The 56,481-nt window shown below is 60.0% G+C and carries 56 protein-coding genes and 1 pseudogene (2 of these 57 running past the window's edge); 52 read left to right on the top strand and 5 right to left on the bottom strand.

What is annotated here, in order from left to right; translation table 11 throughout:
• Together ACQRAX_RS06430 and map are read right to left on the bottom strand one after the other, a co-directional pair.
• On the bottom strand, positions 1-338 hold the beginning of the coding sequence (locus tag ACQRAX_RS06430; RefSeq protein ID WP_412037918.1) for a [protein-PII] uridylyltransferase. Its footprint begins 2,362 nt before the window's first position; the window shows 338 of its 2,700 coding nt (coding positions 1-338); it begins with the start codon at positions 336-338; its stop codon lies off the left edge, out of view.
• A 21-nt stretch (positions 339-359) separates the two neighbouring features.
• Positions 360-1,142, bottom strand: a complete 783-nt coding sequence (gene map, locus ACQRAX_RS06425; RefSeq protein WP_116549584.1) for a type I methionyl aminopeptidase — start codon at positions 1,140-1,142, stop codon at positions 360-362.
• A 340-nt stretch (positions 1,143-1,482) separates the two neighbouring features.
• Here map and rpsB point away from each other — a divergent pair, with 340 nt between their 5' ends.
• The 23 genes from rpsB to ispD all read left to right on the top strand — a co-directional run bounded on the left by rpsB (position 1,483) and on the right by ispD (position 27,411).
• Positions 1,483-2,217 carry a 30S ribosomal protein S2 gene (rpsB, locus tag ACQRAX_RS06420; RefSeq protein WP_130263453.1) on the top strand — a complete coding sequence of 245 codons (735 nt, stop codon included), beginning with the start codon at positions 1,483-1,485 and terminating at the stop codon, positions 2,215-2,217.
• 189 nt (positions 2,218-2,406) lie between these two features.
• Positions 2,407-3,270, top strand: a complete 864-nt coding sequence (gene tsf, locus ACQRAX_RS06415; RefSeq protein ID WP_412037919.1) for a translation elongation factor Ts — start codon at positions 2,407-2,409, stop codon at positions 3,268-3,270.
• A 181-nt stretch (positions 3,271-3,451) separates the two neighbouring features.
• Complete coding sequence (gene pyrH, locus ACQRAX_RS06410; RefSeq protein ID WP_045189662.1) at positions 3,452-4,195, top strand: UMP kinase; 744 nt, start codon at positions 3,452-3,454, stop codon at positions 4,193-4,195.
• Positions 4,192-4,749: a ribosome recycling factor gene (gene frr / locus ACQRAX_RS06405; RefSeq protein WP_412037920.1), complete on the top strand. Its 558-nt coding sequence runs from the start codon at positions 4,192-4,194 to the stop codon at positions 4,747-4,749. The genes pyrH and frr overlap by 4 nt, the downstream gene beginning before the upstream one ends.
• Positions 4,750-4,767: 18 nt before the next feature.
• The gene (gene uppS, locus ACQRAX_RS06400) at positions 4,768-5,523 is read left to right on the top strand and encodes a polyprenyl diphosphate synthase (protein ID WP_045189664.1); all 756 of its coding nucleotides are present in this window, start codon (positions 4,768-4,770) and stop codon (positions 5,521-5,523) included.
• Complete coding sequence (locus ACQRAX_RS06395; protein WP_412037921.1) at positions 5,523-6,338, top strand: phosphatidate cytidylyltransferase; 816 nt, start codon at positions 5,523-5,525, stop codon at positions 6,336-6,338. The genes uppS and ACQRAX_RS06395 overlap by 1 nt, the downstream gene beginning before the upstream one ends.
• Positions 6,335-7,525, top strand: a complete 1,191-nt coding sequence (gene ispC, locus ACQRAX_RS06390) for a 1-deoxy-D-xylulose-5-phosphate reductoisomerase (protein ID WP_412037922.1) — start codon at positions 6,335-6,337, stop codon at positions 7,523-7,525. The genes ACQRAX_RS06395 and ispC overlap by 4 nt, the downstream gene beginning before the upstream one ends.
• A 42-nt stretch (positions 7,526-7,567) precedes the next feature.
• A complete protein-coding gene (gene rseP, locus ACQRAX_RS06385; RefSeq protein WP_412037923.1) occupies positions 7,568-8,920 on the top strand; it encodes an RIP metalloprotease RseP in 1,353 nt (450 codons plus the stop codon).
• A gap of 74 nt (positions 8,921-8,994) precedes the next feature.
• A complete protein-coding gene (gene bamA, locus ACQRAX_RS06380; protein ID WP_412037924.1) occupies positions 8,995-11,343 on the top strand; it encodes an outer membrane protein assembly factor BamA in 2,349 nt (782 codons plus the stop codon).
• Positions 11,344-11,387: 44 nt separating this feature from the next.
• Positions 11,388-11,891 (top strand): OmpH family outer membrane protein, encoded by a 504-nt coding sequence (locus tag ACQRAX_RS06375; RefSeq protein ID WP_038996736.1) that lies wholly within the window; start codon positions 11,388-11,390, stop codon positions 11,889-11,891.
• Complete coding sequence (gene lpxD, locus ACQRAX_RS06370; RefSeq protein ID WP_412037925.1) at positions 11,888-12,949, top strand: UDP-3-O-(3-hydroxymyristoyl)glucosamine N-acyltransferase; 1,062 nt, start codon at positions 11,888-11,890, stop codon at positions 12,947-12,949. Before ACQRAX_RS06375 ends, lpxD begins: the two co-directional genes overlap by 4 nt.
• A 110-nt stretch (positions 12,950-13,059) precedes the next feature.
• Positions 13,060-13,500, top strand: a complete 441-nt coding sequence (fabZ, locus tag ACQRAX_RS06365; protein ID WP_038613986.1) for a 3-hydroxyacyl-ACP dehydratase FabZ — start codon at positions 13,060-13,062, stop codon at positions 13,498-13,500.
• Entirely contained in the window at positions 13,497-14,273 is a 777-nt protein-coding gene (gene lpxA / locus ACQRAX_RS06360; RefSeq protein WP_045189682.1) for an acyl-ACP--UDP-N-acetylglucosamine O-acyltransferase, read from the top strand. Before fabZ ends, lpxA begins: the two co-directional genes overlap by 4 nt.
• 1 nt (position 14,274) lies before the next feature.
• Positions 14,275-15,402 carry a lipid-A-disaccharide synthase gene (gene lpxB / locus ACQRAX_RS06355; RefSeq protein ID WP_412037926.1) on the top strand — a complete coding sequence of 376 codons (1,128 nt, stop codon included), beginning with the start codon at positions 14,275-14,277 and terminating at the stop codon, positions 15,400-15,402.
• Entirely contained in the window at positions 15,403-16,032 is a 630-nt protein-coding gene (gene rnhB, locus ACQRAX_RS06350; protein WP_412037927.1) for a ribonuclease HII, read from the top strand.
• Positions 16,033-16,140: 108 nt separating this feature from the next.
• Positions 16,141-19,662, top strand: coding sequence for a DNA polymerase III subunit alpha (gene dnaE / locus ACQRAX_RS06345; protein ID WP_412037928.1), 3,522 nt, complete (start codon positions 16,141-16,143; stop codon positions 19,660-19,662).
• 98 nt (positions 19,663-19,760) lie between these two features.
• A complete protein-coding gene (locus ACQRAX_RS06340) occupies positions 19,761-20,708 on the top strand; it encodes an acetyl-CoA carboxylase carboxyltransferase subunit alpha (protein ID WP_412037929.1) in 948 nt (315 codons plus the stop codon).
• 80 nt (positions 20,709-20,788) lie between these two features.
• Positions 20,789-22,072 carry a tRNA lysidine(34) synthetase TilS gene (tilS, locus tag ACQRAX_RS06335; protein WP_412037930.1) on the top strand — a complete coding sequence of 428 codons (1,284 nt, stop codon included), beginning with the start codon at positions 20,789-20,791 and terminating at the stop codon, positions 22,070-22,072.
• Between the two features lie 271 nt (positions 22,073-22,343).
• A complete protein-coding gene (locus tag ACQRAX_RS06330; protein ID WP_412037931.1) occupies positions 22,344-23,972 on the top strand; it encodes a CTP synthase in 1,629 nt (542 codons plus the stop codon).
• Positions 23,973-23,975: 3 nt separating this feature from the next.
• A complete protein-coding gene (kdsA, locus tag ACQRAX_RS06325; protein ID WP_412037932.1) occupies positions 23,976-24,821 on the top strand; it encodes a 3-deoxy-8-phosphooctulonate synthase in 846 nt (281 codons plus the stop codon).
• Between the two features lie 154 nt (positions 24,822-24,975).
• Positions 24,976-26,265 carry a phosphopyruvate hydratase gene (gene eno / locus ACQRAX_RS06320; RefSeq protein WP_412037933.1) on the top strand — a complete coding sequence of 430 codons (1,290 nt, stop codon included), beginning with the start codon at positions 24,976-24,978 and terminating at the stop codon, positions 26,263-26,265.
• A gap of 163 nt (positions 26,266-26,428) precedes the next feature.
• A complete protein-coding gene (ftsB, locus tag ACQRAX_RS06315; protein ID WP_028943006.1) occupies positions 26,429-26,707 on the top strand; it encodes a cell division protein FtsB in 279 nt (92 codons plus the stop codon).
• Entirely contained in the window at positions 26,704-27,411 is a 708-nt protein-coding gene (gene ispD / locus ACQRAX_RS06310; RefSeq protein ID WP_412037934.1) for a 2-C-methyl-D-erythritol 4-phosphate cytidylyltransferase, read from the top strand. Before ftsB ends, ispD begins: the two co-directional genes overlap by 4 nt.
• A gap of 42 nt (positions 27,412-27,453) precedes the next feature.
• On the opposite strand, the gene ACQRAX_RS06305 is transcribed toward ispD, so the two are convergent.
• Complete coding sequence (locus tag ACQRAX_RS06305) at positions 27,454-28,350, bottom strand: LysR substrate-binding domain-containing protein (RefSeq protein WP_412037935.1); 897 nt, start codon at positions 28,348-28,350, stop codon at positions 27,454-27,456.
• A gap of 106 nt (positions 28,351-28,456) precedes the next feature.
• Here ACQRAX_RS06305 and ACQRAX_RS06300 point away from each other — a divergent pair, with 106 nt between their 5' ends.
• From ACQRAX_RS06300 to rpoS, 8 genes are all read left to right on the top strand, one after another.
• On the top strand, positions 28,457-29,569 hold the full coding sequence (locus ACQRAX_RS06300; protein WP_412037936.1) for an S-(hydroxymethyl)glutathione dehydrogenase/class III alcohol dehydrogenase: 1,113 nt from the start codon (positions 28,457-28,459) through the stop codon (positions 29,567-29,569).
• Positions 29,570-29,577: 8 nt separating this feature from the next.
• The gene (gene fghA / locus ACQRAX_RS06295; protein ID WP_412037937.1) at positions 29,578-30,426 is read left to right on the top strand and encodes an S-formylglutathione hydrolase; all 849 of its coding nucleotides are present in this window, start codon (positions 29,578-29,580) and stop codon (positions 30,424-30,426) included.
• A gap of 76 nt (positions 30,427-30,502) precedes the next feature.
• Positions 30,503-30,976, top strand: coding sequence for a 2-C-methyl-D-erythritol 2,4-cyclodiphosphate synthase (gene ispF, locus ACQRAX_RS06290; RefSeq protein ID WP_412037938.1), 474 nt, complete (start codon positions 30,503-30,505; stop codon positions 30,974-30,976).
• Positions 30,973-32,031, top strand: coding sequence for a tRNA pseudouridine(13) synthase TruD (truD, locus tag ACQRAX_RS06285; protein ID WP_412037939.1), 1,059 nt, complete (start codon positions 30,973-30,975; stop codon positions 32,029-32,031). The genes ispF and truD overlap by 4 nt, the downstream gene beginning before the upstream one ends.
• Positions 32,019-32,768: a 5'/3'-nucleotidase SurE gene (gene surE / locus ACQRAX_RS06280; protein WP_412037940.1), complete on the top strand. Its 750-nt coding sequence runs from the start codon at positions 32,019-32,021 to the stop codon at positions 32,766-32,768. Before truD ends, surE begins: the two co-directional genes overlap by 13 nt.
• A complete protein-coding gene (locus ACQRAX_RS06275; RefSeq protein ID WP_412037941.1) occupies positions 32,768-33,445 on the top strand; it encodes a protein-L-isoaspartate(D-aspartate) O-methyltransferase in 678 nt (225 codons plus the stop codon). Before surE ends, ACQRAX_RS06275 begins: the two co-directional genes overlap by 1 nt.
• A 178-nt stretch (positions 33,446-33,623) precedes the next feature.
• Complete coding sequence (locus tag ACQRAX_RS06270) at positions 33,624-34,502, top strand: peptidoglycan DD-metalloendopeptidase family protein (RefSeq protein WP_412037942.1); 879 nt, start codon at positions 33,624-33,626, stop codon at positions 34,500-34,502.
• A gap of 107 nt (positions 34,503-34,609) precedes the next feature.
• On the top strand, positions 34,610-35,617 hold the full coding sequence (rpoS, locus tag ACQRAX_RS06265; RefSeq protein WP_045189722.1) for an RNA polymerase sigma factor RpoS: 1,008 nt from the start codon (positions 34,610-34,612) through the stop codon (positions 35,615-35,617).
• A gap of 530 nt (positions 35,618-36,147) precedes the next feature.
• Here the strand turns inward: rpoS and fdxA are convergent.
• Together fdxA and mutS are read right to left on the bottom strand one after the other, a co-directional pair.
• Entirely contained in the window at positions 36,148-36,471 is a 324-nt protein-coding gene (gene fdxA / locus ACQRAX_RS06260) for a ferredoxin FdxA (protein WP_412037943.1), read from the bottom strand.
• 140 nt (positions 36,472-36,611) lie between these two features.
• On the bottom strand, positions 36,612-39,179 hold the full coding sequence (mutS, locus tag ACQRAX_RS06255; protein ID WP_412037944.1) for a DNA mismatch repair protein MutS: 2,568 nt from the start codon (positions 39,177-39,179) through the stop codon (positions 36,612-36,614).
• 159 nt (positions 39,180-39,338) lie between these two features.
• Between mutS and ACQRAX_RS06250 the strand changes: the two genes are divergently transcribed.
• The 21 genes and pseudogenes from ACQRAX_RS06250 to recA all read left to right on the top strand — a co-directional run.
• Positions 39,339-40,082, top strand: coding sequence for a LexA family transcriptional regulator (locus ACQRAX_RS06250; protein WP_412037945.1), 744 nt, complete (start codon positions 39,339-39,341; stop codon positions 40,080-40,082).
• 479 nt (positions 40,083-40,561) lie between these two features.
• Positions 40,562-40,927: a phage holin family protein gene (locus tag ACQRAX_RS06245; RefSeq protein ID WP_045187818.1), complete on the top strand. Its 366-nt coding sequence runs from the start codon at positions 40,562-40,564 to the stop codon at positions 40,925-40,927.
• Between the two features lie 2 nt (positions 40,928-40,929).
• Positions 40,930-41,448, top strand: a complete 519-nt coding sequence (locus ACQRAX_RS06240) for a hypothetical protein (protein WP_412037946.1) — start codon at positions 40,930-40,932, stop codon at positions 41,446-41,448.
• Entirely contained in the window at positions 41,445-42,005 is a 561-nt protein-coding gene (locus ACQRAX_RS06235; protein WP_412037947.1) for a phage baseplate assembly protein V, read from the top strand. The genes ACQRAX_RS06240 and ACQRAX_RS06235 overlap by 4 nt, the downstream gene beginning before the upstream one ends.
• A gap of 41 nt (positions 42,006-42,046) precedes the next feature.
• Entirely contained in the window at positions 42,047-42,244 is a 198-nt protein-coding gene (locus ACQRAX_RS06230; protein WP_412037948.1) for a hypothetical protein, read from the top strand.
• Positions 42,245-42,248: 4 nt separating this feature from the next.
• A complete protein-coding gene (locus ACQRAX_RS06225) occupies positions 42,249-42,575 on the top strand; it encodes a GPW/gp25 family protein (protein ID WP_412037949.1) in 327 nt (108 codons plus the stop codon).
• Complete coding sequence (locus ACQRAX_RS06220; RefSeq protein WP_412037950.1) at positions 42,572-43,453, top strand: baseplate J/gp47 family protein; 882 nt, start codon at positions 42,572-42,574, stop codon at positions 43,451-43,453. Before ACQRAX_RS06225 ends, ACQRAX_RS06220 begins: the two co-directional genes overlap by 4 nt.
• A 1-nt stretch (position 43,454) precedes the next feature.
• Positions 43,455-44,057: a phage tail protein I gene (locus tag ACQRAX_RS06215; RefSeq protein ID WP_412037951.1), complete on the top strand. Its 603-nt coding sequence runs from the start codon at positions 43,455-43,457 to the stop codon at positions 44,055-44,057.
• Positions 44,057-44,905, top strand: a pseudogene (locus ACQRAX_RS06210) (phage tail protein); the annotation flags it as partial. The gene ACQRAX_RS06215 and the pseudogene ACQRAX_RS06210, both read left to right, overlap by 1 nt.
• A 1,691-nt stretch (positions 44,906-46,596) precedes the next feature.
• Complete coding sequence (locus tag ACQRAX_RS06205; protein ID WP_412037952.1) at positions 46,597-46,995, top strand: phage tail assembly chaperone; 399 nt, start codon at positions 46,597-46,599, stop codon at positions 46,993-46,995.
• A gap of 90 nt (positions 46,996-47,085) precedes the next feature.
• Complete coding sequence (locus tag ACQRAX_RS06200) at positions 47,086-48,252, top strand: phage tail sheath subtilisin-like domain-containing protein (RefSeq protein ID WP_412037953.1); 1,167 nt, start codon at positions 47,086-47,088, stop codon at positions 48,250-48,252.
• A 12-nt stretch (positions 48,253-48,264) separates the two neighbouring features.
• Positions 48,265-48,774 (top strand): phage major tail tube protein, encoded by a 510-nt coding sequence (locus ACQRAX_RS06195; RefSeq protein WP_045187800.1) that lies wholly within the window; start codon positions 48,265-48,267, stop codon positions 48,772-48,774.
• 9 nt (positions 48,775-48,783) lie between these two features.
• The gene (locus tag ACQRAX_RS06190; RefSeq protein WP_045187798.1) at positions 48,784-49,086 is read left to right on the top strand and encodes a phage tail assembly protein; all 303 of its coding nucleotides are present in this window, start codon (positions 48,784-48,786) and stop codon (positions 49,084-49,086) included.
• Between the two features lie 141 nt (positions 49,087-49,227).
• Positions 49,228-51,570 carry a phage tail tape measure protein gene (locus ACQRAX_RS06185; protein WP_412037954.1) on the top strand — a complete coding sequence of 781 codons (2,343 nt, stop codon included), beginning with the start codon at positions 49,228-49,230 and terminating at the stop codon, positions 51,568-51,570.
• Between the two features lie 9 nt (positions 51,571-51,579).
• Entirely contained in the window at positions 51,580-52,425 is an 846-nt protein-coding gene (locus ACQRAX_RS06180) for a phage tail protein (protein WP_412037955.1), read from the top strand.
• Entirely contained in the window at positions 52,400-52,606 is a 207-nt protein-coding gene (locus tag ACQRAX_RS06175; protein ID WP_412037956.1) for a tail protein X, read from the top strand. Before ACQRAX_RS06180 ends, ACQRAX_RS06175 begins: the two co-directional genes overlap by 26 nt.
• Before the next feature lie 68 nt (positions 52,607-52,674).
• Positions 52,675-53,727 carry a phage late control D family protein gene (locus tag ACQRAX_RS06170; protein ID WP_412037957.1) on the top strand — a complete coding sequence of 351 codons (1,053 nt, stop codon included), beginning with the start codon at positions 52,675-52,677 and terminating at the stop codon, positions 53,725-53,727.
• A gap of 22 nt (positions 53,728-53,749) precedes the next feature.
• Positions 53,750-54,295: a glycoside hydrolase family 19 protein gene (locus tag ACQRAX_RS06165; RefSeq protein WP_412037958.1), complete on the top strand. Its 546-nt coding sequence runs from the start codon at positions 53,750-53,752 to the stop codon at positions 54,293-54,295.
• Positions 54,296-54,327: 32 nt separating this feature from the next.
• On the top strand, positions 54,328-54,792 hold the full coding sequence (locus tag ACQRAX_RS06160) for a lysis system i-spanin subunit Rz (RefSeq protein WP_412038425.1): 465 nt from the start codon (positions 54,328-54,330) through the stop codon (positions 54,790-54,792).
• 44 nt (positions 54,793-54,836) lie between these two features.
• On the top strand, positions 54,837-55,319 hold the full coding sequence (locus ACQRAX_RS06155; RefSeq protein WP_412037959.1) for a CinA family protein: 483 nt from the start codon (positions 54,837-54,839) through the stop codon (positions 55,317-55,319).
• A 103-nt stretch (positions 55,320-55,422) separates the two neighbouring features.
• A protein-coding gene (gene recA, locus ACQRAX_RS06150; protein WP_412037960.1) for a recombinase RecA crosses the window boundary here: on the top strand, positions 55,423-56,481 show its 5' portion. The gene runs 12 nt beyond the window's last position; the window shows 1,059 of its 1,071 coding nt (coding positions 1-1,059); it begins with the start codon at positions 55,423-55,425; the stop codon falls past the right edge of the window.

The raw sequence follows: 56,481 nt of genomic DNA, 5'->3' as shown, positions 1-56,481 counted from the left end.
CGAAACACCTCGTGATCGGCGCTGTCGAGCAGAATCAGCAGGTCGATGTCGGAGTAGGGGTGCAGTTCACCACGACCGTAACCGCCAGTGGCGACCAGGGCGATATCGGCGTCTTCGCTCCAGGTGAACTGGTTCCAGGCTTGTTGCAGGATGTTATCGACGAACCAGGCGCGGTCCTCAATCAGTCGGCGGATCTCGCGACCGTCGCGAAAACGCTTGTCGAGCACGTCGCCCGCCTGGCGGATGGCCTTCTTGAAGGCTGCGATAGGGCTAGCCTTGAGGGCCAGTTCCGCCTGGAACTGGCCGCGGTCGAACAGCTCTGGATCCACCTGGGGCATCGAGTCACTTTCCTGTTTGAATCAGGCCGACGTGCGGGGAATGGTGTCGTCTTTACGCAGGGTGAAGATCTCGTAACCCGTGGCGGTGACCACCAGGGTGTGTTCCCACTGGGCTGAGAGCTTGCGGTCCTTGGTGATGGCGGTCCAGCCGTCGCCCAGTACTTTGGTGTCGGCGCGGCCCTGATTGATCATCGGCTCGATGGTGAAGGTCATGCCTTCCTTGAGCTCCATGCCGGTGCCAGCGCGACCGTAGTGAAGGATTTGCGGCTCTTCGTGGAAGACCTTGCCGATGCCATGGCCGCAAAACTCGCGAACCACCGAGAAGCCATTCTTTTCCGCATGTTTCTGGATTACTTCGCCGATGTCGCCCAGGCGGCAGCCCGGCTTGACCAGTTCGATGGCCTTGTACATGCACTCCTGGGTGACCTGCGACAGGCGTTCGGCCCAGACCGGCACGTTGCCGACGTGGAACATGCGGCTGGTGTCACCGTGGTAGCCGTCTTTGATCACAGTCACGTCGATATTCAGGGTGTCGCCATCCTTGAGCGGCTTGTCGCCGGGGATGCCGTGGCAGACCACATGGTTGACCGAAGTACAGATCGACTTGGGGAAGCCCTTGTAGTTCAACGGTGCCGGGATCGCCTGCTGTACGTTAACGATGTAGTCGTGGCACAGGCGGTCGAGTTCTTCGGTGGTGACACCGGGCTTGACGTGTTCCTCGATCATCTCCAGGACTTCGGCGGCCAGGCGGCCGGCGACGCGCATCTTTTCGATGTCTTCGGCGGTTTTGATGGTGACGGTCATTGCAGGCTCTCTACGGCGCACGGAGGCGCAAATAAACTGGGAAAGGCCAGATTCTACCAGAGCAGCGCTCGCTCCGGCGTCTATGGCAGTGATACAACCTTTATATAGAGGCATTCTGGCGCGATTATAGAAGTGCTGCAAAAGCCGCTGACGGGCGATGCTAATTCAGGTTCCGTTTGCTGCGCTTGTGTGATATAAAATGCGCCGCTTTGCGGGGATAGCCCCGAAAGCTTAAACCCACACACGTGTCGACACGATGACCTGGGTGCCTTGGATCGAACGATCCTCGGTTGGTCATTGGGATACGTGGAGGCCCAACCCGACTTATCAAGGAACTATCATGTCCCAAGTCAATATGCGCGATATGCTGAAGGCCGGTGTGCACTTCGGTCACCAAACCCGTTACTGGAATCCGAAAATGGGTAAGTACATTTTCGGCGCGCGTAACAAGATTCACATCATCAACCTTGAAAAAACCCTGCCAATGTTCAACGACGCACTGACTTTTGTCGAGCGTCTGGCCCAGGGCAAAAACAAGATTCTGTTCGTCGGCACCAAGCGTTCCGCTGGCAAGATCGTTGCTGAAGAAGCAGCACGTTGCGGTTCGCCGTACGTCGATCACCGCTGGTTGGGCGGCATGCTGACCAACTACAAAACCATCCGTGCTTCGATCAAGCGTCTGCGCGACCTGGAAACTCAGGCCGAAGATGGCACTTTCACCAAGCTGACCAAGAAAGAAGCCCTGATGCGCTCCCGTGATCTGGAAAAACTGGATCGCAGCCTGGGTGGTATCAAGGACATGGGCGGCCTGCCTGATGCTCTGTTCGTGATCGACGTTGACCACGAGCGCATCGCTATCACCGAAGCTAACAAGCTGGGTATTCCGGTTATCGGCGTTGTCGATACCAACAGCAGCCCAGAAGGCGTTGACTACATCATCCCAGGTAACGATGACGCCATCCGCGCTATCCAGCTGTACATGGGTTCGATGGCTGATGCCGTTATCCGTGGCCGCAACAACGTTGCCGGCGGCACTGAAGTTTACGCTGAAGAAGCCGCACCAGCTGCTGAGTAATTGACGCCTGGCGTCTACTCGGCACGCAAAAAGGGGGCTAAGCCCCCTTTTTGCCACCTTGAAATCCTCTTGTCAGCATCGCCGTTGCAACCTTGTTACCGCATGAGTGCTGGTGAGTGGATTTACAGAATTGAACGCCCGTCAAGTATCGGGTGGAATGGTTGAAAACCTATCCAAGAGGAATTTGAAATGGCAGCAATTACTGCAGCGCTGGTCAAAGAACTGCGTGAGCGTACTGGCGAAGGCATGATGGATTGCAAAAAGGCCCTGGAAAAGGCTGACGGCGACATCGAAAAAGCCATTGATGACATGCGCGCTTCGGGCGCCATCAAGGCCGCTAAAAAGGCGGGTAACGTTGCCGCTGAAGGCGCGATCGCTATCAAAGCTGACGACAAATCCGCCGTCCTGCTGGAAGTGAACTCGCAGACCGACTTCCTGGCTCTGCAAGACGACTTCAAAAACTTCGTCAACGCCAGCGTTGAAAAAGCCTTCGCTGAAAAGCTGACCGATGCCGCTCCGCTGATCGCCGCTCAAGAAGGCGCTCGTGAAGCCCTGGTTGCCAAGGTTGGTGAGAACGTCAACATCCGTCGCCTGGTGCGCGTTGAAGGCGACGTTGTTGGTACCTACCTGCACGGTAACAAGATCGGTGTTGCGGTTGTCCTGAAGGGCGGCGACGTCCAGCTGGCCAAAGAAATCGCCATGCACGTAGCTGCCAGCAACCCAGAGTTCCTGAATCCATCGGAAGTCTCCGCTGAAGCAATCGAGCGCGAGAAAGCTGTATTCATGCAGCTGAACGAAGAGAAGATGAAGGGCAAGCCTGAGAACATCGTCGCCAACATGATCGACGGTCGTATCAAGAAGTTCCTGGCCGAAGCTTCGCTGGTCGAGCAAGCCTTCGTCATGAACCCTGAAGTCAAGGTCGGCGAACTGGCCAAGAAAGCCGGTGCTGAAATCGTTTCCTTCACCTACTTCAAAGTAGGCGAAGGCATCGAGAAGCCAGTCGACAACTTCGCTGAAGAAGTTGCCGCCCAGCTGGCTGCTGCCAAGCAGTAAGACAGACTTACATCTGTCGCCCCGAAGAGGCTGCCCGCTCACGCGCGCAGCCTCTTTGTCAAAGCGGGAGCGGTTTACAAGACTGCCTTTCGCTGGCGCAGTAGCTGCGCCACGCTTAGAGTTACGCGCAGGCTGAAAACAGCCCGCCAGATTTTTACAAACGCCGCAGGAGAGATTCGCAATGGCTCAGCAGAGCAGTGGCTATCAAGCTCGCTATAAACGCATTCTACTCAAACTTAGCGGCGAGGCCCTGATGGGCTCGGAAGAGTTCGGGATCGACCCCAAGGTCCTGGATCGCATGGCGCTGGAAGTCGGCCAATTGGTCGGTATTGGTGTTCAGGTCGGCCTGGTAATCGGTGGTGGCAACCTGTTCCGTGGCGCGGCACTCAGTGCAGCGGGCATGGATCGCGTCACCGGTGACCACATGGGTATGCTGGCCACGGTAATGAATGGCCTGGCCATGCGTGACGCCCTGGAGCGTGCGAACATTACCGCTATCGTCATGTCGGCTATCTCCATGGTTGGTGTGACCGATCATTACGATCGTCGCAAGGCCATGCGTCATTTGAACGCCAAAGAAGTCGTGATCTTCGCTGCCGGCACCGGCAACCCGTTCTTTACCACCGATTCTGCCGCATGCCTGCGCGCCATCGAAATCGATGCCGACGTGGTATTGAAGGCAACCAAGGTCGATGGTGTATACACTGCAGATCCATTCAAAGACCCGCATGCCGAGAAGTTCGATCATCTGACTTACGATGAAGTGCTGGATCGCAAGCTGGGCGTGATGGACCTGACGGCAATTTGCTTGTGCCGCGATCACAAGATGCCGCTGCGCGTCTTCAACATGAACAAGCCTGGCGCCCTGCTGAATATCGTGCATGGTGGCGCTGAAGGAACTCTGATCGAGGAAGTTCAAAAATGATCAACGAAATCAAGAAAGACGCTCAAGAGCGCATGCAGAAATCGCTGGAGTCCCTGGCGCACGCATTCAGCCGAATTCGTACCGGCCAGGCGCACCCTAGCGTTCTGGAAGGCGTCATGGTGCCTTACTACGGTACCGACACGCCAATCAAGCAAGTGGCCAACATCACCGTGAAAGATGCCCGTACCCTGCAGGTCGTGGCATTCGAGCGCAACATGCTGGGTGCTGTCGACAAGGCTATTGGTAGTGCGGGTCTAAACCTCAATCCGACCAACCTCGGCGAGTTGCTGCTGATTTCCATGCCTGCGCTGACCGAAGAAACCCGCAAGGGCTTCACCAAACAGGCGCGTGATGCCGCTGAAGATGGCCGTATTGCCGTGCGCAATATCCGTCGTGATGCGCTGAGCCAGCTCAAGGATCTGGTCAAGGAGAAGGAAATCAGCGAAGACGACGAGCGTCGTGCTGCCGACGAAATCCAGAAGCTGACTGACAAGTTTGTGGCTGAGATCGAAGTTGCCGTCAAGCAGAAAGAAAAGGACCTGATGGCCGTTTAAGGGTCGGGACTTTTTTTAATGGAAAAGACCAAACAGGGTGTGTCCCCATCGGTGCCGCGCCATGTCGCGATCATCATGGATGGGAATAATCGCTGGGCGAAGAAGCGCCTGTTGCCCGGAGTTGCCGGGCACAAGGCAGGCGTCGACGCCGTGCGCGCGGTCATTGAGGTGTGCGCTGAGGCCAAGGTCGAGGTCCTGACCCTGTTCGCCTTCTCCAGTGAAAACTGGCAGCGCCCAGCCGAAGAGGTTGGTGCCTTGATGGAGTTGTTCTTGTCGGCCTTGCGCCGTGAGGCCAAACGCCTCAATGACAACAACATCAGCCTGCGCATCATCGGTGATCGCTCACGCTTCCATCCTGAGCTGCAGGCCTCCATGCGTGAGGCCGAGGCGCTGACGGCCGGGAGCAATCGCTTCATCCTGCAGATTGCCGCCAACTATGGTGGCCAGTGGGATATCGCCCAGGCCGCCCAGCGCCTGGCGCGTGAGGTTCAGGCCGGCCACCTGCGTCCGGACGACATTACCCCCGAGCTGTTGCAGACTTGCCTGGCAACAGGCGACCTGCCGCTGCCCGATCTGTGCATCCGTACCGGTGGTGAGCACCGCATCAGCAATTTCCTGTTGTGGCAGCTGGCCTACGCCGAGCTCTACTTCTCCGACCTGTTCTGGCCGGACTTCAAACACGAGGCCATGCGCACAGCGTTGGCCGATTACGCTTCGCGCCAGCGCCGCTTCGGGAAAACCAGCGAGCAGGTCGAAGCTGGAGCCCGTGCTTAATGCTTAAACAACGCATCATCACTGCGCTGATCCTGTTGCCGATCGCCTTGGGCGGTTTCTTCTTGCTCGATGGCGGCGATTTCGCCCTGTTCATCGGCCTGGTGGTCACCCTCGGTGCCTGGGAATGGGCGCGCCTGGCAGGCCTGGTGGCGCAAACCGTTCGCGTGGCCTATGCCGCTGTGGTGGCCGGGTTATTGATGCTGCTCTACCTGATGCCGGACCTGGCGCCTTGGGTGCTTGGTGCTTCGGTGTTGTGGTGGGGTGTGGCGACCTGGCTGGTATTGACCTATCCGCGTACCAGTGCGCTGTGGTCCAGCGTTGCCTGCCGTTTACTGATCGGCCTGCTGATCCTGTTGCCAGCCTGGCAAGGTCTGGTGCTGCTCAAGCACTGGCCTTTGGGTAATTGGCTGATCATGGCGGTAATGGTACTGGTCTGGGGTGCTGACATCGGTGCGTACTTCTCCGGACGGGCCTTCGGCAAGCGCAAGCTGGCGTCGCAGGTGAGCCCTGGCAAGAGCTGGGAGGGCGTTTACGGCGGCCTGGCGCTGAGCCTGGTGATTACCCTGGTTGTCGGCTTGAGCCGTGGCTGGAGTGTCGCAGAGCTGTTGCTGGGTCTGTTGGGCGCTGCCGTGGTGGTGCTAGTGTCGGTGGTTGGCGATCTGACCGAAAGCATGTTCAAGCGCCGATCCGGGATCAAGGACAGCAGCAACCTGCTGCCAGGTCACGGTGGCGTACTGGACCGCATCGACAGCCTGACCGCTGCCATACCTTTGTTTGCTGTGCTGCTCTGGGCAGCCAACTGGGGCGTGATGTGAGCGGCGTGCAGCGCATTACCGTACTGGGTGCCACCGGTTCGATCGGGATGAGCACCCTGGATGTGATTGCTCGCCATCCCGAGCGTTACCAGGTGTTCGCCCTGAGCGGTTACTCACGTTTGGAGCAGTTGTTGGCGTTATGCCTGCGTCATGCGCCAGCCTTTGCCGTAGTGCCCTCGGCTGAGGCGGCTGTGCAGCTGCGCGCAGGCCTGGTCGCTGCCGGTTCAGCAACTGAAGTGCTCGAAGGTGAGGGCGGCTTGTGCCAAGTCGCCGCAGCCCCTGAAGTCGACGCCGTGATGGCCGCGATTGTCGGCGCGGCGGGCTTGCGCCCGACCCTGGCGGCGGTTGAGGCGGGCAAGAAGGTGCTGTTGGCCAACAAAGAGGCGCTGGTGATGTCCGGTGCCCTGTTCATGCAGGCGGTGCAGCGCAGCGGTGCTGTGCTGTTGCCGATCGACAGCGAACACAACGCGATCTTCCAGTGCTTGCCCGGTGATTATGCGCGTGGCCTGTCGCAGGTAGGTGTGCGACGCATTTTGCTCACCGCGTCCGGTGGGCCGTTTCGCGAAACGCCATTGGCCGAACTGGCCACGGTCAGCCCGGAGCAGGCCTGCGCGCATCCGAACTGGTCCATGGGCCGCAAAATCTCGGTTGATTCGGCCAGCATGATGAACAAGGGGTTGGAGCTGATCGAAGCCTGCTGGTTGTTCGATGCGCGCCCAAGTCAGGTCGAGGTGGTTGTGCACCCGCAAAGTGTGATCCACTCGCTGGTCGATTATATCGATGGTTCAGTGTTGGCCCAGTTGGGCAATCCAGACATGCGTACACCCATTGCCAATGCCCTGGCCTGGCCGCAGCGAATCGATTCCGGCGTGGCGCCGCTTGATTTGTTTGCGATTGCCCGCCTGGACTTTCAGGCGCCGGATGAACAGCGTTTTCCGTGCCTGCGTTTGGCGCGCCAGGCTGCCGAGGCTGGCAACAGCGCACCGGCGATGCTCAATGCGGCAAACGAAGTGGCGGTGGAGGCATTTCTCCAGCGGCGGATTCGCTTCCCGGAGATCGCGAGTATGATCGAGACAGTGCTCGACCAGGAACCGGTCGTCGCAGTGCAGACGCTTGACGCGGTATTTACTGCCGATCAGCGTGCCCGGCAGTTGGCCGGGCAGTGGTTGAACCATCACGGGCGCTGAAGCCAGGCGCCCGGCTGGGCTGAACGTCATTCGGAGAAAGATATGAGTGCGCTCTACATGATTATCGGCACCCTGGTGGCATTGGGTGTGCTGGTCACCTTTCACGAATTCGGTCACTTTTGGGTGGCCCGGCGTTGTGGCGTCAAGGTTTTGCGTTTTTCCGTAGGCTTTGGCATGCCGTTGCTGCGCTGGCACGACCGTCAGGGTACCGAGTTTGTGGTGGCAGCCATCCCGCTGGGCGGATACGTCAAGATGCTCGATGAGCGCGAAGGTGAAGTACCGCTTGATCAGATCGAGCAATCGTTCAATCGCAAATCGGTGCGTCAACGTATTGCGATCGTCGCCGCAGGGCCTGTGGCCAACTTTTTGTTGGCCATTCTGTTTTTCTGGGTGCTGGCAATGGTCGGTACTCAGCAGGAGCGTCCGGTTATTGGCGCGGTCGAGGCTGGTAGTGTAGCCGAGGCGGCAGGTCTGAAAGCGGGCCAGGAAATTGTATCCATCGATGGCAAAGCGACCAGTGGTTGGTCCGCAGTCAATTTGCAGTTGATTCGGCGTTTGGGTGAAAGCGGTCAGTTGCACATCAGTGTGCGCGAAGAGGGTGCGACTGTTGACAGTCCGCATGTATTGACCCTGGATAACTGGCTCAAAGGCGCTGACGAGCCTGATCCGATTCGCTCTTTGGGCTTGCGTCTGTGGCGCCCCGCATTGCCGCCGGTGCTGGCGGAGTTGGACCCCAAGGGGCCGGCCAAGGCCGCAGGGCTGCAGCCCGGTGATCGCCTGTTGAGCCTGGATGGCAAATCGCTCAACGACTGGCAGCAGGTGGTGGACACCGTCCGTGGTCGTGCGGGTAACAAGATCGTTCTGCAGGTCGAGCGCAGCGGGGCGACCCTTGAGGTACCCGTTACCCTGGCCACACGTGGCGAAGGCAAGTCAGCGAGTGGTTACCTCGGAGCTGGCGTAAAGCCAGTGAAGTGGCCTGATGCCATGCTCCGGGAAGTCAGCTATGGGCCGTTGGAGGCCGTAGGCGAGGGGCTTTCGCGGACCTGGAACATGAGTGTCCTGACCCTAGAATCGTTGAAGAAAATGCTGTTCGGCGAGCTCTCGGTAAAAAACTTGAGCGGACCGATAACCATTGCTAAAGTGGCGGGCGCTTCAGCCCAGTCCGGCGTTGGGGATTTCCTGAATTTCCTCGCCTACTTGAGCATTAGCCTGGGGGTTCTTAATTTGCTGCCCATTCCAGTACTGGATGGGGGGCATTTGCTGTTCTACCTGATCGAATGGGCGCGTGGTCGTCCGCTTTCGGATCGGGTGCAAGGTTGGGGGATCCAGATCGGTATCAGTTTGGTAGTCGGGGTGATGTTGCTTGCCCTGATAAACGATTTGGGTCGACTGTAAAGCTTCGCTCAATTGCGAACCTGCCGCGTCCCGCGGCGGGTCGTTTATTGCCAGTTGGAATAAGAAAGGACTTCATGAAACGTCTGCTGCTAACTGCGGTTCTCGCCGTACTGATGATCGCTGAAGTTCACGCCGAGTCCTTCACCATCTCCGATATTCGTGTCAATGGTCTGCAGCGGGTTTCCGCGGGCAGCGTTTTCGGTGCTTTGCCATTGAATGTCGGCGATGAGGCCGATGACCGTCGCCTGGTGGATTCCACCCGTGCGCTGTTCAAGACCGGTTTCTTCCAGGATATCCAACTGGGCCGTGACGGCAACGTCCTGATCATTACGGTGGTCGAGCGTCCTTCGGTGTCGAGCATCGAAATCGAAGGCAACAAGGCCATCAGCACCGAAGACCTGATGAAAGGTCTTAAACAGTCTGGCCTGTCTGAAGGCGAGATCTTCCAGCGCGCCACCCTTGAAGGTGTGCGTAACGAACTGCAACGTCAGTACGTGGCCCAAGGTCGTTACTCGGCCGAGGTCGACACTGAAGTCGTGCCGCAGCCGCGTAACCGCGTCGGCCTGAAGATCAAGATCAATGAAGGTACCGTTGCCGCCATCCAGCACATCAACGTGGTGGGCAATACCGTCTTCCCTGAAGAAGACCTGGTCGGCCTGTTCGAACTGAAGACCACCAACTGGCTGTCGTTCTTCAAGAACGATGACAAATATGCCCGTGAGAAGCTGTCCGGTGACTTGGAGCGTCTGCGTTCCTACTACTTGGACCGCGGCTACATCAACATGGACATCGCCTCCACCCAGGTGTCGATCACCCCGGACAAGAAGCACGTCTATATCACAGTCAACGTCAACGAAGGCGAGAAGTACACCGTTCGTGACGTAAAACTGTCCGGTGACCTCAAGGTGCCGGAAGACCAGATCAAGTCGCTGATGCTGGTACAACCGGGTCAAGTGTTCTCGCGTAAAGTGATGACCACCACCTCCGAGCTGATCACCCGTCGTCTGGGCAACGAAGGCTACACCTTCGCCAACGTCAACGGCGTGCCACAGCCGAATGACCAAGACCATACCGTCGACATCATGTTTGTTGTCGATCCAGGCAAGCGTGCCTACGTCAACCGCATCAACTTCCGTGGCAACACCAAGTCTGAAGACGAAGTGCTGCGCCGTGAGATGCGTCAGATGGAAGGTGGCTGGGCATCGACCTACCTGATCGATCAGTCCAAAACCCGCCTGGAGCGTCTTGGCTTCTTCAAGGAAGTCAACGTCGAGACCCCGGCTGTTCCGGGTACCGATGACCAGGTTGACGTTAACTACAGTGTTGAAGAACAAGCGTCCGGTTCGATCACCGCCAGCGTCGGTTTCGCCCAGAGCGCCGGTCTGATCCTCGGCGGTTCGATCAGCCAGAGTAACTTCCTCGGTACCGGTAACAAGGTTTCCCTCGGCCTGACCCGCAGTGAATACCAGAGCCGTTACAACTTCGGTTATGTTGACCCCTACTGGACGGCCGATGGCGTCAGCCTGGGTTACAACGCCTTCTATCGCACCACTGACTACGACGACCTCGACGTTGACGTTGCCAGCTATGCGGTTGACAGCCTGGGTGCCGGTGTCAGCGTCGGTTACCCGATCAGCGAAACCTCGCGCCTGACCTTCGGCCTGACCGTACAACAGGACGAGATCAAGACCGGTCAGTACACCGTCGACGAGATCTTCGACTTCGTTAACGAAGAAGGTGACAAGTACCTGAACTTCAAGGCCTCCGCCGGCTGGTCCGAGTCGACCCTGAACAAGGGTGTTCTGGCTACCCGTGGCCATTCCCAGAGCCTGGTGCTTGAAACCACCACGCCGGGCAGCGACCTGTCGTTCTTCAAGCTCGACTACCGTGGCCAGCTATTCAAGCCAATCACCAACGACTACACCCTGCGTCTGCACACTGAGTTGGGCTATGGTGACGGTTTCGGCGGCACTTCCGGCCTGCCGTTCTACGAGAACTACTATGCCGGTGGTTTCAACTCGGTTCGTGGCTTCAAGGACAGTAGCCTGGGTCCACGCAGCACCCCGAGTACCGGTAAGAACCCTGGCACTATCGCCGACCCGGATCAGGATCCACTGCCGTTCGGTGGTAACGTTCTGGTCCAGGGTGGTGTCGAGCTGCTGTTCCCGCTGCCGTTCGTCAAAGACCAGCGCTCGCTGCGCACCTCGGTATTCTGGGATGTGGGTAACGTATTCGATACCAACTGCGGTTCCAAGCCTGATTGCGAAGACGTCGGCCTGTCGGGTCTGGCCAGCTCCGTTGGTCTGGGCGTGACCTGGATTACCGCGCTCGGTCCGTTGAGCTTCAGCCTGGCGATGCCGGTGAAGAAGCCGGACGAAGCCGATACCCAGGTGTTCCAATTCTCTCTGGGCCAGACCTTCTAAGGTCTGCCCCTTGCTAACGACAACGGATTCTGTAGGAGTACATCGTGCGTAAGTTGACTCAACTGGCAGTACTGGCTGCGACCCTGATCGCAACCCCGGCTTTCGCCGAAATGAAAGTTGCCGTCCTGAACTATCAGATGGCCCTGCTGGAATCGGACGCGGCGAAGAAGTACGCCGTTGATGCCGAGAAGAAGTTCGGCCCGCAGCTGACCAAATTGAAGAACCTGGAAAGCAGCGCCAAGGGCATTGCTGACCGCATCCGTGCTGGTGGCGACAAGATGGCCCAGCCAGAGCGCGAGCGTCTGGAGCTTGAATACAAGCAGAAAGCCCGTGACTTCCAGTTCCAGTCCAAGGAGCTGAACGAGTCCAAGGCTGTGGCTGACCGCGAAATGCTCAAGCAACTCAAGCCCAAGCTTGATGGCGCCGTTGAAGAAGTGATCAAGAAGGGCGGCTTTGACCTGGTGCTCGAGCGTGGCGCGGTGATTGATGTCAAACCTCAGTACGACATCACTCGCCAAGTCATCGAGCGCATGAACCAGTCCCGTTGAACATGACTGCGACCATGAAACTCGGCCAGCTGGCCGAGTTCCTCGGCGCCACCTTACGTGGCCCCGAGGAGCTGGAAATCACTGGCCTGGCAACCCTTCAGGAAGCCGGGCCGGGGCAATTGAGCTTTCTGGCCAATCCGCAGTACCGCAAGTACCTCGGCGACAGCCACGCGGCTGCGATCCTGCTTAAAGCCGCCGATGCTGAAGGCTTTACCGGTAACGCGTTGATTGTCCCTGATCCGTACCTCGCTTACGCGCGCATCTCCCACCTGTTCGATCCAAAGCCCAAGGCTGTAGCGGGAATTCATCCCAGCGCCGTGGTAGCTGCCGATGCCCAGGTCGATGCCAGCGCCAGCGTCGGTGCCTGCGCGGTGATCGAAAGCGGTGCCCAGATCGGCCCAGGTGTCACCATCGGTGCCCAGTGCTTTATCGGCGCCCGTTGCGTGATCGGTGAGGGCGGCTGGTTGGCCCCGCGGGTGACCCTGTATCACGATGTGCGCATCGGTAAGCGTGTGGTTATTCAGTCGGGCGCGGTGATCGGTGGCGAAGGCTTCGGCTTTGCCAACGAAAAAGGCGTTTGGCAGAAGATCGCCCAGATTGGTGGCGTCAGTATCGGTGACGATGTCGAAATCGGTGTCAATACCGCTGTCGACCGCGGTGCCCTGGCTGACACCCGTATCGGCGATGGCGTCAAGCTCGACAACCAGATCCAGATCGCTCATAACGTACACATTGGTGATCACACGGCGATGGCGGCCTGTGTCGGCATTTCTGGCAGTACCAAGATCGGCAAGCATTGCACCATCGCCGGCGGCGTTGGCATGGTGGGGCATATTGATGTCTGCGACGGCGTTTTCGTATCCGGCATGACCATGGTCACGCGCTCGATCACCGAGCCAGGGGCTTATTCTTCCGGTACGGCGATGCAGCCGCTGGGCGAGTGGCGCAAAAGTGCCGCACGGATTCGCCAGCTCGACGAGATGGCGAAGCGCCTTCAACAGTTGGAAAAGCGTGTCGAGGTCGTGACCTCAGGCAGCCAGCCTTCATCAGAAGGCTGATACCATTTCCTGATCGAGAGTGTATAGCCCCAGGCTGACTCTTTGATTTGCAAAAGGAGCGCCTGGCAAAAGCGGGCGCTCCCTATCTTTACTACAGGCTTCCCCCCGAAATGATGGACATCAACGAGATTCGCGAATACCTGCCTCACCGTTACCCGTTCCTGTTAGTGGACCGGGTAGTGGACCTGGACGTCGAGGCCCAGCGCATTCGTGCCTACAAGAATGTCAGCATCAACGAACCTTTCTTCAATGGTCACTTCCCGGCGCACCCGATCATGCCGGGCGTGCTGATCATCGAAGCCATGGCCCAGGCGGCCGGTATCCTTGGCTTCAAGATGCTCGACGTGAAACCTGCGGACGGTACGCTGTACTACTTCGTCGGTTCCGATAAGCTGCGTTTCCGCCAACCGGTATTGCCGGGCGACCAACTGATCCTCGAAGCCAAGTTCATCAGCTGCAAGCGCCAGATCTGGAAGTTCGAATGCCAGGCGTCGGTCGACGGCAAGCCAGTGTGCTCAGCCGAGATCATCTGCGCGGAACGTAAACTATGAGTTTGATTGACCCTCGGGCGATCATCGATCCGTCGGCGAAAATCGCCGACGGCGTCGAGGTTGGCCCTTGGTCTATCGTCGGTGCTGGTGTCGAGATCGGCGAGGGGACCGTTATCGGTCCACACGTGATCCTCAAGGGGCCGACCCGTATTGGTCGGCACAATCGTATCTACCAGTTCTCCTCGGTAGGCGAAGACACCCCGGACCTGAAGTACAAGGGTGAACCTACGCGCCTGGTAATCGGTGACCACAATGTCATCCGTGAAGGTGTGACCATTCACCGAGGCACCGTGCAGGATCGCTCGGAAACCACCTTGGGCGATCACAACTTGATCATGGCCTACGCTCACATCGGTCATGACAGTGTTATCGGTAATCACTGCATCCTGGTTAACAACACCGCGTTGGCCGGGCATGTGCACGTCGATGACTGGGCAATTCTCTCCGGTTTTACCTTGGTCCATCAGTTCTGCCATATCGGCGCCCACAGCTTTTCCGGCATGGGCACTGCCATCGGCAAGGATGTACCTGCGTATGTAACAGTATTCGGCAATCCGGCCGAAGCGCGCAGCATGAACTTCGAAGGCATGCGCCGTCGTGGTTTCAGTGAAGAAGCCATTCACGCCTTGCGCCGTGCCTACAAGGTGGTCTATCGCCAGGGGCTTACCGTCGAACAGGCGATTGCCGAACTGACCGAGCCCGCCGCCCAGTTCCCTGAAGTCGATGTGTTCCTCAAGTCGATTCAGAACTCCACCCGCGGCATCACGCGCTGACATGGCGGAACTCTGTGTAGCGTTGGTGGCTGGTGAGGCCAGTGGCGATATTCTCGGCGCCGGATTGATGCGGGCCCTCAAGGCGCGTCACCCTCAGGTGCGTTTCATTGGCGTCGGTGGGCCACTGATGCAGGCCGAAGGCCTGGTGTCCTACTTCCCCATGGAGCGCCTGGCGGTGATGGGCCTGGTCGAGGTGCTGGGACGTCTGCGTGAGCTGCTCAAGCGGCGCAAGGCATTGATCCAGACTTTGACCGAGGCGCGCCCGGATGTATTCATCGGCATTGATGCGCCTGACTTCACCCTCAATATTGAATTGAACCTGCGCAAGGCCGGGATCAAGACCGTGCACTACGTCAGTCCCTCGGTCTGGGCCTGGCGGCAGAAGCGCGTGCTGAAGATCCGCGAAGGCTGCGACCTGATGCTGACGCTGTTTCCCTTCGAGGCCAAGTTCTACGAAGAGAAGGGCGTGCCAGTGCGTTTTGTTGGCCACCCGCTGGCCGATACCATCGCCCTCGAAGCTGATCGTCGTGTTGCCCGTGAGCAACTCGGATTGGCTGACGGGCCACTGGTGGCGTTGATGCCTGGCAGCCGTGGTGGCGAAGTAGGGCGTTTGGGCGCGTTGTTCCTCGACACTGCCCAGCGCTTGCGTGAGCTGGTGCCGGGCGTGCGCTTCATCAGCCCGTGTGCCAATGCCGAGCGCCGTGCCCAGCTGGAGCAGATGCTCGAAGGACGTGACTTGCCACTGACGCTGCTCGACGGCCAATCGCATCAAGCCCTGGCGGCTTGCGATGCGGTATTGATTGCCTCGGGCACGGCAACCCTGGAAGCACTGCTGTTCAAGCGGCCGATGGTGGTCGCCTACCGTTTGGCACCGCTGACTTACTGGATTCTCAAACGTCTGGTCAAAAGCCCTTACGTGTCCCTGCCCAATCTGCTGGCCCAGCGCATGCTGGTGCCTGAGTTGCTGCAGGAAGCTGCCACTCCCGAAGCCTTGGCTCAGACGCTGGCGCCACTGGTCGAGGGCGGTGTGCAGCAGACTGAAGGCTTTGACCAGATTCACCGTACCCTGCGCCGCGATGCCTCGAACCAGGCAGCCGAAGCGGTGCTGGCTTTGCTGGAAACCCGATAGATGCAAATGGGACTGGACTTCAACCTGGTCGAGGACCTGGTCGCCGGCGTCGACGAAGTCGGCCGTGGCCCGCTGTGCGGTGCAGTAGTAACGGCGGCGGTGATTCTCGATCCGCAGCGGCCGATTCTTGGCCTGAACGACTCAAAAAAGCTCACTGAAGCGCGTCGCGAAAAACTGTTTGATGAGATCTGCGAGAAAGCGTTGAGCTTCTGCATCGCGCGCGCCGAAGTCGAGGAAATCGACGAGCTGAATATCCTGCATGCCACCATGTTGGCCATGCAACGTGCGGTCGAAGGACTGAGCGTGACGCCGAAACTGGCACTGATTGACGGTAACCGCTGCCCTAAACTGTCGGTGCCCTCGGCACCTGTGGTCAAAGGTGATAGCCAGGTGCCAGCCATCGCTGCGGCTTCAATCCTGGCCAAAGTCACCCGGGACCGGGAAATGGCCGCATTCGAGTTGATCTATCCGGGTTATGGCATCGGTGGGCACAAGGGTTATCCGACCCCGGTGCACCTCGAAGCTCTGGCGCGACTGGGGCCGACACCGATTCACCGACGCTCGTTCGCGCCGGTGCGTGCTGCGTTTGAAGCCCGCGACCCCCAGGGTTTTGGCTTCGCCGAAGCCTGACCGCTGTGGGCAAGTGTCAGCAGTCAGGTTTGCCCTGCGCTGGCTGATGTTTTGATCAAGGCCCGGTACAATCCGGGCCTTGTTGTTTTGTGCTGCTATAGGATCATCATGTCGGCTTCTTTCGTTCATCTTCGCCTGCACACTGAATTCTCCCTGGTCGATGGCCTGGTGCGGATCAAGCCGCTGGCCAAGGCATTGGCCTCGATGAACATGCCGGCCGTAGCGGTCACTGACCAGAGCAACATGTGCTCGCTGGTCAAGTTCTACAAGAACGCCATGGGTTCGGGCATCAAGCCGATCTGTGGCGCCGACCTGTGGCTGGCCAACCGCGACCCGGACGCACCGCTGTCGCGCATCTGCTTTCTGGCTATGGATGCCAAGGGGTATCGCAATCTCACCGAGTTGATTTCTCGTGGCTGGGTTGAAGGCCAGCGCAACGGCCTGGTGGTCATCGAGCGTGACTGGATACCTGCAGCCAGCGAAGGGCTGATCGCGCTTTCGGCAGCCAAAGAAGGCGATATCGGCCAGGCGTTGCTCAACGGCAACCCGAATGAAGCCCAAGCCTTGCTGCAAGACTGGATGGCGATGTTCCCCGATCGCTTCTACGTCGAGGTGCAGCGGACCAACCGCGCCGGCGACGAAGAGTACTTGCACGCTGCAGTAGCCTTGGCCGACAAGTTCAATGCACCGCTGGTGGCGACCAATGATGTGCGTTTCATCAAGCAGTCGGACTACGACGCCCATGAAACGCGCGTGTGCATCGGCGAAGGCCGCGCCCTGGACGATCCACGGCGCTCGCGTAACTACAGCGACCAGCAATACCTGAAAAGCCCGGAAGAAATGGCCGAGCTGTTCAGTGACCTGCCTGATGCGGTGGCCAACACCGTGGAAATCGCCAAACGCTGCAACATCCAGGTACAGCTGGGCAAGCACTTCCTGCCAGACTTCCCGACCCCCAACGGTATGGGCATCGACGATTACCTTCGGCATGTCTCCCATGAGGGCCTGGAGGAGCGACTGGCGGTGCTGTGGCCGAAAGAGACCACACCCAACTACGAAGAAAAGCGCCAGGTGTACCTCGACCGCTTGAAGTTCGAGCTGGATATCATCATCCAGATGGGCTTCCCCGGTTACTTCCTGATCGTTATGGACTTCATCAAGTGGGCCAAGAACAACGGCGTGCCGGTTGGCCCAGGCCGGGGTTCGGGTGCCGGCTCGCTGGTCGCTTACGTGCTGAAGATTACCGACCTCGATCCGCTGGCCTATGACTTGCTGTTCGAACGTTTCCTCAACCCGGAACGGGTTTCCATGCCCGACTTTGACGTCGACTTCTGCATGGATGGTCGCGACCGCGTCATTGAATACGTGGCCGATGCCTACGGCCGCAACGCGGTCAGCCAGATCATCACCTTCGGCACCATGGCCGCCAAGGCGGTGGTGCGTGACGTGGCGCGGGTCCAGGGTAAGTCCTACGGCCTGGCTGATCGCCTGTCGAAGATGATTCCGTTCGAAGTCGGCATGACCCTGGAGAAGGCCTACGAGCAGGAGGAGATGCTCCGCGATTTCCTCAAGACCGATGAGGATGCCAAGGAAATCTGGGACATGGCCCTCAAGCTTGAGGGTGTCTGTCGTGGTACCGGTAAGCACGCCGGTGGTGTGGTAATCGCGCCGACCAAGCTAACCGACTTCTCGCCGATCGCCTGTGATGAAGAGGGCGGCGGCCTGGTCACCCAGTTCGATAAGGATGACGTCGAAGCTGCAGGCCTGGTGAAGTTCGACTTCCTCGGCTTGCGGACCCTGACCATCATCAAGTGGGCGATGGAGACCATCAACCGCGAGCAGGCCAAGAAGGGCCTGGATGACCTCAATATCGATTTCATCCCGCTGGATGACAAGAAAACCTACGACCTGCTGCAAAAGGCCGAAACCACGGCGGTATTCCAGCTTGAGTCACGGGGCATGAAAGAGCTGATCAAAAAGCTCAAGCCCGACTGCCTGGAAGACCTGATCGCCCTGGTGGCGCTGTTCCGTCCCGGCCCGCTGCAATCGGGCATGGTTGACGACTTCATTAACCGTAAGCATGGTCGCGCCGAGCTTGCCTATCCGCACTCGGACTACCAGTACGAAGGCCTTAAGCCGGTACTGGCGCCGACTTACGGCATCATCCTGTACCAGGAACAGGTGATGCAGATTGCCCAGGTAATGGCCGGCTACACCCTCGGTGGTGCAGACATGCTGCGCCGGGCCATGGGTAAGAAAAAACCCGAGGAGATGGCCAAGCAGCGTGGCGGTTTCATTGAAGGTTGTGCCAGCAACAACATTGATCCGGACCTGGCAGGTAACATCTTTGACCTGGTAGAGAAATTCGCCGGATACGGCTTCAACAAGTCTCACTCTGCCGCCTATGGCCTGGTGTCTTATCAGACTGCCTGGCTGAAAACCCACTTCCCGGCGCCGTTCATGGCCGCGGTACTGTCGGCGGACATGCACAACACCGACAAGGTCGTGACCCTGATCGAGGAAGTGCGCAGCATGAAGCTGCGTCTCGATGCGCCGGATGTGAACACCTCTGACTTCAAGTTCACGGTCAACGATGACGGTCGTATTGTTTATGGCCTGGGTGCGATCAAGGGCGTGGGCGAGGGGCCGGTAGAGGCCATCGTCGACGCACGCAAGGTCGGCCCGTTCAAGGACCTGTTCGACTTCTGTGAGCGTGTTGACCTTAAGCGCATCAACAAACGTACCCTCGATGCGTTGATTCGCAGCGGTGCCCTGGACCGCCTGGGGCCTTACTTCCATGACGAGCTCAAGGCCTACCAGGCCAATATCGATCGCAACCGCGCGGTATTGCTGGCGGCGATGGAAGAAGCAATCAAAGCCGCCGAGCAAACGGCGCGGACCGCAGACAGTGGCCATGCTGACCTGTTCGGCGGGCTGTTCGTCGAAGAGGACGCCGATGTCTATGCCAACCACCGCGCGGCGCGTGAGCTGACCCTCAAAGAGCGTCTGCGTGGCGAAAAAGACACCCTCGGCCTGTACCTGACCGGACACCCGATCGATGAGTACGAAGGCGAAATCCGCCGCTTTGCCCGCCAGCGCATCATTGACCTGAAGCCCGCCCGCGACACCCAGACCGTGGCCGGCATGATTATCGCCCTGCGGGTAATGAAGAACAAAAAGGGCGACAAGATGGGATTTGTCACCCTCGACGACCGTTCTGGGCGTATCGAGGCCTCGCTGTTCGCCGATGCCTTCATGGCTGCCCAGGCGCTGCTGCAGACCGACGCGATGGTGGTGGTCGAAGGCGAGGTCAGTAACGATGACTTCTCCGGCGGCCTGCGCCTGCGGGTCAAGCGCGTCATGAGCATGGAAGATGCCCGTACCAACCTGGCTGAAAGCCTGCGCCTGAAGGTGCATACCGATGCCCTCAAGGGTGACCGTCTGAACTGGCTGGGCGAATTGTTCAAGCGCCATCGGGGTGCCTGTCCGATTACCATGGAGTACACCGGCAGTGATGCCAAGGCGATGCTGCAGTTTGGCGAAAGCTGGCGAATCGACCCGGCAGATGGCCTGATTCAGGCACTGCGTGACCAGTTCGGGCGTGAGAACGTCTTTTTGCAATATCGATGAATTTTTAATCTCGACCTGAATGCGCCTGATCCCTTAAGGTAGGGCGCCAAACGGATCAACCGGCCGGCCGCCTGGCCGTAGACCCAAGACGGATGCCTATGAACCCGAATTTTCTGGATTTCGAACAGCCGATTGCTGACCTGCAAGCCAAGATCGAAGAGCTGCGCCTGGTCGGCAATGACAACTCGCTGAACATCGGCGATGAAATCGCCCGTCTGCAAGACAAAAGCAGCACCCTGACCGAAAGCATTTTCAGTAACCTGACCAGCTGGCAGATTGCGCGTCTGGCGCGTCACCCACGTCGTCCGTACACCCTGGACTACATCAATCACCTGTTCACCGAGTTCGACGAACTGCACGGCGACCGTCACTTCTCCGATGACGCCGCTATCGTCGGCGGTATCGCCCGTCTGGACGACCAACCGGTGATGGTCATCGGGCACCAGAAAGGCCGTGAAGTGCGCGAAAAAGTGCGCCGTAACTTCGGTATGCCGCGCCCTGAAGGCTATCGCAAGGCGTGCCGCCTGATGGAAATGGCTGAGCGCTTCAAGATGCCGATCCTGACCTTCATCGATACTCCCGGTGCGTATCCAGGTATCGACGCCGAAGAGCGCAACCAGAGCGAAGCGATTGCCTGGAACCTGCGGGTCATGGCGCGCCTGAAAACCCCGATCATTGCCACCGTTATCGGTGAGGGTGGTTCCGGTGGTGCACTGGCCATTGGTGTTTGCGACCAACTGAACATGCTGCAGTACTCCACGTATTCGGTGATCTCGCCGGAAGGTTGCGCCTCGATTCTGTGGAAGACCGCCGAAAAGGCCTCCGATGCAGCCGAAGCCATGGGTATCACCGCTGAGCGCCTGAAAGGCCTGGGTATTGTTGACAAGGTCATCGCCGAACCGCTGGGCGGCGCCCACCGTGACCCGGCGACCATGTCGGCGAACATCCGTGGCGAGTTGATCGAACAGCTGGACATGCTCAAGACGTTCGACAACGATGCGCTGCTCAAGCGCCGCTATGACCGCCTGATGAGCTACGGGCTGTAATCTGAGATCAGTTGGCGATGGCTGCGTTGCAGCCATCGCCAGCGATCGAGTGCGTAGCGCTCGTCAATGAGGGCCCGCTGATGCTCGATCTCTACCCCAGACTGACGCCCTGGCTCACGGCCCCTTCCTGGTGTGTCGCCCTCTCTGGCGGTCTGGACTCCACAGTCCTTTTGCACCTACTGGCAAATCTGCCGCACAAGCCCCCCCTTCGCGCTATCCACATCCACCACGGCCTGCAGGCTGCGGCTGACGCCTGGCCGGCACATTGCCAGCGCCTGTGTGACGATCTGGAAGTTGAGCTGCAGATCATCTGCGTCCAGGTCGCCGCTGGTGCCAGCCTTGAGCAGGGCGCCCGCGAGGCGCGTTACGCGGCCTTCGCTGACGCCCTGCGCCCGGAGGAAGTCCTACTGACCGGGCAGCACCGCGAAGATCAGGCCGAGACCTTGTTGTTTCGACTCTTGCGCGGTGCCGGTGTGCGTGGCTTGGCAGCGATGCCGGGCCAGCGTGCGTTGGGGCAGGGGATGTTGTTGCGGCCTTTGCTTGATGTCTCACGCGAGGCGCTGGAGGCCTACGCTCAGGCGCAGCAGCTAACCTGGGTCGAGGATCCCTCCAATGGCGATACCCAATATTCGCGTAACTACCTGCGCCATCAGGTCTTCCCGCTATTGCGCCAGCGCTGGCCGCAAACTGCTCAGAACCTGGCGCGCACGGCTGAGCACCTGAGCGAGGCCCAGGGCCTGCTGGATGAGTTGGCGGTACAGGATCTGGCGCAGGCATCGACGCCGAACGGGTTTGATTGGCTGACGCTGGCCTCATTGGAGCTTTCGGTATTGCGCGAGCTGTCCCCGCCGCGTCAGCGCAACGCCTTGCAGTACTGGTTGGCCAGCCGCACCCGCCTGCCAGACGCACGGCACTGGGCCGGCTGGGAGGACTTGCGCGATGCCGCAAGCGACGGACGGCCATGCTGGCGCCTGACCGACGGTGAGCTGCACCGCGCCAACGGGCGCATTTGGTGGCTGACCGACGACTGGCTCCGCGTTCCCGTCGCGCAGGCCTGGGACGACCCGGCACAACCACTGTTGTTGCCGGGCAATGGCAGCCTGCGGTTGAGCGGCATGATGACGCAGGGGCCGTTGCGCGTCGCCTATCGCCAAGGTGGGGAGAGCCTGCACGTTGCCGGGCGTGGTCGTCGTGATCTCAAGCGCTTGCTCAATGAATTGCAGGTGCCAGCGTTTGTCCGTTCGCGCCTGCCGTTGCTCTACTGTGACCAGCAACTGATGGCTGTGGCCAACCTGCCGCAACTGAGCCAAGGCGACTGGCAATTACACTGGTGTGTACCGACGAGCGCGCAAGGTTTGAGATGAAAGGCACATTCGGGTAGACTACGCTCCCTTCTTGATACAACTTCTGTGGCTTCCCCGAAATCACAGCAGTTGCCGATTACCAAGCAGTTTTTTGCTGGGCGATTCTAAAAATGTTTAGCGAGCTCCTAACCGGGTTTTCAACCCCCGGTGTGTCCAGACGCGGCAGTTTTTTAAGATGCACTGTGATTGACGCAGGTGATCGGGGGCTTCGGCCTTCCTTCGCTTTCCCCGGCGGCACTGACCGCTTTAACGCAGACTTCTAGGGTTTTTCATGACGCGCTACATATTCGTCACGGGCGGTGTTGTTTCTTCATTGGGGAAAGGCATTGCCTCGGCTTCATTGGCGGCCATCCTGGAGGCGCGGGGGCTCAAGGTCACCATGCTCAAGCTTGACCCGTACATCAACGTCGACCCGGGCACCATGAGCCCGTTCCAGCACGGTGAAGTGTTCGTCACCCACGACGGCGCCGAAACCGACCTGGACCTGGGCCACTACGAGCGGTTCATCCGCACGACCATGACCCAGAACAACAACTTCACCACCGGCCGTATCTACGAGCACGTGCTGCGCAAAGAGCGCCGTGGTGATTACCTGGGCGCGACCATTCAGGTCATTCCGCACATCACCGACGAAATCAAGCGCCGCATCATCAAGGGTGCTGGCGATGCCGACGTGGCCCTGGTGGAAATCGGCGGTACCGTGGGTGACATCGAGTCGCAGCCGTTCCTCGAGGCGATCCGCCAGCTGCGTGTTGAAGTCGGTTCCAAGCGTGCCATGTTGATGCACTTGACCCTGGTGCCGTATATCGCCACTGCTGGCGAGACCAAAACCAAGCCGACCCAACACTCGGTCAAGGAGCTGCGCTCCATTGGCCTGCAGCCGGACGTGCTGATCTGCCGCTCCGACCACCCGGTCGATGTCTCCTCGCGCCGCAAAATCGCCCTGTTCACCAACGTTGAAGAGCGTGCGGTGATCTCCCTGGAAGACGTCGACACCATCTACAAGATCCCGGCCGTGCTGCACGCTCAGGGTCTGGATGACTTCGTCGTCGAGCGCTTTGGCCTGCAGTGCAATGGCGCTGACCTGTCCGAGTGGGAAAAGGTCGTCGACGCCAAGCTCAATCCAGAGCACGAAGTGACCATCGCCATGGTCGGCAAGTACATGGAACTGCTGGACGCCTACAAGTCGCTGATCGAAGCGATGAGCCACGCTGGCATCCAGAACCGCACCAAGGTCAACCTGCGCTATATCGATTCCGAAGACATCGAGAACCAGGGCACCAGCCTGCTCGAAGGCGCTGATGCCATCCTCGTCCCGGGCGGCTTCGGTCTGCGTGGTGTCGAAGGCAAGATCACTGCCGTGCAGTACGCTCGTGAGAACAAGGTTCCATACCTGGGTATCTGCCTGGGCATGCAAGTGGCGGTCATCGAATTCGCCCGTAACGTCATGGGCTGGAAAGATGCCAACTCCACCGAGTTCGATCGCAACAGCGGTCACCCGGTCGTTGGCCTGATCACCGAGTGGGAAGATGCTACCGGCGCGGTCGAAACCCGTACCGAGGCTTCTGATCTGGGCGGCACCATGCGTCTGGGTGCTCAGGAATGCCAGCTGCAAAGCGGTTCCAAGGTCCATGACTGCTACGCCAAGGATGTGATTGTCGAGCGTCATCGTCATCGCTACGAAGTGAACAACAAGCTGCTGCCACAACTGATGGACGCCGGCCTGAAGGTTTCCGGTCGTTCCGGTGACGGCGCGCTGGTCGAAGTGGTCGAGTCCCAGGATCATCCGTGGTTCGTCGCTTGCCAGTTCCACCCTGAGTTCACCTCGACCCCGCGTGACGGTCATCCGCTGTTCAGCGGTTTCGTCAAGGCGGCATTGGCTCAAAAGAACAAGGCCTGATACATGACCCAGAAGATCATTCGCGTCGGTAACATCGAGATCGCCAACGACAAGCCGTTCGTCCTGTTCGGCGGCATGAACGTGCTGGAGTCCCGTGACCTGGCCATGAAGGTCTGCGAAGAGTACGTGCGGGTTACCGAGAAACTCGGTATCCCTTACGTGTTCAAGGCCAGCTTCGACAAAGCCAACCGCTCGTCGATCACCTCTTACCGTGGTCCAGGCCTGGAAGAGGGGATGAAGATCTTTGAAGAGATCAAGCGCACCTTCAATGTTCCGCTGATCACCGATGTTCACGAACCGCACCAAGCGCAAGCTGTGGCTGAGGTCTGTGACATCATCCAGCTGCCGGCTTTCCTGTCGCGTCAGACTGATCTGGTGGTGGCCATGGCCAAGACCGGCGCGGTGATCAACATCAAAAAGGCCCAGTTCCTCGCACCCCAGGAAATGAAACACATCCTGACCAAGTGCGAAGAGGCCGGTAACGATCAGTTGATCCTCTGCGAGCGTGGTTCGAGCTTCGGCTACAACAACCTGGTGGTCGACATGCTCGGTTTCGGCCTGATGAAGCAGTTCGAGTACCCCGTGTTCTTCGACGTGACCCATTCCCTGCAGATGCCAGGTGGTCGCGCCGATTCCGCTGGCGGTCGCCGTGCCCAGGTCACCGATCTGGCCAAGGCCGGCCTGAGCCAGGGCCTGGCCGGGCTTTTCCTTGAAGCCCACCCAGACCCGGACAACGCCAAGTGCGACGGTCCATGCGCCCTGCGCCTGGACAAACTGGAGCCATTCCTGGCCCAGCTCAAGCAACTGGACGATCTGGTGAAGAGTTTTCCGACGGTAGAAACCGCGTAACACTCAATTCTCCGGTAAAGTACCGCCCGTTCATCCCCTGACCCTCGGGTCAGGGGCTTGTCCGCGTCAGGCCTGCCCGTGTGCCAACCGCCTGTGACGGACCCGGTTTTTTCTCAGCTGCGTTGTTTTCGTCAATTCTGGAGTGCTTACAACAATGGCAAAAATCGTCGACATCAAAGGTCGTGAAGTTCTCGATTCGCGCGGTAACCCTACCGTAGAAGCGGACGTGCTGCTCGACAACGGCATCATCGGCAGCGCCTGTGCGCCGTCGGGTGCTTCCACTGGCTCGCGCGAAGCGCTGGAGCTGCGTGATGGCGACAAGAGCCGTTACATGGGCAAGGGTGTTCTCAAAGCGGTTGCCAACATCAACGGCCCGATCCGTGATCTGCTGCTGGGCAAAGACCCGGTAGACCAGAAAGCCCTCGACACCGCCATGATCAACCTGGACGGTACCGAGAACAAAGCCAATCTGGGCGCCAACGCCATCCTCGCAGTGTCCCTGGCTGCTGCCAAAGCCGCTGCCCAGGATCAGGACCTGCCGCTGTACGCGCACATCGCCAACCTCAACGGCACCCCAGGCCAGTACTCGATGCCGGTACCGATGATGAACATCATCAACGGTGGCGAGCACGCAGATAACAACGTCGACATCCAGGAGTTCATGGTTCAGCCGGTTGGCGCCAAGACCTTCTCCGACGCACTGCGCATGGGCACTGAGATTTTCCATCACCTCAAGGCCGTTCTGAAGGCCCGTGGCCTGAACACCGCTGTGGGTGACGAAGGTGGTTTCGCGCCTAACCTGGCGTCCAACGAAGATGCACTGTCGGCCATCGCTGAAGCCGTGGCTAACGCTGGCTACAAGCTGGGCACCGACGTGACCCTGGCCCTGGACTGCGCTGCCAGCGAATTCTTCGAAGACGGCAAGTACAGCCTGTCTGGCGAAGGCAAGTCGTTCGACGCTGCCGGTTTTGCCGACTACCTCAAAGGTTTGACCGAGCGTTTCCCGATCATCTCGATCGAAGACGGCCTGGACGAGTCCGACTGGGCCGGCTGGAAGATCCTCACCGACAAGATCGGCGAAAAAGTCCAGCTGGTGGGTGACGACCTGTTCGTAACCAACACCAAGATATTGAAAGAAGGTATCGACAAGAGCATCGCCAACTCGATCCTGATCAAGTTCAACCAGATCGGCTCGCTGACCGAAACCCTGGAAGCCATCCAGATGGCCAAGGCTGCCGGTTACACTGCGGTGATCTCGCACCGTTCGGGCGAAACCGAAGACTCGACCATTGCTGACCTGGCCGTGGGTACCGCTGCCGGCCAGATCAAAACCGGTTCGCTGTGCCGTTCTGACCGCGTATCCAAGTACAACCAGCTGCTGCGTATCGAAGAGCAACTGGGCAGCAAGGCTGTGTACCGTGGTCGCGCCGAGTTTCGCGGCTAAGCAAGAGATGGTAAAAAGACAGCAGCCAAGGTTCGCTGAACAGCCATACTGACTGTTCAGCAACGTGATGCAGCAGGTCTATGTACACAAAGCCTGGCTTCGGCCAGGCTTCGTGCCATCAGTGCCCTGCAGAGGTGGCGGTCTTTTTCCACTGGATACCCTGATGCGCAGTCCCTATTGGTTGTTCCTCGTCCTGCTCCTGCTGCTTGGTGGCTTGCAGTACCGTCTGTGGGTGGGCAATGGCAGCCTGGCCCACGTCACCGAGCTCCAGCAACAGATTGCCGACCAGCACGCCGAAAACGAGCGTCTGCTGGAACGTAACCGTGTGCTTGATGCTGAAGTGCTGGAGTTGAAAAAAGGTATGGAAACCGTCGAAGAACGGGCTCGCCACGAACTGGGTATGGTCAAGGAGGGTGAAACCCTCTACCAGCTTGCCCAATGAACCAGACCTTGCCGGCCTTCTGGGCCGTGATTCCCGCCGCGGGCGTGGGTGCCCGCATGGCTGCCGACCGCCCCAAGCAGTATTTGCAACTGGGCGAGCAGAGCATTCTTGAGCATAGCCTCAACTGTTTTCTCGACCATCCCTGTGTCAAAGGGGTGGTGGTCAGTGTTGCCGCTGACGATCCTTACTGGCCGGGCTTGCGCTGCGCCAGCGATCCCCGTATCCAGCGTGCCGAAGGCGGGCGGGAACGCGCCGATTCGGTACTCAATGCTTTATTGTTGCTGCACGCCCAGGGGGCTGCCGACAGCGATTGGGTGTTGGTCCATGATGCCGCCCGACCTAACCTGGCCCGAACCGACCTCGATCGGCTGCTGTTTGAGCTGGCGGATGATCCGGTTGGTGGCCTGCTGGCTGTGCCGGCGCGCGATACCCTCAAGCGCGCCGATAGTAAAGGGCGGGTCAGCGCCACGATTGACCGCAGCACCGTTTGGCAGGCTTACACCCCGCAGATGTTTCGCCTCGGCGCCTTGCATCGGGCCCTGGCTGATAGCCTGGTGGCGGAGGTGGCAATCACCGATGAGTCCTCGGCCATCGAATGGGCTGGGCAGTCGCCACGCTTGATCGAAGGGCGTAGCGACAATATCAAGGTGACTCGGCCGGAAGACCTTGAGTGGTTGCGTCAGCGCTGGGCCAAGCGCGGTTGACGATACCGCACCTGTAGGAGCCGGCCTTGCCGGCGAAGCTTTTCAGCCAGCCTGATATTCAGGCAACTGTGCCAACCCCTCACGCAAGTAATCCACTAGCTTGCGTACCTTCGGTGACAGATGCCGTTGTTGCGGATACAGCGCCCAAACTGCAGTGTTGGGCGGTTGCTGCGCCTCGAGCAAGGACACCAGTGCACCGGTCTTCAGGTGCTCAAGCACGTAATAGTCCGGCAACTGACACAAGCCCATCCCTTGCAGCGCCGCATCCAGTACCGCCTGCCCACTGTTGCAACGCCAGTTGCCTTGAACCCGCACACTCTGCTCGCGACTGTCCTGCTGCAGCGTCCAGCTGTCCGAACTGCCGATCAGGCAATTGTGCCGCGCCAGTTCCGATACGCTGTGCGGCCGGCCGTATCGCTCCAGGTAGGCCGGTGAGGCACAGAGATACATGCGCCGCGGCGCCAGGCGGGTGGCCACTAGGCGCGAGTCCTGCAGGCGACCCAGGCGAATGGCCAGGTCCATGCCTTCATGCAGCAGGTCGAGGGTGCGGTTGCTCAGTTCGATGTCTACGCGCAATTGCGGGTACAGCGACATGAAGCGCGTCACCAGCGGCGCGATAAAACGCTCGCCATAGGCCACTGCACAGGTCATGCGCAGAAGCCCTTTTGGCTCACTGGTGAGGTCGCCCATGGCGCGCAGGGCTTCCTCGCGACCATCCTGCAAACGCTGGCAATGTTGCAAAAAGGTCTGACCGGCTTCACTCAACGTCACCTTGCGCGTGCTGCGATAGAGCAGGCGCGTTTGCAGGCGATCCTCCAGGCGGGCGATCTGACGGCTGATGTGCGAAGAGGAAACGCCCAGGCGCTCGGCCGCCGCGGTGAATTGACCGGTCTCGGCCACCGCGACAAATTCGTCGATTCCTTCCCAGCGGCTGCTCATCGATTGTCCCTGTATGACAATAATGTTTTGTCTTTGCCATGATTATTAATCAAATGATGATGAATTACACTTCGAGCTTGAACTGACCCCTTGCTGGAGAAGATTGATGATCAAGTCCCGTGCCGCCGTTGCCTTCGAGGCCAAGAAACCGCTGGAGATCGTCGAAGTCGACGTGGCCATGCCCAAGGCCGGCGAAGTGCTGTTGCGCGTTGTCGCTAGCGGTGTCTGCCACACCGATGCCTACACCCTGTCCGGGGCGGACCCTGAGGGCATCTTCCCGTCGATTCTGGGGCACGAGGGTGGCGCCATCGTTGAGGCGGTAGGTGAGGGCGTGACCTCGCTCGCCGTCGGTGACCATGTGATCCCGCTTTACACCCCTGAATGTGGTCAGTGCAAATTCTGCCGTTCCGGCAAAACCAACCTGTGCCAGGCCATTCGCGCCACCCAGGGCAAGGGCCTGATGCCGGATGGCACCACGCGCTTCTCCTACAAAGGTCAGCAATTGTTCCACTACATGGGTACGTCGACTTTCTCCGAGTACACCGTGTTGCCGGAAATCTCCGTGGCCAAGATCCAGAAGGAAGCCCCGTTGGAAAAGGTCTGCCTGCTCGGCTGTGGTGTCACCACCGGTATCGGGGCGGTGCTCAATACCGCCAAGGTCAAGGCCGGCGACACTGTGGCGATCTTCGGCCTGGGTGGCATTGGCCTCTCGGCGATCATTGGTGCGGTCAAAGCCAAGGCTTCGCGGATCATTGCCGTGGACATCAACCCGGGCAAGTTTGAGATCGCCAAGCAACTGGGCGCTACCGATTGCGTCAACCCCAAGGACTATGACCGTCCAATCCAGGAAGTCATCGTCGACCTCACCGATGGCGGCGTGGACTTCTCGTTCGAATGTGTCGGCAATGTGCAACTGATGCGCGCCGCCCTGGAATGCTGCCACAAGGGCTGGGGCGAGTCGGTGATCATCGGTGTTGCCGGTGCCGGCCAGGAAATTGCCACCCGTCCATTCCAATTGGTCACCGGCCGGGTCTGGCGCGGTTCGGCCTTCGGTGGCGTTCGCGGACGCAGTGAGCTGCCAAGCTACGTGGAAATGGCGGAAAAGGGCGAAATTCCCCTGGATACCTTCATCACCCACACCATGGGCCTGGAAGACATCAACAAGGCTTTTGACCTGATGCATGAAGGCACGAGCATTCGCAGCGTCATCCACTTCTGAGGTTGCTCATGAGCCTGGAAAACATTTCCTGCCAGAAAAGTTTTGGCGGCTGGCACAAACGTTACCGGCACCGATCCCAGGTGCTCGGTTGCGACATGGTGTTTGCCGTCTACCTGCCGCCGCAAGCGGAGCAGGGCGAGAAGCTGCCGGTGCTGTACTGGCTCAGCGGCCTGACCTGCACCGATGAAAACTTCATGCACAAGGCCGGCGCGCACAAGCTGGCTGCCGAGCTTGGGTTGATCATCGTTGCCCCCGACACCAGCCCGCGTGGACCGCAAGTACCGGGTGACCCCGACGGCGCCTGGGACTTTGGCCTAGGGGCGGGCTTCTACCTTAACGCCACTGAGCAGCCCTGGGCTCAGCACTACCGTATGCATGACTATGTAGTGCAAGAGCTGCCAGCGTTGGTCGAAGCGCATTTTCCTGCGTCAGATCGGCGCGGTATTAGCGGTCACTCCATGGGCGGCCACGGTGCACTGATATGTGCGTTGCGTAATCCGGGGCGCTATCAGTCGGTATCGGCGTTCGCGCCGATCAGCAATCCGATGGATTGTCCTTGGGGGCAGAAGGCGTTCTCCCGTTATCTGGGCGAAGACCGCAGCCGCTGGCGCGAATGGGATGCCAGTGTGTTGCTTGCCGAGGCCAAGGAGCGCCTGCCGCTGCTAGTTGATCAAGGTGATCGTGATGATTTCCTCGAAAACCAGCTCAAACCCCAGGTACTGGTACAGGCGGCAAAGGCGGCAGTACATCCTTTGCAGTTGCGTTTGCAGCCGGGCTACGACCATAGCTACTACTTCATCGCCAGCTTCATCGATGAGCATTTGCGCCATCATGGGGTAGCCCTGGGTTTGTTGTAGGCGCTGTCCTACAAATCAGCCAAAGGCCCGGCAAAGCAGGTAGAATCACGCCCTGACTCAATCAGGGCGTTTTTTTATGCGTATTGGCCACGGCTACGATGTGCACCGCTTCGCGGAAGGCGATTTCATCACCTTGGGTGGGGTGCGCATTGCGCACAAGTTCGGGCTGCTGGCCCATTCCGATGGCGACGTGGTACTGCACGCCCTGAGCGACGCTTTGCTGGGGGCTGCGGCGCTGGGTGATATCGGCAAGCACTTTCCCGACACCGACCCGCAGTTCAAAGGTGCTGACAGCCGGCTGCTGCTGCGTCATGTGGTCAAAATTGTCCAGGGCAAAGGCTGGAAGGTCGGCAATGTCGACGCCACCATTGTTGCTCAGGCGCCAAAGATGGCCCCGCACATCGACACCATGCGCGAGCTGATTGCACAAGACTTGCAGGTCGAACTCGACCAGGTCAACGTCAAGGCTACCACTACCGAGAAGCTCGGCTTCACCGGTCGCGAGGAAGGCATTGCCGTCCACGCCGTTGCCTTGTTGTTGCCAGCATGACCGAACTTGAGCTGTTAGGGCCGCGAGCATCCGGCCCGGCGTTGGGTAGCGCGATACTCAAAGCCACCGCCGAAGACTTTCAGGTTGATGAAGTCCTCGACATCCCGTTGTCTGGCGCTGGCGAGCATCTGTGGTTGTGGGTCGAAAAACGCGACCTCAATACTGAAGAGGCTGCCCGTCGTCTGGCGCGCGCCGCTGGTGTGCCGCTGCGCAACATCAGCTATGCCGGCCTCAAGGACCGTCAAGCGCTGACCCGGCAATGGTTCAGTCTGCACCTGCCGGGCAAGGCCGATCCCGACCTGGGCGCGGCCGAGAACGAAACCCTGAGCATCCTCAAGCGCACCCGGCATTCGCGCAAGCTGCAGCGCGGCGCCCATTCGGCCAATGGTTTCACCCTGCGCCTGACCGGCCTGAGTGCTGATCGTCCGGCGTTGGATGCACGCCTTGAGCAGTTGCGCAGCCATGGCGTACCCAATTATTTCGGCAGCCAACGTTTCGGCCATGAAGGCGGCAACGTTCACGATGCCCGCGCCTGGGCTGAGCGCCAGGCCCTGCCCGAGCAGCGTAATGTGCGTTCACGCCTGCTCTCCAGCGCCCGCAGCTATCTGTTCAACCAGGTGCTGGCGCAACGGGTAACCGACGGTAGCTTGCAGCGGGCCCAAGTCGGAGACCTACTGGCCTTTACCGATAGCCGAAGCTTTTTTCCGGCAGGCGAAGCGGAGTGTTCCGATCCGCGCCTGGCCATCCTTGACCTGCATCCCACCGGGCCACTGTGGGGCGAAGGGCTGTCGCCCGCCAGTGGCGCCACCGCTGAGCTCGAACAGCGCATCGGCGAACAGCATGCATCGTTGTGCCAATGGTTGGCCCGGGCGGGCATGAGTCACGAACGGCGCATCCTGCGACTGCCCATTGGCGGCCTGACGTGGCATTATCCCGAGCCTGATATTCTGCAACTGGAATTCGTCCTTCCGGCCGGATGCTTTGCCACCGTGGTGGTGCGCGAGCTTGTTGATCTGGTGCCGGCAGGGCAGACGGACAGCCCATGCGTATTCTGATTTCGAACGACGACGGGGTCACCGCACCCGGACTCGCCGCGCTGCATGCTGCGCTGGCGGACTATGCCGAATGTGTGGTCATTGCCCCGGATCAAGACAAAAGCGGCGCCAGCAGTTCGCTGACGCTCGACCGACCGCTGTGCCCGCAGACTCTGGCCAATGGCTATATCAGTCTCAACGGCACACCCACCGACTGTGTGCACCTGGGCCTCAATGGCCTGTTGGAGCACACGCCGGACATGGTGGTATCGGGGATCAACCTGGGAGCAAACCTGGGTGATGACGTGCTGTACTCCGGTACTGTGGCCGCCGCCCTCGAAGGACGTTTTCTCGGCGGGACTTCATTCGCCTTCTCCTTGCTTTCGCGCCTGCCTGACAACCTGCCGACCGCCGCGTATTTCGCCCGCAAGCTGGTGGAGGCGCACAAGACGCTGGAATTACCGCCGCGAACGGTGCTCAATGTGAATGTCCCCAATTTGCCGCTTGAGCATATTCGCGGTATCCAGTTGACGCGCCTGGGGCATCGCGCACGCGCGGCAGCACCGACCAAGGTGGTCAACCCGCGGGGCAAGGAAGGTTACTGGATCGCCGTCGCCGGGGATGCCGAGGATGGTGGCCCAGGCACGGATTTTCATGCGGTGATGCAGGGTTATGTGTCGATCACCCCGTTGCAACTCGACCGCACGTTCAACGACGCCTTCGAGCGTCTGGATGGTTGGCTGGAGGGGCTGCTCTGATGCGTGAACAGGAGGATCTGATGCGCCATGGTATCGGTTTTACCTCGCAGCGAACCCGTGAGCGATTGATTCAGCGATTGATGGAGGAAGGCGTCTCCAACCCCAACGTGCTCGACGTGCTGCGGCGTACACCACGGCACCTGTTTGTCGACGAGGCATTGGCGCACCGCGCCTATGAAGACACGGCCCTGCCTATCGGTAACAACCAGACGATTTCCCAGCCGTTCATGGTCGCGCACATGAGTGAACTGCTGCTTGAGGCAGGCCCGCTGGACAAGGTACTGGAGATCGGTACCGGCTCGGGCTATCAAACGGCGATTCTGGCGCAGTTGGTTGAACGGGTGTTTTCCGTGGAGCGCATCAAGGTGCTGCAGGATCGCGCCAAGGAACGTCTGACCGAGCTCAACCTGCGCAACGTGGTGTTTCGCTGGGGCGACGGCTGTGAGGGTTGGCCGGCGCTCGCACCGTACAATGGCATCATCGTTACCGCCGTGGCTCCGGAAGTCCCCCAGGCCTTGCTTGATCAACTTGCCCCTGGCGGGCGGATGGTCATTCCGGTAGGGCCGACCGGGGAAACCCAGCAACTGATGCTGATCGTGCGTGAAGAGCATGGTTTTTCGCGCCGGGTACTGGGGGCTGTGCGTTTCGTCCCGTTGTTGACCGGTCCGCTGGCCTGACCCGGACTTTTTTTCGCAGCAGGCGAATTCCTCTAGCATTGCCCTGTCTATCTGGCGTACTCGCCTATTCTGTCAGGGTTCACATTTTGCTAACGCCCAGCGTCCGCAAGGCGCATGCGCTCGGTTATAATTGCAACAATATTGCATTTCACAGCAGTCACCATGAGAGGAGCGGCGGGTGGGTCACACAGTCATTCAGCAGCGCAGCGGATTTACGAGCTTCAAGCTTCTGCTGATTGCACTTGCCGTCGGTTCGCTGCTGTCGGGTTGCTCCAGCACATCCTCGAACAGCGCCCGGGTGGTCGACCGCAATGCACCGGTTGCCAAGCGCCCAGCGGTCACCAGTGGCCAATACGTGGTGCGTCCTGGCGACACCCTCTACTCCATTGCCTTTCGTTATGGTTGGGACTACAAGGCCCTGGCCGCGCGCAATGGCATCGGACCGCCCTATACCATTCGCGCCGGCCAGCCGATTCGTTTCGACGGTCGCTCCACTGCTCCAGCTGCGGGCGGTACGACGGTAGTGAGCCGTTCACAGTCGTCTTCTGGCAGCAGCACCGTTACTCGCCGTCCGGCGGGAACACCTGCCCCGGCAAGCAAGCCTGCGAGCCCTGCGCCGACACCCGCGGCCAATACTGCGACGCCTGCCCCGGCGCCGGTTCAGGTTCCCTCTGCAGAGCGTGCGGTGGGCGGCTGGGGCTGGCCGGCCAGTGGTGTGCTGATTGGTAAATTTGCTTCAAACGGTAGTTTGAATAAAGGCATTGATATCGCCGGTGATTTGGGACAGCCTGTTTTTGCTGCGTCTGATGGTTCGGTTGTCTACGCCGGGAGTGGCTTGCGGGGCTACGGCGAGTTGGTAATCATCAAGCACAGCGACACCTACGTCAGCGCCTACGGCCACAACCGCAGGCTTTTGGTTCGGGAGGGACAGCAGGTCAAAGTTGGGCAGACAATTGCCGAAATGGGTTCCACGGGCACAGACCGGGTGAAGCTGCATTTTGAGATTCGCCGTCAGGGCAAGCCTGTTGATCCGCTGCAATTCCTGCCACGTCGTTGATTGCTAGTACCCGGCCTGTTCCTCGCGTAGAGGGGACAGGCTCCAGCGTTGCCAGGGATATTGGCGAGGCTTGAGTCTGAGTTCGAACTCAGCAAAGGACTATAACAATGGCTCTCAGTAAAGAAGTGCCGGAGTTTGACATCGACGATGAGGTTCTCCTGATGGAGACCGGCATCGTTTTGGAAACGGATGCGGTGTCAGACGAACCTGCTGTATCTACGGTTCGGACCAGGGCTAAACAAGGCTCTACGCTCAAGCAGCACAAGTATATCGATTATACTCGGGCACTTGATGCAACCCAGTTGTACCTCAATGAAATCGGCTTTTCGCCTTTGCTCTCGCCAGAGGAAGAGGTTCATTTTGCGCGGCTGTCGCAAAGTGGCGATCCGGCGGGACGCAAGCGCATGATCGAAAGTAACTTGCGTCTGGTGGTGAAAATCGCCCGGCGTTATGTCAATCGCGGGCTGTCGTTGTTGGACCTGATTGAAGAGGGCAACCTGGGGTTGATTCGGGCGGTCGAGAAGTTCGACCCTGAACGCGGTTTCCGTTTCTCTACCTACGCCACCTGGTGGATTCGGCAAACCATCGAACGGGCGATCATGAACCAGACCCGTACCATTCGCTTGCCCATTCACGTGGTCAAGGAGCTGAACGTTTACCTGCGTGCAGCGCGCGAACTGACCCAGAAGCTCGATCACGAACCGTCCCCGGAAGAGATCGCCAGCCTTTTGGAAAAGCCGGTGGGCGAAGTCAAGCGCATGCTCGGGCTGAACGAGCGGGTGTCGTCGGTGGATGTGTCCCTGGGCCCAGACTCCGATAAAACGCTGCTCGATACCCTGACCGATGATCGTCCCACCGACCCTTGTGAGCTGCTGCAGGATGATGACTTGTCGCAAAGCATTGACCAATGGTTGAGTGAGCTGACCGACAAGCAACGTGAAGTGGTCATTCGTCGGTTCGGCCTGCGTGGGCATGAAAGCAGCACCTTGGAAGATGTGGGACTGGAAATTGGCCTGACCCGTGAGCGGGTTCGTCAGATCCAGGTCGAAGGCCTCAAGCGTCTGCGTGAGATCCTCGAGAAGAATGGCTTGTCCAGTGAGTCGCTGTTCCAGTAAGCATTGCTTGCAGCAAAGAACGCCTCGACATGATCGAGGCGTTTTTGTTTGTGCAGGGCGCAGAGCACTAAGGCGGATATTTCCTATCGTTACTGGGGAAACATACAGATTTAGTCTGCTGTCCCAGCGAGCGATGATTCAGTTCTTTTCCGTGTAAGACTTCGCTTACTTGTTGTGTAAGCCATTGCGGTAGGCGTTAGTAAATTGTTGTCGTTTTCAATGTGCGTCTTTGTTTATCTATTTGATATATAACGAATTTATTGTTTGTTTCAGTATGGTTTCTGCAGCTTTTTGAGAGCTTTGGCCTATTGCTGGAAATTCTGCGAGCGCTACTATCTGAATTGTGTCTACGGACTGACACAGGCCTTCAAGGATGAGGGTTCAGGGACATCGCAGGATGCGATTCATCAGGATGATGAAAGGGAACGCAGGGACTACGGAAAAAATGTGGGCGGGTCAAACCGCCCCTTTTTTTGCCCGCAATAAACATGAAAAAAGGCCCTTGAAGGGCCTTTTTTTGATCCTGGCGCTTAGCGCTCCAGATCGGCGAGCTTGCCTGGCTTGCCATCCCACTCTGCGGCGTCGGGCAGCGAGTCTTTCTTTTCCGTGATGTTCGGCCAGATTTCCGCCAGCTCGGCATTGAGCTCGATGAAGTTTTCCATGCCGCTTGGCACTTCATCTTCCGAGAAAATGGCGACGGCAGGGCATTCAGGCTCGCACAGCGCACAGTCGATGCACTCATCCGGGTGAATGACCAGGAAGTTCGGGCCTTCGTAAAAGCAGTCCACCGGACACACTTCTACGCAGTCGGTGTACTTGCACTTGATGCAGTTGTCGGTGACGACGAAGGTCATTTCTAATTCTCTCCTCAGGCGACGGCAGCGATACCCTTCCAGACAGGGTCGCTCGGTTTGGTCGTTCGGCTGCAGACCAGGCTAGTAATCTGCAGCAGCACCAAACCGCGCGGGATTCTATCAGCTTGTGTGGGCTCGCGTTATAACAGAGTCTTTAGTGTATAGAGCATTTCGATAGCTTGACGCGGCGTCATATTGTCCAGGTCGAGCTTCCCGAGCTTCTCTATGGCCGGGTGAGGCAGGCTGGCAAACAGGTCGCTTTGGTGCGGTACATCGGCTGCACCTTTGGGCTGCACAGGCATTTCGTGGGGCAGGCTGGCAGTTTCCAGGCGGCCCAGGTGTTCACGCGCGCGCTGGATCACCGGCGTCGGTACCCCGGCCAGCTGTGCCACGGCCAGGCCGTAGCTCTGGCTGGCAGGCCCCGGCAGCACATGGTGGAGGAACACGATGCGCTCGTTGTGCTCGGTGGCGTTGAGGTGGACGTTGGCCACCAGCGGCTCGCTCTCCGGCAGCACTGTCAGTTCGAAATAGTGGGTGGCGAACAGGGTGTAGGCACGCAGTTGCGCCAGACGCTCAGCTGCCGCCCAGGCCAGGGACAGGCCGTCGAAGGTACTGGTGCCGCGGCCGACTTCGTCCATCAGCACCAGGCTACGCTCGGTAGCGTTGTGCAAGATGTTGGCGGTTTCGCTCATCTCGACCATGAAGGTCGAGCGCCCGCCGGCCAGGTCGTCGCTGGAACCGATACGGGTGAAAATCCGGTCGACCAGTGACAGTTCGCAGCTAGCTGCCGGTACGAAGCTGCCGATATGCGCCATCAACACGATCAGTGCAGTCTGGCGCATGTAAGTGGATTTACCGCCCATGTTCGGGCCGGTGATCACCAGCATGCGGGTGTTGTCGTCCAGCGCCAGGTCGTTGGCCACGAACGGTGTGGTCAACACTTGCTCGACCACCGGGTGGCGACCCTGGCTGATGCGCATGCACGGCTCGTCGACAAAGGACGGGCAGTTCAGGTCCAGATTCAGCGCGCGCTCGGCGAGGTTGCTCAGCACATCCAGTTCGGCCAGAGCGGCGGCGGTGTCTTGCAACGGTGCCAAGTGGCCGATCAGGGTTTCCAGCAGCGCGTCGTAGAGCATCTTCTCGCGGGCGAGGGCGCGGCTCTTGGCCGAAAGCGCCTTGTCTTCGAAGGTCTTCAGCTCCGGGGTGATAAAACGCTCGGCACCTTTGAGGGTCTGGCGGCGAATATAGTCCGCTGGCGCCTGCTCGGCCTGTTTACTCGGCAGCTCAATGAAGTAGCCGTGCACACGGTTGTAGCCAACCTTGAGGTTGGCCAGGCCAGTGCGGGCTTTTTCCCGTGCTTCGAGGTCGATCAGGAACTGGCCGGCGTTCTCGCTCATCGCCAGCAGTTCATCCAGTTCACTGTCGTAGCCGGTCTTGAGCACACCGCCATCGCGGATCACCGCAGGCGGGTTATCAACGATGGCTTTTTGCAGCAGGTCAGCCAGTTCCGGGTAGGTGCCGGCGATGGCCGCCAGCAGCGCCAGGTGTGGCGCTTCCAGCTCGGCCATGGCGTTCTGCAGCTCGGGCAAGGCACCGAGGGCATCGCGCAGGCGGGCCAGGTCACGAGGGCGGGCGTTACGCAAACCGATCCGGGCGAGGATCCGCTCGATGTCACCAATTTCCTTGAGCTGCGGCTGCAGCTTTTCAAAGCGGTAACTGTCGAGCAGGCAGCGAATTGAGCCTTGGCGTGCTTGCAAGACTTTCAGATCGCGCAGCGGACGGTTCAGCCAGCGGGTCAGCAAGCGGCTGCCCATGGCGGTCTGGCAGCGATCGATAACCGATTGCAGGGTGTTGTCGCGACCACCAGCGAGGTTCACGTCCAGTTCGAGGTTGCGACGGCTGGCGCCGTCGAGCACCACGGTATCGTCCAGGCGTTCATGCTTGAGGCTGCGCAAATGCGGCAGAGCCGTGCGCTGGGTTTCCTTGGCGTAACCGAGCAGACAACCGGCGGCGCCAATGGCCAAGGTCAGCTTTTCGCAGCCAAAGCCTTTGAGGTCCTGGGTTGCAAACTGCTGGCAAAGGCTCTTGCGCGCCGAGTCACGATCGAAATCCCACGGCGCACGGCGACGGGCACCACGGCGCTTCTCGGCCGGCAGGCCTTGTGGCCAGTCGTCCGGGATCAACAGCTCCACCGGGTTGATGCGCTCAAGTTCGGCCAGCAGGTTTTCCCAGCCTTTGATCTCCAGCACGGTGAAGTTGCCGCTGGTGATATCCAGCACGGCCAGGCCGAACAGGCGTTCGTCACCCAGCACCGCGGCGATCAGGTTGTCGCGGCGCTCATCGAGCAGCGCTTCGTCACTGACTGTGCCGGGGGTGATGATCCGCACCACCTGGCGCTCCACCGGGCCCTTGCTGGTGGCCGGGTCGCCGATCTGTTCGCAGATCACCACCGACTCACCCAGCTTCACCAGCTTGGCCAGGTAACCTTCGGCCGCATGGAAGGGGATGCCGCACATGGGAATCGACTGGCCAGCCGACTGCCCACGGGCCGTCAGGGTGATGTCCAGGAGTTTTGCGGCCTTCTTCGCGTCTTCATAGAAGATCTCGTAGAAGTCGCCCATGCGGTAGAACATCAGTTGATCTGGGTGCTGGTTTTTCAGCCGCCAGTACTGTTGCATCATCGGGGTGTGTGCGGAAAGATCGCTCATTACAGAAACTTGGCTCGCAGTGTCGTTTAGACCAAAGGCAAGCGGGCAATGGTACAGGGATTTTGCCTGCGATGCCGAGGCCAAGCGCGCTGCTGCGTGCATTTGTCCCTGCATTTTCGTGCATATCGGCAATTGCAATTGGGCCAAACCGGTTGCATTATGCACGTTATGCAAAAACGCAACGTAGCATCCGTCTTAAGAGCATTGCTCGACCGCCACGGTATCTCCCCCACGGAGCTGCACCGGCGTACCGGCGTGCCGCAATCAACCCTGTCGCGCATTCTCAGCGAGAAGATCGTCGATCCTTCCGATAAGCATGTGTCGAAGATCGCCGAGTATTTCGGCGTGAGCACCGATCAACTGCGTGGTCGCGTTGAACTTGGCGAAAGCCGTGAAGCGGCACCCGCGCGCAGTCATGCCGAGTTGCGTGATATCAGCCTGTGGGATGACGACACACCCGTCGAGGACGACGAGGTGTCCATTCCGTTTCTTCGCGAGGTCGAGTTGGCAGCAGGATCAGGACGATTTGTCATCGAAGAAAGCGAGAAAGCCAGCCTGCGCTTCGGCAAGCGCAGCCTGCGCCACAATGGCGTGCAGTTCGACCAGGCCAAGTGTGTCACGGTGCGTGGCAACAGTATGTTGCCGGTGCTGCGCGATGGTGCCACGGTGGGCGTCAATGCCGGTAAAAGTGGCATTGGCGATATCGTCGATGGCGACCTCTACGCGATCAACCACAATGGCCAACTGCGGGTGAAACAACTCTATCGCTTGCCTACCGGCATTCGCCTGCGCAGCTTCAACCGTGACGAGCACCCGGATGAAGACTACAGCTTCCAGCAGATGCAGGAAGAGCAGATCAGCATCCTTGGCCATGTATTCTGGTGGGGCATGTACGCACGCTGATCCACCTGCTCTGCAAGAAAACCCGCTTCGGCGGGTTTTTTTTCGTCTCCGCAAAACCTTACTAACCCATACCAGACAAGGCCTACATGCACAGGTGCAAATTCTCATGCATAAATATTTCCATAAATGCATTGACTGCATATGCATCAATGCATAATATTTGTCTCAAGCCGGTCGACACCGGCAGCGACAAAGGCAGCGATGAACAGGCCTGAACTGTTCAGAGGGTTGGCAACTGGCCCGGGTGTGCAGCGTAAAGCACCACAAGCAGTTATCCGGCGGGCAGGTGGCCGCGGTCGGAGGAACAATTAGACGCGGAGTCGCCCAGCGCACCAGTCGTGGCGGGCGGTTCGACAACGCATTACTGAAAAGCCTGGGGAGGCCGGGCTTTTTGGAATGCCGAGTGATCGGCGCTTGAACAGTAGAACAACGCTCCGTGGCCTTAAGGCTAAGGAGCTAACAAACAAGGAGACAGGACAGTGACACATGAACAACAGACGTTGCTGGAAATACCGATCTGGTTGGTGATCGTCCTGGCATTGCTAGGCGGTGTGTCTGGCGAGATGTGGCGGGCGGACAAGGCAGGCACTTACGGGTGGGCGCTGGTTCGACGGCTGGTACTGCGCTCGGGCGCTTGCATGGTATGTGGTGTCTCGACCGTGATGCTGCTGTATGCCAGCGGCTTGTCAATCTGGACCGCCAGCGCTTTCGGCTGCCTTACCGCGATGGCTGGCGCGGATGTTGCCATCGGCCTTTATGAGCGCTGGGCGGCGAAACGATTGGGGCTGGAGCAACCGCAGGCGGGGAAGGCCGTTGATGCGCATGTGGGAAATCGGGAGGAGTGAACGTGAACGAATTGCAGACCTTGCACGAGGCCATCACCGCGACGATCAAATCCACCATGCCTCAATTGCAAATCGTGGATGCCTATGCAATGGCGGCTCAGGATACGGCATTGCCTGCGCTGTTCCATTCCATTGCCGGTCTTAAGCCTGGAGTTGACCCAGGTGATGGTCGCTCGTGCATTGTGGCAATCATCGAAGCGCGCATCCTGGTCGATGCCAGCCTTGCCCAGGCATCGTTGCAGGCAGCGACATTGGCGACTCAGTTGACGGTGCTGCTGCGCAAACAGTTCTGGGACCTGGACTTCGTCGAAGAGGCGAAACATGTTCAGGCGCTACCGCTTCAAGCCGCACCTGGTGCCCTCCACCCCGTCAGCTGGGTAGTGCAATGGGAGCAAACCCTGCACTTGGGCGACCCACAATGGCCATGGCCGGATGAGCCCGGTCCGATTGCCTTTGCCTTCAGCCCCGACACCGGTCCTGGTCATGAAGGCGGCTATCAGACGCCGGAGGAACTCCCATGAGTTACGCCAGCGCCATGCATGACCGCATGCTCGCCGGCCTGGTCATTCCTTGCCGGGTAGTCGCCGTTGATCTTGCCGCCGCCCGCGTGCGGGTTTCCGACGGTGCCGGCTGGACCAGCGCCTGGCTGCGCTGGCACAGCCAGGCCGCAGGCAAGGCCCGGCACTGGCGTGTACCCAGTGTGGACGAGCAGGGTGTACTGATCAGCCCGAGCGGCGAGCCTGCGCAAGGCACTTTTGTGCCGGGCCTGTATGGCAATGCCGGCGCACCGCCAGACAACCGCGAGCATGTCGAGGTCTGGCGCTTCGACGACGGTGGCTCACTGACTTACGACTGGCAGGCTCGCAGCTACAGCATCGAATTGCCCACTGGCACCGTCAGCGTCAAGGTCGGTGGTAGTTCGCTGTTGGTCAGTGATCAGGCCATCGATCTCAAAGCCGCCAACATTACCTTGACGGGTGCAGTGCAGATCAACGGCCCGTTGCAGGTCAGCGGCGACATTCTCGGTGGCGGCAAGATCATCGATACCGGTGGCAACACCGCCAACCACAACCATTGAAACCAGCCCGCGCCGCGGGCTTTTTTTCGCCTGGAGCAAACATGGCTACTGCTAAAAAGAGCAACACCCAAGCATCCACTGCCGTGGTGTTTCGCGACACCCTCTATACCTCCCGCGTGTTGATCCTGCCGGATGCCCGCGCGTTGCTCGTCAGCCGCGGGCAGGTCACTGCCCAGGCCGACGATGCCATCGCCCTGGCTTACCTGCAGGAGCATCCGCAGCTCAAACCGCAGGAGTAGCGCGATGATCGGAATGGATCGCCGGAGCGGCCAGCCGCTATCTGGCCTCGCCCATGTGCGCCAGTCCATTGAAGACATCCTCACCACCCCGCTTGGCAGCCGGCGTATGCGCCCGGACTACGGCAGCAAGCTGCGCCGCTTTGTCGACCTGCCGGTCAACGAAGGTTGGAAAAGCGCGGTGCAAGCCGAGGTGGCACGCTCGCTGGGGCGTTGGGAACCGCGCCTGAAACTTGAGCGCGTGCGGGTGGTGGCGGTGGTGGCGGGGCAAATCACCTTGCAACTGAGCGGACAGTACCTGGGCAACAGCCAGAGCCTGGAGGTAACGGCATGAGTAGTGTGGATCTTTCGGCGCTGCCTGCGCCACAGGTGTTGGAAGACCTCGACTTCGAGACACTCTTCGAGGCAGACCTGGCGACCTTCCGGTCGTATATGGGCGACAACTGGGACGCGGTGCTGGAGAGCGACCCGGTCAGCAAACTGCTGGAGGTCGGCGCCTATCGCAAGCTGCTCAACCGGGCGCGGGTCAACGATGCTGCCAAGGCGCTGCTGTTGGCCTACGCCCAAGGCACGGACCTTGATCAACTCGCCGCCAACGTTCGACTTCAACGCTTGGTGGTGCAGGCTGAGAACTTGAACAGTGTGCCGCCGACGCCCAAGGTACTCGAAGAAGACGATGCCCTGCGAGAGCGGATCCAGCTGGTCTACGAAGGCCTGACCACGGCCGGGCCACGCAACAGTTACATCCTGCATGCGCGCAATGCTTCCGGGCAGGTGGCTGACGCCACCGCGCAAAGCCCTGCGCCTGCGCAGGTGGTGGTTACGGTGCTGGCGCTGGAAGGTAATGGCAGCGCCGGGGCAGCGCTATTGGAGACGGTACGTCTCAAACTTAACGATGACGATGTGCGTCCCGTTGGTGATCGGCTCACGGTGCAAAGCGCCGAGATCCTGCGCTACCGCATCGACGCCGTGGTGCACATGAGCGGCAGTGGCCCGGAAATCGAGGCAACCTTGGCCGAGTGCAAGCGTCGCTTGCAGGCCTGGATCAACCCGCGTCGGCGCCTGGGCGTTGAAGTGGCCCGCTCGGGAGTGGACGCCCAGTTGCACATCAACGGCGTCAGCCGGGTCGATCTGAACAACTGGACCGATATCAGCCCTACCCAGGCGCAAGCTGCCTGGTGCGAAGGCATCAGCGTGATGCGGGGGAGCTGACATGACCAGCCTGCTCCCGCTCAACAGCACCCTCCTGGAACAGGCCATCGAGGCCGCCGGTGTTGAAACTACCGACATTCCCCTGCGTGCGCTGTACAACCCTGACACCTGTCCGCCCCACCTGCTGCATCAACTGGCCTGGGCCTGGTCGGTGGACCGCTGGGACGAAACCTGGCCGGACACTATCAAACGCTCGATGATCCGCTCGGCGTTCTACGTGCATGCGCACAAGGGCACCATCGGTGCATTGCGTCGGGTGGTGGAACCGTTCGGCTATCTCATTGAGGTCATCGAATGGTTCGACAGCGTGCCCCAGGGCGTGCCGGGCACCTTCGCCCTCAAGGTAGGGGTATCCGACGCAGGGATCAGTGAAGAAACCTACCAAGAGCTGACGTGGCTGATCGACGACGCCAGGCCCGTCAGCCGCCACATGACCGGGCTGACCATCAGCCTGGAAACCGCCGGTGCCATTTACATCGCCAGCTCAATCGAAGACGGCGACACCCTCGACATCTACCCGCCAGCCGCCATGGACATCGTGGCGACCGGACGCATTGGGCGTGGTGGACGAGAGCACAGCATTGACTATATGGACATCTACTAATGGTCGACCAGACATCTCAGTTCTACGCGATCCTCACCAATGTGGGCGCCGCGAAACAGGCCAACGCCGATGCGTTGGGTATCCCTTGGAAAATTACACAAATGGCCGTCGGTGATGGCAACCCGGGCGGCTTGGACAATCCGTCGCTGCCTCAGCCTGACGCGAGCTGGACCAACCTGCTCAACGAATGGCGGCGCGCACCGTTGAATCAATTGAAGGTCGACGATAAGGACAATTCAGTCATCGTCGCCGAGCAGGTGATTCCGGCCGAGATTGGCGGGCGCTGGATTCGTGAGGTAGGCCTATACGATGCCGACGGCGATTTGGTGGCGGTGGCCAACTGTGCGCCGACTTACAAGCCGTTGCTCAATCAGGGCTCAGGTCGTACCCAGGTGGTGCGCATGAACTTGGTGGTGAGCAGTTCCAGCAATGTGCAGCTCAAGATTGACCCCAGCGTCGTACTGGCCACCCGTGAGTGGGTAACTGAGGAACTGGCGCGGCAAGACTTCAAGCACTCGGTGCTTGCTGCCACCACCGGCAACATCGCACTGAGCGGCCTGCAGACGGTTGATGGTGTGGCCCTGGTAGCCGGGGCGCGGGTGCTGGTGAAGAATCAGGCTGCCGCCAAGGATAACGGCTTTTACCTGGTCGTGGCTGGCGGGCCCTGGGCGCGTTGCAATGACGCGGATAGCAGCGCCAAGGTAACGCCCGGCCTACTGGTGCAAGTCGAGCGCGGTACGGTCAATGGTGACAGTGCCTGGCAGTTGGTGACCGATGCACCGATTACCTTGGGGGTATCGGCGCTGGCCTTTGAAATGGCGTTCGGTCGTACCAGCGTGACTGCAGGTACCTTCCGCAGCGTGACGGTCGATACCTATGGCCGCGTGGTTGCCGCGACGAACCCGACCACGGTGGCTGGCTATGGCCTGACCGATGTGTACACCAAGACTCAGATTGATCAGGCGCTTGCCCTCAAGGCGAACTTGGCCAGCCCCACGCTGACCGGGAGCCCTACGGCACCAACGGCGGCTGTCGGTACCAATACTGCCCAGCTAGCGAACACGGCATTTGTGCAGGCCGCTATCGCCACCCTGGTGGCTTCATCACCCGGCGCCCTGGACACGCTCAACGAACTGGCTGCTGCGCTGGGCGATGACCCGAACTTCGCCACTACGATGACCAATGCGCTGGCGCTCAAGGCCCCCTTGGCAAGCCCAGCATTGACGGGGGCGCCAACGGTGCCAACGCTTACGGGAACTGATATCAGTACGAAAATAGCCAACGCAGCCACGGTTCGGGCAATCTTGGCGCGGTTTGGGTTGGGTGCATCGGCGTTTAACTACACCGGCAGCATTGATGAGCTAGTAGAAACCGGCGTTTTCATGGTGGGTGCTTCGACCACGGGAACCAAGCCAGATTACCCTCCCGCGCAGGGAGTAGGTCAGATTCCCAATGGCACCGTGTTTCATATGGAGCGTGGCAGCAGCAACATGGCAACCCAAATATGGGATTCGCTGGTCAATGCCATTGCTCCGGTTACTTGTGTGCGTACACGGAATGCCAATGGTGTCTGGACCAAATGGGCGGAAATATGGACCAGTCAGAACGCACCAAAGCAAACTGATCCTTTGGACGTGACAGCGGGCGCGATGCTGACCACCGGCTCTTGGGGAGTTGGGGCAGCGGCGGTAGATCAACCGCTGATCACCAACTTCTCAGATGATATTCGGCCAGGACTGTATCGGGCCTTTTCGTCGGGTAATGCACAGGCTTCTATCGGCGGACCGCCGAATAGCGGCAATACGTCCATGTCTGTTTTTGTTGGTGGTGGGTTCACCAATTCTGGCTACAAGACATTCTTGGCAATCATCAACGCCTACACGGAAGCGCGAATTTATGTCGGCGTCAAAGTTACTGCAGGTGTCCAGCCAACTTGGACTGAGATAACGACACGCGATCATGCCCCTTTCGCAGGAACGCAGAGTTACAGAACAGCTGGTGTTTTCACATGGCATGTTCCTGTAGGCGTGAAAAAAGCCTGGGTGACTGTGATCGGTGGCGGTGGCGGTGGCGGGCGTTCCGGTACAGCCAATATAGGGTCCGGTGGGGGCGGCGGCGGCGGCCTGGCGCAGAAGTTGGTTGACCTTACCGGCATGACTTCTGTGGCGGTTACCGTCGGCGAAGGCGGTGCCGGTGCTACGGTGGCTGGCGGTTCGGGTGAAACCGGTGGTACCTCATCGTTCGGAGCGTTTCTCTCTGCGACTGGCGGGACTGGCGGCATGGGTGTAGGCAACTCCGTCGCTAATGGACCGGGACCTGGAGGCGTTGGTTCTGGTGGGGACCTCAATACGGGTACCGGTGTCGGTCACGTCAGCTATGGGCACTGGGGTGGCTCCGGTGGCGGGGCTGGTGCGCGCTCTCCACAAGCCAACCAGCCGGGCTCTGCGGGTGGCACTGGTGGCGGTGGGTCTGGCGCTACTTATGGCTATAACGGCGGTGCCGGTGGCACTGGGACTGTACTTATTCAGTGGTGATAACAATGTGGGCACGAGTAGAAGACGGCATCGTCATGGAAGTGACGAATGTTGATCCCGAGGGGCGCTTTCACCCCGACCTGAAATGGCGGCCTTGCCCGGCACAAGTTCTGCCCGGATGGTTGTTTGAAAATGGCACCTACGCCGCGAAAGTTGAAGCGTTGGAAGAGCGCAGCAACGCTGAGCGCCAGTGGCGCGACGGCGAGTTGTCGGCTCGCCAGTGGCTGCGCGAACGGCACCGCGACGAACAGGACTTAGGTCGGCCCACCACGCTCAGCAACGAGCAGTTTGTCGAGTTCCTAGCTTACCTGCAGGCGCTGCGCGACTGGCCACAAGCGGAGGCATTCCCTGATTCGCAGCAGCGGCCATCGGCCCCCGACTGGATTGACTTGTTTACCCAATAAAGCCCCGCACCGCCGGGGCTTTTTCTTACCCGTAACAAACCCATCAAAGGCCCCGCACCGCGGGGCTTTCGCATTTCTGGAGATTTATCTATGAGTGGATTCTTCCACGGCGTTACTGTCACCAACGTCGACACCGGCGCACGCACCATCGCACTGCCGTCGTCCTCGATCATCGGTCTGGTCGACACCTTCGCCCCCGGCCCAGGCGCCAGCGCCAAGGCCAACGACCTGGTGTTGATCACCAGCGAGCGCGAAGCGGTGGCGGCCTTCGGCGCTGACTCGGCGATCACCAAGGCCTGTAAGGCCATCTACATGCGCGCCAAGGCGGTGATTGTCGCCTGCGGCGTGGCCAAGCTTGACGATGCCGCCGAGCAAACTTCGGCGATCATCGGCGGTGTATTGGCCGACGGCACTCGCACCGGCCTGCAGGCGCTGCTCGACGGTAAAAGCCGTTTCAACGCCCAGCCACGGTTGCTGGTGACGCCTAAGCACAGCGCCATCCAGGCAGTCGGCACCGCCCTGGTGGCTCTGGCCGACAAGCTGCGCGGCCTGGCCATCATCGACGGCCCCAATAGCACCGACGAAGCCGCTATCGCCTACGCCGAGAACTTTGGTGCCAAGCGTGCGTTTATGGTCGATCCGGGGGTCAAGTATTGGGACACCGAGGCCAGTGCCACGATTGATGCACCGGCCTCGGCCTGGGTCGCTGGTCTGTTCGCCTACACCGACAGCGAGTACGGCTTCTGGGCCTCGCCGTCGAACAAGGAGTTTGTCGGTATTACCGGTACCGGCCGTGCCATCGAGTACCTGGACGGCGACGAAACCTGCCGGGCCAATCTGCTCAACAACGCCAACATCACCACGATCATTCGCGACGACGGCTACCGCCTGTGGGGCAACCGCACCCTGAGCAGCGATCCGAAATGGGCTTTCGTCACCCGCGTGCGGACCATGGATATCGTCATGGACGCGATCCTCTACGGCCACAAGTGGGCGGTCGACCGTTCGATCACCGCCACCTACGTCAGTGATGTCACCGAAGGCCTGCAGGCGTTCATGCGTGATCTCAAGGCCCAGGGCGCAATCATCAATTTCGAGGTGTTCGCCGACCCTGAGTTGAACACCGCCAGCCAGCTGGAGCAGGGCAAGGTCTACTGGAACATCCGTTTCACCGACGTGCCGCCTGCCGAGAACCCGAATTTCCGTGTCGAGGTCACCAACCAGTGGTTGACCGAAGTCCTCGACCAAGCCGCTTAAGGAGCAATAACCATGGCAATGATTCCCGAAACCCTGGCCAACCTGAACCTGTTCGTCGATGGCGTCAGCTTTCAAGGTGACGTCCCCAGCCTGACCCTGCCGAAACTCACCCTGAAGATGGAGGAGCACCGTGCCGGCGGCATGGACATGCCGATCGAGATCGATCAGGGCATGGAGAAGCAGGAAGCCGGCTTCGTGACCACCGGTGTGCGTCGCGAGTCGCTGAAGTTCTTCGGCCTGGCCGACGGTTCAGCTTTCAACGGCACCTTCCGCGGCGCTTTCAAAGGCCTCAAGGGCCAAATCACCCCAGTCATCGTTACGCTGCGTGGCGCCCTGAAGGAAGTCGACATGGGCGACTGGAAACCCGGCGACAAGGCCGAGATCAAGCACAACGTCGCGGTGACCTACTACAAGCTCGAAGTCGACGGCCGCGTGGTCTACGAAATCGATCCGCTGGGTATGAAGCGGGTCATCAACGGCGTCGACCAGCTCGCCGCCCAACGTTCGGCCCTGGGCCTGTAAGGAGCAGTCATGACACAAACTGCGAAAACGCCAAGCTGGTTGACTGTCAGCGCCGAGCGCGTGGTCGTCCATCTGAGCAAGCCCAGCGAGGCCAACGGCCTGCAGGTCGACAATCTGTCGATGCGCGCACCCACTGTGCGCGACATTCGCACCGCGCAGTCAGCGGCCAGTGGTGATGACGAACAGCGCGAGCTCAACCTCTTCGCTTCCCTGGCCGAAGTCGGAGTCAAGGACTTGGAAGGCCTGTCGCTGAAGGACTATGGCCGCTTGCAGGCGGGCTATTTTCGTCTGGTGCAAGACGACGAACTTTGATCCCCGGCTGCAGAAAGCGGCGGCAAGACGGCTCGCCAAAGAGCTGAACTTTGCCGCCGCCGAGATCATGACCATGTCGTACAGCGACATGGTCTGGTGGCTCACGGACTGAGCCGAGAGCCCATGCAAAAGGGGGGGCAGATGGCGAGCAAACTGGCTGTTGAGCGGGTGATCGGTGCCGCCGTCAAACCGACGGTAGGTGCCGTATTCAATACGCTCGAAGACCGAATCAAACAAGTGCAACAGGAGGGAAATCAACCCCAGGCACTGAAGAATGCCATCGGTGATGTCATACGCCTGGACGAGGCCGTCAGGGCTGCGCAGAGAAGTGGTTCAAGCGCTGCTTCAGCCCTGCAAAGTTCGCTGGACAAGGCGCGTAATAGCCTGCGTAGTCAAGGCGTCGATGTCCGCAAGTTGCGCGAACAGTACCAGGCGCTGGGTCGTGCGCTCGAAGGCAGCGAACTGCAAGCCAAAGGCCGGCAGCAGTTTGCCGACGGCAAGGCTGGTCTTGGCCGTGCGGTCACCGGTTTTAAGGCCATCGCGATACCGGCAATGATCAGTGCGGACTTTCAGAGCATCGTCCGCGATATTGCGATCAAGGCCGGGGTGGCTGGCGAGCCACAGGAAAAGCAGATGGCTCGCAGCTTCATCAGCACTTCGCAAACGACCGGGATGGCACGTAACGACGTGGCCAACATGGTCCGAAACCTGGTTGATGGCGGCATGAAAGCAGACACGGCGCTGGCCTACGCTCCGCTGGCAGCGAAATTTGCTGTCGGTCAGGGGGCTAGTGGCGCCGACACCGCGAGCATCATCAATGCATTGCAGGCGAACGCCAAGATCACCGATCCCAAAGTCATGGAAAGCGCTTTGGAGATGATCGCAGCGCAGACCAAGGCTGGAGGCTTTGCAGCGCCCGATCTGGCAACGTCGTTGGCACCGTTACTGGAAAAAATGGGTGGCCTGGGTAGCACTGGCCTGAGTGCCGTCAGTCAGGTGGGGGCGATGTTGCAGGTGCAACGCCGCGCCACAGGCAGCTCCGATCAAGCGGCGAGTAATCTGGGTAGCTGGTTATCGAGTCTCGCCAGCGCGCAGATCAGTAAGGAAGCTGATCCGCAGAAGGCCCAGGCGCAGTTCGACGTGCCGGAGCAGATCAGCGCCGCCTTGATGGCCTTTGCCCCGAACCAAGCGCTGTACACGCAATATCGGGACATTGCGCCAAAGGCCAAGGGGGGGCTCGACAACGACCTGCTAGCGCGCCGAGAAACATCGGTGCAAATCTGGAACGAGGCCTACCAGGCGATCGACGAATCGATGCGCAGTATGGGGGACGCTGTCCGGCCGCTGACCGACAACACGGCCAAGGTCATCACCTTCGTCGCCCAAGCCTTCACCACATTGACTGACAAAGCCCAGCCACTGGTGCTCGGCATTGCCGCAGTCGGCGCAGCTATTTCTGCAGTGACGGCGGTTGCCGGTGTGGTGCAGATGGGCAGGGGGGGGCTGAACGTCGGTCGCGGTTTGTTCAAGGAGGCCACAGCGAAAGACCAGCCCGGTGCCAAGCCAGGCAAGGTGTCGAGGTTGATGAATATCGGTCTCAAGGTGCTGGGTTTTGGTGGTGAGGACAGTCCGCAAGGTGCGGGTATGGGAACCGAGCCGTTGCAGGTGTTCGTGGTCAATGCCGGTGACTTTACCGGTGGCGGCGCTGGGCCAGGTAGCCCCGGAGGACGACGTACCTCACGGCGTCGTCAGGGCAATACGCGTAATGCACGACGCAACGCTTCATCCGTTCGGACCGCACCTGCTCCCGCGTCAACACCGGGGGGTGGCGGAGGTGTTGCGCGTCTGGCCAGTGGTGCAAGCAAGTTCGGTGGGCTGCTCAAGCGAGTGCCAGGCGGGAACCTGATCGGCGCCGGTCTCGGGGTTGTCGACACTTACCGAAACGCGCGCACCGTCGAAGCAAAGGCCGAAGGTTACGGTGCTGCCGCTGGCGGCTTTGGCGGTGCCTTGGCCGGTGCGGCCGCAGGTGCGGCATTGGGTTCGGTGGTACCGGTATTGGGTACAGCCGTTGGCGGTGTGATCGGCGCGATGGTCGGCGGCATGGGCGGTGAAGACCTGGGCGGTTGGCTGGGCAAACGCCTGTTTGGTTCGGACGATCCAGGCAAAACCTCAGCCCAGCCCACTGAAAATCTGCAACTGGGGGCCTCGGGGCCAGGGGATGTTGTGCGCTCCTTGGCTGTCCAGCCTGCAACGCCGCCAGGCATGGCCAGCCTTGCCGCAGCGAATGCGCCGGATCGAGGACCGTCGCCCCAGATCAACCAGCAATTCACCTTCGCACCGAACATGCCATTCACCGTACAGGGGGGGCTGAGCGACCCTCTGCAGCTTGCGCAGGAAGTGGGTGCGATTGTCCGCCGCGAGTTCGATGGGCTTGTCAGTCAGGCTACCAGCCGTCAGCTGTACGACGCTCCCCATGTTGTCTAAGGAGGTGCCATGACTTACATGGATCAACTGCAATCGGGGCTTGGCGCCCTGGTGGCCGCAGGCGAAGCCGGGCGGCGCAGTGCCGATGAGATGCTGGCGCCGGTCAATGACGCGATCGGCGAGTTTCGCGGTGCTGCCGCCGAGCTTGAGAGCTTGCCCTTTGTCGGTTCGGCGATCGGGGCGAAATTACAACGTAGCCTGCGCGCCATCAACACGGCGCAAGCCCATGTCGACAAGGTCTTGGCCAAATACGATCAGGCCGTAGCGGTGGTTGCGCAGGTGCGCGATGGTGTCGCCACGGTGAAAACTCAGGTGGGCAGGGTTAGCGCTGCGATCAACCGGGTGGCGGGCAGGATCAGCCCCAGCCTGGCCAATATTCTGCCGACCAGCAGCTTCGCCCCCGAAGCAACGCCGGCGGCCGAAGCGGTCAAACCCTTTGCGCACCTGCTGATCCTCCAGCCGCTCAAGGCTGAGGCGCCCGCGTATTACTTCAACCTCGACACGGCTGCCTTTGATGAACTGCGCAGACAAACCAGTTTCCGTTGGGCGGGACAGGAGCGTCTGACCCGCAGTAGCGCACAGCAGGCGGTGGGCCTGGGCGATGAGAAGATCACTATCAAGGGGGCGATCTTCCCGAGTTTCAAGGGCGGGCTTGGGCAGTTGCAGGCCTTGCGTAGTATCGGCCGACAACTTCAACCGCTGACATTGACCACCGGCTACGGTGACGTGCTGGGGCGCTGGTGTTTGACCAGCGTCGATGAAGACCAGAGCAATCTGCTGGCCGGTGGCATCCCCCGTAAACAAGGTTTCTCACTGGAGTTTGTGAGCTATGGCGATGACCTGCAGAACCGCTGATGGCGACGTGCTCGACACCTTGTGTCAGCACTACTACGGGCACCTGAACGGCAGTGTCGAGGCGGTGCTGGCCGCCAATCAGGGCCTGGCTGAGCACGTGCAGCCGTTTCGCGCCGGTGTGCAGATTCTGTTGCCAGATCTGCCGGCAGCGGCCGAAGCCATGGTGCAGTTGTGGGATTGACGCTCGCCATTACCTGTATCAACCAGACCCCGCCGTGTGCGGGGTCTGCCTTTTCTGGAGCATGAGCCATGCAACCTGTGTTTCGTCTTGTCGCTGACGGCAAGGACATAACCGCGTTGATCAACGACCGCTTGCTGTCGCTGCGCACCTCGGACAAACCGGGCATGGAGTCCGACGAGTTTGAGTTGCGCATCGATGATCGTGATGGCGCCGTGATGCTGCCGGCACGCGGTGCCACGATTGAAGTCCACCTGGGGTACGCCGGTCAGACCTTGACTCGTCTGGGGCTGTACACCGTGGACGAGGTGGAGTTGTCTGGACCGCCCGACAGCATCGTCATCCGTGGCAAGGCCAGCGACATGCGCGGCCCCGGTAAAAGTACCCGCAGTGGTAGTTGGGAGAACGTCGCGCTGCAACAGATCGTGGCTGACATCGCCGTGCGCAATGGCTGGCAACCAGCCTGCCCGATCACCCTCAAGGTGCCCCGGGTCGACCAGCTCAATGAGTCGGACTTCAACTTCATCACCCGCCTGGCGCGGCAGTACGACTGCACGGCCAAGGTGGGCGACGGCACCTTGCTGGTGTTGCCGCGCCAAGCTGGGCAAAGCGCCAGCGGCAAGGCACTGGGAATGATCACGATCAGCCGCGGCGACGTGAGCCGCTGGCAGATCCGTCTGGCTGACAAGGGTGCGCACAAGGCCGTACAAACGCGCCATCAAGACCCTAAGAGCGGCGCACTGAAAGTCGTCGAGCTGGGTAACGATACTGCGCCGCAAGGGCTACAGCCGGTGCACAGTGACCGCCACATTTATCCCAACAAGGCCGCTGCCGAGCAGGCCGCCAAGGCACGTCTGGCGGCTTTCAACCGCAGTACGGCCAGCGTGCGTCTGGACATGCCCGGACGCACGGACCTGTTCGCCGAACGGCTGATCAACGCCCAGGGTTTCAAGCAAGGCTTGGATGGCGAATACCTGATTGAGTCGGTCGAGCAACAGTTCAGTGCCAGCGGTTGGACCACCTCGATTGAGTGCAATGGTGGCAAGCAAGGCAAGGCCAACAGCAAAGGCAAGCCTGTCAGGCGCAAGCAAGCGTTGCAGACCAGCACGCTCGAACCCTTTTGAACGTCAAGGAGGAGAACCCCAGATGACCCTGGAGCAACTCGCTGCGATATTTCCCAACGCCCGCCTGAAAGCGGGCGTTTTCTTACCGGCATTGAACCTGGCCATGGCCCGTTGGGAGATCGACAACCCACGGCGCTTAGCCGCTTTTCTCGCCCAGGTCGGCCATGAGTCTGGCCAGCTGCGTTATGTCAAAGAACTGGGCAATGACCGCTATCTGTCACGTTACGACACGGGCAACCTGGCCCTGCGTTTGGGCAATACCCCTGAGGCCGATGGCGATGGCCAACTGTATTGCGGTCGCGGTTTGATCCAGGTCACCGGGCGCAACAACTATCAGGCTTGCAGCATGGCGCTGTTTGGCGATAAACGTCTGCTCAAGCAACCGCAGTTGCTTGAGCAACCTCAGTGGGCGTCGGAGTCGGCTGCCTGGTTCTGGCATTCACGCGGGCTGAATCAGTTGGCTGACCGTGGCGAGTTCAATCGCATCACCCGCCATATCAATGGTGGCCTTAACGGCCTGGAAGACCGTTTGCAACTCTGGGCACGGGCCCGCGAGGTGTTGTGTTGAGCCGTGTGCAGCTCGGCGTTTTGCTGGCGCTGATGCTGCTGGCCTGTGCGCTGACCTGGCAGGTGCAGGGCTGGCGCCTGGGACGCCAGCTGGCGCAGCAAGCCGAGCAGCATGCGCGAGAACGTCAGGCCCTAGCTGAGTCTACAGCCACGCAATTGCTCACTGAACGTCGGCAACGCGAGGAACTGACGCAACAACTGCACGCCAACGAGCAACAGCACTATCAGGAGTTTGTCGATGCACAACACAATCAGGCTCGCCTGCGTGACCGTCTGGCTACTGCTGATCTGCGCCTGTCAGTCCTGGTCGAGCGTGACGCCACCGGCTGTGCCAGCCTGCCTGCCGCCGCCAGTGCCGGCAGCCTGGATCATGGCCCCGTACGCGCCCGACTTGACCCCGCGCATGCTCGACGAATTATCGCCATCACCGAGCGCGGCGACCAGGGATTGATCGCCCTGCGCGCTTGTCAGGCCTATGTGCGGGCGCTGCAGCGTTGAGGCAGCTGGTGTAGGGTAGGCGGCAGTCTTTCAAGGAGTTTGCCATGGACCCGATCACTGCGCTTTCCGCCCGCCTGGGCGAACACCTGCGGCGCTTCAATGCCCAGGTGACCACCGCCGAGTCCTGCACGGGTGGGGGTATCGCCGAGGCCATTACCCGTATCCCGGGCAGCTCGGCCTGGTTCGAAGCCGGTTACGTGACCTATTCCAACCAGCAGAAGACCCGTCAATTGGCCGTGCCGGAAACCTTGTTCGCCCACGTCGGAGCGGTAAGCCAGGACGTGGTCGAGGCCATGGCCCGTGGTGCCCAGGCGGCCAGCGGTGCACGTTTTGCCGTGGCGGTCAGTGGTGTGGCCGGGCCGGACGGTGGATCACCGGCCAAACCGGTGGGTACCGTGTGGCTGGCCTGGGCCGATGGCAGCCATGTGAGCAGCGAGCGTCGGCACTTCGATGGCGGCCGTGACGAGGTGCGCCGACAAACGGTAATCGCCGCGCTAGAGGGCTTGTTACACCTTGGCGCAGAGTAAATCGCACATCGGGGGTAGGCGGGAAGAAAAGCCTGTGGAATAATACTGGCTACTTATACAGGTGTTCTGGCCGTCAGGCCCTATCGATTACGTGAGGACTTCAATGGACGACAACAAGAAGCGCGCCTTGGCTGCGGCCCTGGGGCAAATCGAGCGTCAATTCGGTAAAGGCGCGGTCATGCGCATGGGCGACCACGAGCGTCAGGCGATCCCGGCCATTTCCACCGGTTCCCTGGGCCTGGACATTGCCCTGGGCATTGGCGGTCTGCCAAAAGGCCGTATCGTCGAGATCTACGGCCCTGAGTCGTCCGGTAAAACCACGCTGACCCTGTCGGTTATCGCTCAAGCCCAGAAAATGGGTGCAACCTGCGCCTTCGTCGACGCCGAACACGCGCTGGATCCCGAGTACGCCGGCAAGCTGGGTGTCAATGTCGACGACCTGCTGGTCTCGCAGCCTGATACCGGCGAACAGGCCCTGGAAATCACCGACATGCTGGTGCGCTCCAACGCCGTTGACGTGATCATCGTCGACTCCGTTGCCGCCCTGGTACCCAAGGCCGAGATCGAAGGTGAAATGGGCGACATGCACGTCGGCCTGCAAGCCCGTCTGATGTCCCAGGCACTGCGTAAAATCACCGGTAACATCAAGAACGCCAACTGCCTGGTGATCTTCATCAACCAGATCCGTATGAAAATCGGCGTGATGTTCGGCAGCCCGGAAACCACCACCGGTGGTAACGCGCTGAAGTTCTACGCTTCGGTCCGTCTCGACATCCGCCGTACTGGCGCGGTGAAAGAAGGCGACGAAGTGGTCGGCAGTGAAACTCGGGTCAAGATCGTCAAGAACAAGGTGGCGCCACCGTTCCGTCAGGCTGAATTCCAGATCCTCTACGGCAAGGGCATCTACCGCAACGGCGAGATCATTGACCTCGGCGTGCTGCACGGCTTCCTGGAAAAAGCCGGTGCCTGGTATAGCTACCAGGGCAGCAAGATCGGTCAGGGCAAGGCCAACTCGGCCAAGTTCCTCCAGGAGAACCCGGAGATCGCCGCTACCCTCGAGAAGCAGATCCGCGACAAGCTGCTCAATGCAGGTGCTGTTGAGGCTGCTGCCAAGGCTGCAGCGGTTGCTGCTGAGCCTGAAGGCGATCTGGCTGACGCCGAA

The organism is Pseudomonas sp. UM16 (genome assembly GCF_050312595.1).
Lineage (GTDB): Bacteria > Pseudomonadota > Gammaproteobacteria > Pseudomonadales > Pseudomonadaceae > Aquipseudomonas.
Note: the sequence above shows the minus strand (reverse complement) of the source record. Positions and strands in the feature narration are given on the sequence as shown.

What these genes read in the sequence shown, in the direction of transcription:
- surE (WP_412037940.1), top strand. Translation starts at nt 32,019, where the DNA reads ATGCGTATTCTGATTTCGAACGACGACGGGGTCACCGCACCCGGACTC.
- kdsA (WP_412037932.1), top strand. Translation starts at nt 23,976, where the DNA reads ATGACCCAGAAGATCATTCGCGTCGGTAACATCGAGATCGCCAACGAC.
- ACQRAX_RS06395 (WP_412037921.1), top strand. Translation starts at nt 5,523, where the DNA reads ATGCTTAAACAACGCATCATCACTGCGCTGATCCTGTTGCCGATCGCC.
- ACQRAX_RS06225 (WP_412037949.1), top strand. Translation starts at nt 42,249, where the DNA reads ATGATCGGAATGGATCGCCGGAGCGGCCAGCCGCTATCTGGCCTCGCC.
- ACQRAX_RS06215 (WP_412037951.1), top strand. Translation starts at nt 43,455, where the DNA reads ATGACCAGCCTGCTCCCGCTCAACAGCACCCTCCTGGAACAGGCCATC.
- fdxA (WP_412037943.1), bottom strand. Translation starts at nt 36,471, where the DNA reads ATGACCTTCGTCGTCACCGACAACTGCATCAAGTGCAAGTACACCGAC.
- ACQRAX_RS06155 (WP_412037959.1), top strand. Translation starts at nt 54,837, where the DNA reads ATGGACCCGATCACTGCGCTTTCCGCCCGCCTGGGCGAACACCTGCGG.
- ACQRAX_RS06340 (WP_412037929.1), top strand. Translation starts at nt 19,761, where the DNA reads ATGAACCCGAATTTTCTGGATTTCGAACAGCCGATTGCTGACCTGCAA.
- ACQRAX_RS06165 (WP_412037958.1), top strand. Translation starts at nt 53,750, where the DNA reads ATGACCCTGGAGCAACTCGCTGCGATATTTCCCAACGCCCGCCTGAAA.
- ACQRAX_RS06190 (WP_045187798.1), top strand. Translation starts at nt 48,784, where the DNA reads ATGACACAAACTGCGAAAACGCCAAGCTGGTTGACTGTCAGCGCCGAG.
- truD (WP_412037939.1), top strand. Translation starts at nt 30,973, where the DNA reads ATGACCGAACTTGAGCTGTTAGGGCCGCGAGCATCCGGCCCGGCGTTG.
- rpoS (WP_045189722.1), top strand. Translation starts at nt 34,610, where the DNA reads ATGGCTCTCAGTAAAGAAGTGCCGGAGTTTGACATCGACGATGAGGTT.
- frr (WP_412037920.1), top strand. Translation starts at nt 4,192, where the DNA reads ATGATCAACGAAATCAAGAAAGACGCTCAAGAGCGCATGCAGAAATCG.
- ACQRAX_RS06220 (WP_412037950.1), top strand. Translation starts at nt 42,572, where the DNA reads ATGAGTAGTGTGGATCTTTCGGCGCTGCCTGCGCCACAGGTGTTGGAA.
- ACQRAX_RS06205 (WP_412037952.1), top strand. Translation starts at nt 46,597, where the DNA reads ATGTGGGCACGAGTAGAAGACGGCATCGTCATGGAAGTGACGAATGTT.
- ftsB (WP_028943006.1), top strand. Translation starts at nt 26,429, where the DNA reads ATGCGCAGTCCCTATTGGTTGTTCCTCGTCCTGCTCCTGCTGCTTGGT.
- fghA (WP_412037937.1), top strand. Translation starts at nt 29,578, where the DNA reads ATGAGCCTGGAAAACATTTCCTGCCAGAAAAGTTTTGGCGGCTGGCAC.
- ACQRAX_RS06195 (WP_045187800.1), top strand. Translation starts at nt 48,265, where the DNA reads ATGGCAATGATTCCCGAAACCCTGGCCAACCTGAACCTGTTCGTCGAT.
- uppS (WP_045189664.1), top strand. Translation starts at nt 4,768, where the DNA reads ATGGAAAAGACCAAACAGGGTGTGTCCCCATCGGTGCCGCGCCATGTC.
- ACQRAX_RS06275 (WP_412037941.1), top strand. Translation starts at nt 32,768, where the DNA reads ATGCGTGAACAGGAGGATCTGATGCGCCATGGTATCGGTTTTACCTCG.
- ACQRAX_RS06305 (WP_412037935.1), bottom strand. Translation starts at nt 28,350, where the DNA reads ATGAGCAGCCGCTGGGAAGGAATCGACGAATTTGTCGCGGTGGCCGAG.
- ispF (WP_412037938.1), top strand. Translation starts at nt 30,503, where the DNA reads ATGCGTATTGGCCACGGCTACGATGTGCACCGCTTCGCGGAAGGCGAT.
- lpxB (WP_412037926.1), top strand. Translation starts at nt 14,275, where the DNA reads ATGGCGGAACTCTGTGTAGCGTTGGTGGCTGGTGAGGCCAGTGGCGAT.
- ACQRAX_RS06170 (WP_412037957.1), top strand. Translation starts at nt 52,675, where the DNA reads ATGCAACCTGTGTTTCGTCTTGTCGCTGACGGCAAGGACATAACCGCG.
- tsf (WP_412037919.1), top strand. Translation starts at nt 2,407, where the DNA reads ATGGCAGCAATTACTGCAGCGCTGGTCAAAGAACTGCGTGAGCGTACT.
- pyrH (WP_045189662.1), top strand. Translation starts at nt 3,452, where the DNA reads ATGGCTCAGCAGAGCAGTGGCTATCAAGCTCGCTATAAACGCATTCTA.
- lpxA (WP_045189682.1), top strand. Translation starts at nt 13,497, where the DNA reads ATGAGTTTGATTGACCCTCGGGCGATCATCGATCCGTCGGCGAAAATC.
- ACQRAX_RS06160 (WP_412038425.1), top strand. Translation starts at nt 54,328, where the DNA reads ATGCTGCTGGCCTGTGCGCTGACCTGGCAGGTGCAGGGCTGGCGCCTG.
- map (WP_116549584.1), bottom strand. Translation starts at nt 1,142, where the DNA reads ATGACCGTCACCATCAAAACCGCCGAAGACATCGAAAAGATGCGCGTC.
- dnaE (WP_412037928.1), top strand. Translation starts at nt 16,141, where the DNA reads ATGTCGGCTTCTTTCGTTCATCTTCGCCTGCACACTGAATTCTCCCTG.
- rseP (WP_412037923.1), top strand. Translation starts at nt 7,568, where the DNA reads ATGAGTGCGCTCTACATGATTATCGGCACCCTGGTGGCATTGGGTGTG.
- ispD (WP_412037934.1), top strand. Translation starts at nt 26,704, where the DNA reads ATGAACCAGACCTTGCCGGCCTTCTGGGCCGTGATTCCCGCCGCGGGC.
- ACQRAX_RS06180 (WP_412037955.1), top strand. Translation starts at nt 51,580, where the DNA reads ATGACTTACATGGATCAACTGCAATCGGGGCTTGGCGCCCTGGTGGCC.
- ACQRAX_RS06230 (WP_412037948.1), top strand. Translation starts at nt 42,047, where the DNA reads ATGGCTACTGCTAAAAAGAGCAACACCCAAGCATCCACTGCCGTGGTG.
- bamA (WP_412037924.1), top strand. Translation starts at nt 8,995, where the DNA reads ATGAAACGTCTGCTGCTAACTGCGGTTCTCGCCGTACTGATGATCGCT.
- rpsB (WP_130263453.1), top strand. Translation starts at nt 1,483, where the DNA reads ATGTCCCAAGTCAATATGCGCGATATGCTGAAGGCCGGTGTGCACTTC.
- mutS (WP_412037944.1), bottom strand. Translation starts at nt 39,179, where the DNA reads ATGAGCGATCTTTCCGCACACACCCCGATGATGCAACAGTACTGGCGG.
- tilS (WP_412037930.1), top strand. Translation starts at nt 20,789, where the DNA reads ATGCTCGATCTCTACCCCAGACTGACGCCCTGGCTCACGGCCCCTTCC.
- rnhB (WP_412037927.1), top strand. Translation starts at nt 15,403, where the DNA reads ATGCAAATGGGACTGGACTTCAACCTGGTCGAGGACCTGGTCGCCGGC.
- ACQRAX_RS06300 (WP_412037936.1), top strand. Translation starts at nt 28,457, where the DNA reads ATGATCAAGTCCCGTGCCGCCGTTGCCTTCGAGGCCAAGAAACCGCTG.
- ACQRAX_RS06185 (WP_412037954.1), top strand. Translation starts at nt 49,228, where the DNA reads ATGGCGAGCAAACTGGCTGTTGAGCGGGTGATCGGTGCCGCCGTCAAA.
- ACQRAX_RS06175 (WP_412037956.1), top strand. Translation starts at nt 52,400, where the DNA reads ATGGCGATGACCTGCAGAACCGCTGATGGCGACGTGCTCGACACCTTG.
- ACQRAX_RS06235 (WP_412037947.1), top strand. Translation starts at nt 41,445, where the DNA reads ATGAGTTACGCCAGCGCCATGCATGACCGCATGCTCGCCGGCCTGGTC.
- ACQRAX_RS06200 (WP_412037953.1), top strand. Translation starts at nt 47,086, where the DNA reads ATGAGTGGATTCTTCCACGGCGTTACTGTCACCAACGTCGACACCGGC.
- ACQRAX_RS06330 (WP_412037931.1), top strand. Translation starts at nt 22,344, where the DNA reads ATGACGCGCTACATATTCGTCACGGGCGGTGTTGTTTCTTCATTGGGG.
- fabZ (WP_038613986.1), top strand. Translation starts at nt 13,060, where the DNA reads ATGATGGACATCAACGAGATTCGCGAATACCTGCCTCACCGTTACCCG.
- ACQRAX_RS06250 (WP_412037945.1), top strand. Translation starts at nt 39,339, where the DNA reads ATGCACGTTATGCAAAAACGCAACGTAGCATCCGTCTTAAGAGCATTG.
- eno (WP_412037933.1), top strand. Translation starts at nt 24,976, where the DNA reads ATGGCAAAAATCGTCGACATCAAAGGTCGTGAAGTTCTCGATTCGCGC.